The organism is Paenibacillus sepulcri, from assembly GCF_042647105.1.
In the GTDB taxonomy this organism is placed as follows: Bacteria; Bacillota; Bacilli; order Paenibacillales; family Paenibacillaceae; genus Paenibacillus_Z; species Paenibacillus_Z sepulcri.
Genome location: NZ_JBHRUP010000001.1, coordinates 3,955,001 through 4,012,671 on the forward strand (window position 1 = coordinate 3,955,001; position 57,671 = coordinate 4,012,671).

56 protein-coding genes, 1 rRNA gene, 1 pseudogene and 1 riboswitch (2 of these 59 running past the window's edge) are annotated in these 57,671 nt (G+C 52.1%); of the genes and pseudogenes, 2 read left to right on the plus strand and 56 right to left on the minus strand.

Annotation, left to right across the window (positions count from 1 at the left end; translation table 11 throughout):
- The 31 genes from ACFOLF_RS17480 to ACFOLF_RS17630 all read right to left on the minus strand — a co-directional run.
- A 16S ribosomal RNA gene (locus ACFOLF_RS17480) occupies nucleotides 1–136 on the minus strand (it extends 1,419 nt beyond the left edge of the window).
- Between the two features lie 486 nt (nucleotides 137–622).
- On the minus strand, nucleotides 623–2,119 hold the full coding sequence (gene lysS, locus ACFOLF_RS17485; RefSeq protein ID WP_210046399.1) for a lysine--tRNA ligase: 1,497 nt from the start codon (nucleotides 2,117–2,119) through the stop codon (nucleotides 623–625).
- A gap of 176 nt (nucleotides 2,120–2,295) precedes the next feature.
- Complete coding sequence (greA, locus tag ACFOLF_RS17490) at nucleotides 2,296–2,772, minus strand: transcription elongation factor GreA (RefSeq protein ID WP_189000131.1); 477 nt, start codon at nucleotides 2,770–2,772, stop codon at nucleotides 2,296–2,298.
- Nucleotides 2,773–3,104: 332 nt separating this feature from the next.
- Nucleotides 3,105–4,133, minus strand: a complete 1,029-nt coding sequence (gene dusB / locus ACFOLF_RS17495; RefSeq protein WP_210046398.1) for a tRNA dihydrouridine synthase DusB — start codon at nucleotides 4,131–4,133, stop codon at nucleotides 3,105–3,107.
- A gap of 72 nt (nucleotides 4,134–4,205) precedes the next feature.
- Entirely contained in the window at nucleotides 4,206–4,418 is a 213-nt protein-coding gene (locus ACFOLF_RS17500; protein WP_210046397.1) for a helix-turn-helix domain-containing protein, read from the minus strand.
- Nucleotides 4,370–4,948, minus strand: coding sequence for a 2-amino-4-hydroxy-6-hydroxymethyldihydropteridine diphosphokinase (gene folK, locus ACFOLF_RS17505; RefSeq protein WP_210046396.1), 579 nt, complete (start codon nucleotides 4,946–4,948; stop codon nucleotides 4,370–4,372). Before folK ends, ACFOLF_RS17500 begins: the two co-directional genes overlap by 49 nt.
- Nucleotides 4,923–5,312 (minus strand): dihydroneopterin aldolase, encoded by a 390-nt coding sequence (gene folB / locus ACFOLF_RS17510; protein WP_210046395.1) that lies wholly within the window; start codon nucleotides 5,310–5,312, stop codon nucleotides 4,923–4,925. Before folB ends, folK begins: the two co-directional genes overlap by 26 nt.
- A gap of 18 nt (nucleotides 5,313–5,330) precedes the next feature.
- Nucleotides 5,331–6,197 carry a dihydropteroate synthase gene (gene folP / locus ACFOLF_RS17515; protein WP_210046394.1) on the minus strand — a complete coding sequence of 289 codons (867 nt, stop codon included), beginning with the start codon at nucleotides 6,195–6,197 and terminating at the stop codon, nucleotides 5,331–5,333.
- Between the two features lie 22 nt (nucleotides 6,198–6,219).
- Nucleotides 6,220–7,101 carry an aminodeoxychorismate lyase gene (gene pabC / locus ACFOLF_RS17520; RefSeq protein ID WP_210046393.1) on the minus strand — a complete coding sequence of 294 codons (882 nt, stop codon included), beginning with the start codon at nucleotides 7,099–7,101 and terminating at the stop codon, nucleotides 6,220–6,222.
- Nucleotides 7,098–7,679 carry an aminodeoxychorismate/anthranilate synthase component II gene (gene pabA / locus ACFOLF_RS17525; RefSeq protein ID WP_210046392.1) on the minus strand — a complete coding sequence of 194 codons (582 nt, stop codon included), beginning with the start codon at nucleotides 7,677–7,679 and terminating at the stop codon, nucleotides 7,098–7,100. Before pabA ends, pabC begins: the two co-directional genes overlap by 4 nt.
- A gap of 5 nt (nucleotides 7,680–7,684) precedes the next feature.
- Nucleotides 7,685–9,334, minus strand: a complete 1,650-nt coding sequence (locus ACFOLF_RS17530) for an anthranilate synthase component I family protein (protein WP_210046391.1) — start codon at nucleotides 9,332–9,334, stop codon at nucleotides 7,685–7,687.
- Nucleotides 9,335–9,494: 160 nt separating this feature from the next.
- The gene (gene cysK / locus ACFOLF_RS17535) at nucleotides 9,495–10,433 is read right to left on the minus strand and encodes a cysteine synthase A (protein WP_210046390.1); all 939 of its coding nucleotides are present in this window, start codon (nucleotides 10,431–10,433) and stop codon (nucleotides 9,495–9,497) included.
- Between the two features lie 140 nt (nucleotides 10,434–10,573).
- Entirely contained in the window at nucleotides 10,574–11,527 is a 954-nt protein-coding gene (locus ACFOLF_RS17540; RefSeq protein ID WP_210046389.1) for a peptidylprolyl isomerase, read from the minus strand.
- A gap of 19 nt (nucleotides 11,528–11,546) precedes the next feature.
- Nucleotides 11,547–12,437: an Hsp33 family molecular chaperone HslO gene (gene hslO, locus ACFOLF_RS17545; RefSeq protein WP_210046406.1), complete on the minus strand. Its 891-nt coding sequence runs from the start codon at nucleotides 12,435–12,437 to the stop codon at nucleotides 11,547–11,549.
- Between the two features lie 76 nt (nucleotides 12,438–12,513).
- Nucleotides 12,514–13,284, minus strand: coding sequence for a type III pantothenate kinase (locus ACFOLF_RS17550; RefSeq protein ID WP_210046388.1), 771 nt, complete (start codon nucleotides 13,282–13,284; stop codon nucleotides 12,514–12,516).
- Complete coding sequence (nadC, locus tag ACFOLF_RS17555; protein WP_210046387.1) at nucleotides 13,281–14,180, minus strand: carboxylating nicotinate-nucleotide diphosphorylase; 900 nt, start codon at nucleotides 14,178–14,180, stop codon at nucleotides 13,281–13,283. Before nadC ends, ACFOLF_RS17550 begins: the two co-directional genes overlap by 4 nt.
- Entirely contained in the window at nucleotides 14,173–15,789 is a 1,617-nt protein-coding gene (gene nadB, locus ACFOLF_RS17560) for an L-aspartate oxidase (RefSeq protein WP_210046386.1), read from the minus strand. Before nadB ends, nadC begins: the two co-directional genes overlap by 8 nt.
- 32 nt (nucleotides 15,790–15,821) lie before the next feature.
- Nucleotides 15,822–16,760: a quinolinate synthase NadA gene (gene nadA / locus ACFOLF_RS17565; RefSeq protein ID WP_210046385.1), complete on the minus strand. Its 939-nt coding sequence runs from the start codon at nucleotides 16,758–16,760 to the stop codon at nucleotides 15,822–15,824.
- Between the two features lie 402 nt (nucleotides 16,761–17,162).
- On the minus strand, nucleotides 17,163–19,166 hold the full coding sequence (gene ftsH, locus ACFOLF_RS17570; protein ID WP_210046384.1) for an ATP-dependent zinc metalloprotease FtsH: 2,004 nt from the start codon (nucleotides 19,164–19,166) through the stop codon (nucleotides 17,163–17,165).
- A 145-nt stretch (nucleotides 19,167–19,311) separates the two neighbouring features.
- Nucleotides 19,312–19,851 (minus strand): hypoxanthine phosphoribosyltransferase, encoded by a 540-nt coding sequence (hpt, locus tag ACFOLF_RS17575; protein WP_210046383.1) that lies wholly within the window; start codon nucleotides 19,849–19,851, stop codon nucleotides 19,312–19,314.
- A 63-nt stretch (nucleotides 19,852–19,914) separates the two neighbouring features.
- Nucleotides 19,915–21,345, minus strand: coding sequence for a tRNA lysidine(34) synthetase TilS (gene tilS / locus ACFOLF_RS17580; RefSeq protein WP_210046382.1), 1,431 nt, complete (start codon nucleotides 21,343–21,345; stop codon nucleotides 19,915–19,917).
- Between the two features lie 70 nt (nucleotides 21,346–21,415).
- Nucleotides 21,416–22,342 (minus strand): serine/threonine protein kinase, encoded by a 927-nt coding sequence (locus tag ACFOLF_RS17585; protein ID WP_210046381.1) that lies wholly within the window; start codon nucleotides 22,340–22,342, stop codon nucleotides 21,416–21,418.
- The gene (locus ACFOLF_RS17590) at nucleotides 22,326–23,051 is read right to left on the minus strand and encodes a vWA domain-containing protein (RefSeq protein ID WP_210046380.1); all 726 of its coding nucleotides are present in this window, start codon (nucleotides 23,049–23,051) and stop codon (nucleotides 22,326–22,328) included. The genes ACFOLF_RS17585 and ACFOLF_RS17590 overlap by 17 nt, the downstream gene beginning before the upstream one ends.
- Before the next feature lie 208 nt (nucleotides 23,052–23,259).
- Complete coding sequence (spoIIE, locus tag ACFOLF_RS17595; protein WP_210046379.1) at nucleotides 23,260–25,755, minus strand: stage II sporulation protein E; 2,496 nt, start codon at nucleotides 25,753–25,755, stop codon at nucleotides 23,260–23,262.
- A gap of 544 nt (nucleotides 25,756–26,299) precedes the next feature.
- Nucleotides 26,300–26,866: a S1 domain-containing RNA-binding protein gene (locus ACFOLF_RS17600; protein ID WP_210046378.1), complete on the minus strand. Its 567-nt coding sequence runs from the start codon at nucleotides 26,864–26,866 to the stop codon at nucleotides 26,300–26,302.
- Nucleotides 26,867–27,011: 145 nt separating this feature from the next.
- Entirely contained in the window at nucleotides 27,012–27,329 is a 318-nt protein-coding gene (locus ACFOLF_RS17605) for an FtsB family cell division protein (protein ID WP_210046377.1), read from the minus strand.
- A 30-nt stretch (nucleotides 27,330–27,359) separates the two neighbouring features.
- Nucleotides 27,360–28,001, minus strand: a complete 642-nt coding sequence (gene yabQ / locus ACFOLF_RS17610) for a spore cortex biosynthesis protein YabQ (protein WP_210046376.1) — start codon at nucleotides 27,999–28,001, stop codon at nucleotides 27,360–27,362.
- Nucleotides 27,998–28,282, minus strand: coding sequence for a sporulation protein YabP (gene yabP / locus ACFOLF_RS17615; protein ID WP_210046375.1), 285 nt, complete (start codon nucleotides 28,280–28,282; stop codon nucleotides 27,998–28,000). The genes yabQ and yabP overlap by 4 nt, the downstream gene beginning before the upstream one ends.
- A gap of 195 nt (nucleotides 28,283–28,477) precedes the next feature.
- Nucleotides 28,478–28,759: an RNA-binding S4 domain-containing protein gene (locus tag ACFOLF_RS17620; RefSeq protein WP_210046374.1), complete on the minus strand. Its 282-nt coding sequence runs from the start codon at nucleotides 28,757–28,759 to the stop codon at nucleotides 28,478–28,480.
- Nucleotides 28,760–28,762: 3 nt separating this feature from the next.
- Complete coding sequence (locus tag ACFOLF_RS17625; protein ID WP_210046373.1) at nucleotides 28,763–29,035, minus strand: HU family DNA-binding protein; 273 nt, start codon at nucleotides 29,033–29,035, stop codon at nucleotides 28,763–28,765.
- Between the two features lie 301 nt (nucleotides 29,036–29,336).
- A complete protein-coding gene (locus ACFOLF_RS17630; RefSeq protein WP_210046372.1) occupies nucleotides 29,337–30,824 on the minus strand; it encodes a bifunctional methyltransferase/pyrophosphohydrolase YabN in 1,488 nt (495 codons plus the stop codon).
- Nucleotides 30,825–30,946: 122 nt separating this feature from the next.
- Between ACFOLF_RS17630 and ACFOLF_RS17635 the strand changes: the two genes are divergently transcribed.
- Nucleotides 30,947–31,153, plus strand: a complete 207-nt coding sequence (locus tag ACFOLF_RS17635; protein ID WP_210046371.1) for a hypothetical protein — start codon at nucleotides 30,947–30,949, stop codon at nucleotides 31,151–31,153.
- A gap of 85 nt (nucleotides 31,154–31,238) precedes the next feature.
- Here ACFOLF_RS17635 and ACFOLF_RS17640 read toward each other — a convergent pair whose 3' ends face one another.
- From ACFOLF_RS17640 to pth, 15 genes are all read right to left on the minus strand, one after another.
- Nucleotides 31,239–33,044 carry an oligosaccharide flippase family protein gene (locus ACFOLF_RS17640; protein WP_379114258.1) on the minus strand — a complete coding sequence of 602 codons (1,806 nt, stop codon included), beginning with the start codon at nucleotides 33,042–33,044 and terminating at the stop codon, nucleotides 31,239–31,241.
- A 194-nt stretch (nucleotides 33,045–33,238) separates the two neighbouring features.
- Nucleotides 33,239–33,781 (minus strand): stage V sporulation protein T, encoded by a 543-nt coding sequence (spoVT, locus tag ACFOLF_RS17645; protein ID WP_210046370.1) that lies wholly within the window; start codon nucleotides 33,779–33,781, stop codon nucleotides 33,239–33,241.
- Nucleotides 33,782–34,069: 288 nt separating this feature from the next.
- On the minus strand, nucleotides 34,070–34,831 hold the full coding sequence (locus ACFOLF_RS17650) for an ABC transporter ATP-binding protein (protein WP_379114265.1): 762 nt from the start codon (nucleotides 34,829–34,831) through the stop codon (nucleotides 34,070–34,072).
- Nucleotides 34,832–34,973: 142 nt separating this feature from the next.
- On the minus strand, nucleotides 34,974–35,774 hold the full coding sequence (locus ACFOLF_RS17655) for an ABC transporter permease (RefSeq protein WP_210046369.1): 801 nt from the start codon (nucleotides 35,772–35,774) through the stop codon (nucleotides 34,974–34,976).
- A 7-nt stretch (nucleotides 35,775–35,781) separates the two neighbouring features.
- Entirely contained in the window at nucleotides 35,782–36,798 is a 1,017-nt protein-coding gene (locus ACFOLF_RS17660) for an ABC transporter substrate-binding protein (RefSeq protein ID WP_210046368.1), read from the minus strand.
- A 158-nt stretch (nucleotides 36,799–36,956) separates the two neighbouring features.
- Nucleotides 36,957–37,102: riboswitch (guanidine-I (ykkC/yxkD leader) on the minus strand.
- 119 nt (nucleotides 37,103–37,221) lie between these two features.
- Nucleotides 37,222–37,917, minus strand: a complete 696-nt coding sequence (urtE, locus tag ACFOLF_RS17665; protein ID WP_210046367.1) for an urea ABC transporter ATP-binding subunit UrtE — start codon at nucleotides 37,915–37,917, stop codon at nucleotides 37,222–37,224.
- Nucleotides 37,895–38,680 (minus strand): urea ABC transporter ATP-binding protein UrtD, encoded by a 786-nt coding sequence (gene urtD / locus ACFOLF_RS17670; RefSeq protein WP_379114256.1) that lies wholly within the window; start codon nucleotides 38,678–38,680, stop codon nucleotides 37,895–37,897. Before urtD ends, urtE begins: the two co-directional genes overlap by 23 nt.
- Nucleotides 38,643–39,731, minus strand: coding sequence for an urea ABC transporter permease subunit UrtC (gene urtC, locus ACFOLF_RS17675; protein WP_210046366.1), 1,089 nt, complete (start codon nucleotides 39,729–39,731; stop codon nucleotides 38,643–38,645). Before urtC ends, urtD begins: the two co-directional genes overlap by 38 nt.
- Before the next feature lie 20 nt (nucleotides 39,732–39,751).
- Nucleotides 39,752–40,657 carry an urea ABC transporter permease subunit UrtB gene (urtB, locus tag ACFOLF_RS17680; protein ID WP_210046365.1) on the minus strand — a complete coding sequence of 302 codons (906 nt, stop codon included), beginning with the start codon at nucleotides 40,655–40,657 and terminating at the stop codon, nucleotides 39,752–39,754.
- 127 nt (nucleotides 40,658–40,784) lie between these two features.
- The gene (gene urtA, locus ACFOLF_RS17685) at nucleotides 40,785–42,059 is read right to left on the minus strand and encodes an urea ABC transporter substrate-binding protein (RefSeq protein WP_210046364.1); all 1,275 of its coding nucleotides are present in this window, start codon (nucleotides 42,057–42,059) and stop codon (nucleotides 40,785–40,787) included.
- Nucleotides 42,060–42,392: 333 nt separating this feature from the next.
- Complete coding sequence (locus ACFOLF_RS17690; RefSeq protein ID WP_379114263.1) at nucleotides 42,393–43,433, minus strand: lactonase family protein; 1,041 nt, start codon at nucleotides 43,431–43,433, stop codon at nucleotides 42,393–42,395.
- Nucleotides 43,434–43,642: 209 nt separating this feature from the next.
- Entirely contained in the window at nucleotides 43,643–44,707 is a 1,065-nt protein-coding gene (locus tag ACFOLF_RS17695) for a peptidylprolyl isomerase (protein WP_379114261.1), read from the minus strand.
- Between the two features lie 37 nt (nucleotides 44,708–44,744).
- Entirely contained in the window at nucleotides 44,745–48,272 is a 3,528-nt protein-coding gene (gene mfd / locus ACFOLF_RS17700) for a transcription-repair coupling factor (RefSeq protein ID WP_210046361.1), read from the minus strand.
- 343 nt (nucleotides 48,273–48,615) lie between these two features.
- Complete coding sequence (locus ACFOLF_RS17705; protein WP_210046360.1) at nucleotides 48,616–48,846, minus strand: anti-sigma-F factor Fin; 231 nt, start codon at nucleotides 48,844–48,846, stop codon at nucleotides 48,616–48,618.
- 54 nt (nucleotides 48,847–48,900) lie between these two features.
- Nucleotides 48,901–49,461: an aminoacyl-tRNA hydrolase gene (gene pth, locus ACFOLF_RS17710; protein ID WP_210046359.1), complete on the minus strand. Its 561-nt coding sequence runs from the start codon at nucleotides 49,459–49,461 to the stop codon at nucleotides 48,901–48,903.
- Nucleotides 49,462–49,633: 172 nt separating this feature from the next.
- Here pth and ACFOLF_RS17715 point away from each other — a divergent pair, with 172 nt between their 5' ends.
- Nucleotides 49,634–49,834, plus strand: coding sequence for a hypothetical protein (locus tag ACFOLF_RS17715; RefSeq protein ID WP_210046358.1), 201 nt, complete (start codon nucleotides 49,634–49,636; stop codon nucleotides 49,832–49,834).
- Between the two features lie 155 nt (nucleotides 49,835–49,989).
- Here ACFOLF_RS17715 and ACFOLF_RS17720 read toward each other — a convergent pair whose 3' ends face one another.
- The 10 genes and pseudogenes from ACFOLF_RS17720 to rsmA form a co-directional block, all read right to left on the minus strand.
- On the minus strand, nucleotides 49,990–50,619 hold the full coding sequence (locus tag ACFOLF_RS17720; RefSeq protein WP_210046357.1) for a 50S ribosomal protein L25/general stress protein Ctc: 630 nt from the start codon (nucleotides 50,617–50,619) through the stop codon (nucleotides 49,990–49,992).
- Nucleotides 50,620–50,849: 230 nt separating this feature from the next.
- Nucleotides 50,850–52,235, minus strand: a complete 1,386-nt coding sequence (gene glmU / locus ACFOLF_RS17725) for a bifunctional UDP-N-acetylglucosamine diphosphorylase/glucosamine-1-phosphate N-acetyltransferase GlmU (protein ID WP_210046402.1) — start codon at nucleotides 52,233–52,235, stop codon at nucleotides 50,850–50,852.
- Nucleotides 52,236–52,457: 222 nt separating this feature from the next.
- A complete protein-coding gene (gene spoVG / locus ACFOLF_RS17730) occupies nucleotides 52,458–52,745 on the minus strand; it encodes a septation regulator SpoVG (protein ID WP_189000021.1) in 288 nt (95 codons plus the stop codon).
- Nucleotides 52,746–52,885: 140 nt separating this feature from the next.
- On the minus strand, nucleotides 52,886–53,278 hold the full coding sequence (locus ACFOLF_RS17735) for a RidA family protein (protein ID WP_210046356.1): 393 nt from the start codon (nucleotides 53,276–53,278) through the stop codon (nucleotides 52,886–52,888).
- A gap of 60 nt (nucleotides 53,279–53,338) precedes the next feature.
- Nucleotides 53,339–54,169 (minus strand): pur operon repressor, encoded by an 831-nt coding sequence (gene purR / locus ACFOLF_RS17740; RefSeq protein WP_210046355.1) that lies wholly within the window; start codon nucleotides 54,167–54,169, stop codon nucleotides 53,339–53,341.
- An 83-nt stretch (nucleotides 54,170–54,252) separates the two neighbouring features.
- The gene (ispE, locus tag ACFOLF_RS17745; protein WP_210046354.1) at nucleotides 54,253–55,107 is read right to left on the minus strand and encodes a 4-(cytidine 5'-diphospho)-2-C-methyl-D-erythritol kinase; all 855 of its coding nucleotides are present in this window, start codon (nucleotides 55,105–55,107) and stop codon (nucleotides 54,253–54,255) included.
- 347 nt (nucleotides 55,108–55,454) lie between these two features.
- Nucleotides 55,455–55,628 (minus strand): annotated as a pseudogene (locus ACFOLF_RS17750) (small, acid-soluble spore protein, alpha/beta type); the annotation flags it as partial.
- 179 nt (nucleotides 55,629–55,807) lie between these two features.
- Nucleotides 55,808–56,080, minus strand: a complete 273-nt coding sequence (veg, locus tag ACFOLF_RS17755; protein ID WP_189000010.1) for a biofilm formation stimulator Veg — start codon at nucleotides 56,078–56,080, stop codon at nucleotides 55,808–55,810.
- 150 nt (nucleotides 56,081–56,230) lie between these two features.
- Nucleotides 56,231–57,112, minus strand: coding sequence for a sporulation peptidase YabG (gene yabG, locus ACFOLF_RS17760; RefSeq protein WP_210046353.1), 882 nt, complete (start codon nucleotides 57,110–57,112; stop codon nucleotides 56,231–56,233).
- Nucleotides 57,113–57,185: 73 nt separating this feature from the next.
- Nucleotides 57,186–57,671 carry the 3' portion of a 16S rRNA (adenine(1518)-N(6)/adenine(1519)-N(6))-dimethyltransferase RsmA gene (gene rsmA, locus ACFOLF_RS17765; protein WP_210046352.1) on the minus strand. 408 nt of this gene lie beyond the right edge of the window, so only the last 486 of its 894 coding nucleotides appear in the window; its start codon lies beyond the right edge, outside the window; it ends in the stop codon at nucleotides 57,186–57,188.

Here is a 57,671-nt window from a genome sequence, read left to right on the forward strand (position 1 = left end):
GCAGGTTGCCTACGTGTTACTCACCCGTCCGCCGCTAACCCCGTTGAAAGCAAGCTTTCAACGAAATCCGCTCGACTTGCATGTATTAGGCACGCCGCCAGCGTTCGTCCTGAGCCAGGATCAAACTCTCCATAAAAGAGATCCGAAGATCTCGTAACTTACAGATAAGCTAAAAACAGCTCATTCTTTAAAACCTGTTTGACAGGTCGCTCATTGTTCAGTTTTCAAAGAACAAATGCTTCTTCAGTTAGGCACTATGTAACTTGGCCCTCTTTAGTAAGCTTATGTCGGCTGCCTCAGCGGCGACTTGATTAATATATCATAGGCCTATATCTAAATGCAACACTTATTTTCATTTTTTTATTCACGTTAATCATTACCAAGTATCTATACCTAATGGCTCCGATTATGTCTGCTTGAATAACAATCAATTTGCGCCGTTTAGTGCCCCCTTATTACTCATAGGAAGTGACGTCTAACTACATCATTAGAAGATAGAACGGGTCCCCAGTTAAAGAAACAATTGTGAATACTCATGCTTCCCCAAAAACATAAAAACCGCTGTGGACTATGAAAGCTCTCAGCGGTTCATGTCAATATGAAAGCAATGCCGGCAGATGCATTAGCGCATCTGAGGGAACAACAGGACATCGCGGATGGACGGAGCATCCGTCAACAGCATCACTAACCGGTCAATCCCGATCCCCAGCCCGCCAGTCGGCGGCATGCCGTACTCCAACGCACGTATGAAATCATCGTCCATTTCATGCGCCTCATCGTTGCCCTGCTCACGCTCAACCAGTTGAGATTCAAAACGTTGACGTTGATCGATAGGGTCGTTCAGCTCTGTAAAGGCATTTGCGTGCTCGCGTGCAACGATAAACAGCTCAAAACGGTCCGTGAACCGCGGATCGCTGCTGCTTTTCTTAGCCAACGGAGAAATCGCCACCGGATGTCCGGTAACGAAGGTCGGCTGAATGAGCGTATGCTCCACAAATTCTTCAAAGAATGCATTGAGGATATGACCGAATGTCATATGCGGCTCGACTTTTACTTTATGGTTCCTTGCGTGGTCATGTGCCTCTTCGTCTGTCATTTCAACGGCGAAATCGACGCCTGTCGCTTCTTTGACCAGTTCAACCATGGACACACGCCGCCATGATGGCGTCAAATCCACTTCCTGCCCCTGGTAGGTAATCTTGGTTGTACCCAGAACTTCTTGTGCGATATGGGCAATAAGGGATTCCGTTAAAGCCATGATGTCTTTGTAGTCAGCATACGCCTCGTACAGCTCAATCATTGTAAATTCCGGATTATGGCGTGTTGACATCCCCTCGTTGCGGTAAACACGGCCAATTTCATAGACCTTCTCCATACCGCCGACAATAAGACGCTTCAGATGAAGTTCAATGGCAATTCGCATGTATAACTGCATATCGAGTGTATTGTGATGGGTAATGAAGGGACGCGCGGAGGCTCCTCCTGCTATGGAATGAAGGGTTGGCGTTTCTACTTCCAAATAATCACGGGAATCCAGGTAACGGCGCATCGATTGAATAATACGCGAGCGGGCAATAAATGTCTGCTGCACCTCAGGATTGACGATCAGATCGACATACCGCTGACGGTAACGCAGTTCGACATCTTTCAGACCATGAAATTTCTCGGGAAGGGGCAGCAGAGATTTGGATAATACGGTGATCTCTTTTGCTTTGACCGATACCTCTCCTGTGTTGGTCTTGAACACAACGCCGCGAACTCCGATAATATCTCCGATATCCAGCAAATTGAATGCTTCGTATTCCGCTTCATTAACGGTATCCTTGCGGGCATAAATTTGAATTTTTCCGCTTAAATCCTGAATATGCGCAAATGCGGCTTTACCCATGCCACGCTTTTGCATGATTCGTCCCGCCACACTGACTTCAACAGCTTGTCCTTCCAGATCCTCTTTGCTCACTTCGTTGTAAGTCTCAACAATTCCCATGGCACGGTGAGTTCTCTCGTATTTACCGCCGAACGGATCAATGCCAAGTCCCCGTAATTCATCCAGCTTGTCTCTGCGAATCTGCAGGAGCTCGCTTAATTCCTGCTCTTCCGTTTGATGCTCCACTACCATTCATCTCCTTGTTCATTTCCAAGCAGCTCATCTTGGCGTTTGCCCCAAATATCAAGAACAAACAAGCTAAGCCCCAAACGGGGCTGGGCATGCTACTTCTCTTATTGGAAAAACACCAAACTCACTAAACTTGTGAAAAAAGCTTCCAGTCGGAAGCTTTTCCAAAAGGTGCCCGGTTACTTTTTGATATCAACGATTTTATATTGAATAACGCCGGCTGGCACGTTCACTTCAACAACAGTCCCTTTATTTTTGCCGAGAATGGCCTTCCCGACCGGACTTTCATTGGATATTTTGTTTTGCAGCGGATCCGCTTCAGCTGTACCCACGATCGTATACTCCATCGTATCGCCGAACTCCATATCCTCAACCGTTACAATTGAACCGATGCTTACCGAATCAATGTTAATGTCGTCATTATTGATAATGCGCGCATTGCGCAGCATCTTCTCCAGCGTAATGACGCGGCCTTCGATAAAGGCCTGCTCGTTCTTCGCGTCTTCGTACTCGGAGTTCTCGCTGATATCGCCATAACCGATAGCCACTTTAATCCGTTCGGCTACCTCACGGCGCTTGACAGATTTTAACGTCTCCAGTTCTTCCTCGAGCTTCTTCAGTCCGTCCTGAGTCAAAATGATCTCTTTATCGCTCATGCTACTGATTCTCCTGTCGAGTGACTTTTTTTCATACCCTGTATGAATTCACCGTTTACTTAATATATTACGCATCATCCCCTTGATGACAGCGTATGGAAGCATGTTGCCCTACTTACTTAATCTGGTTGATTTTCATCGCGCGAAACTGATTATTGAGAAATTATATTTCAAATTTGCCCCGAATGTCAACGAAAGCCAGTTACCGGATATGAACATTTAAAGTCCCACCCATCAACAAAGCTTCCAACAAGAGGAAAAATACAGCCGCTGCTTATATTTTATAGCCGAAGGCCAGTGTAACAAGCGTAGAAGGTCTGGCCTTAAATCTGCTATTGGTAGACAACTTCACCTGAAGCATGCTGAGAAAGACTTGGCAGCTCGCCCTCCGCACCCAACGATTCAATGTAGTTCCCCAAAATCTGAGCCATTACGTCTCTGCTCGTCTCTTCCATAATGACATCCTTGACTCGTGCGGCGCCGGGAAGTCCCTTCAGGTACCAAGCCAAATGCTTGCGCATCTCGCGCACTGCAACCGACTCACCTTTGAGATTCACCAAACGGTCCATATGAACGATGGCTATCTCCATTTTCTCACGCGGACTTGGATCCGGGAGCAGTTCTCCCTCTGTCAAATAATGAATGGTCCGGTAGAGCATCCATGGGTTGCCGAGTGCGCCGCGGCCGATCATCACGCCGTCACATCCCGTATGGTCCAGCATACGCTTCGCATCTTCCGGTGAAAATACGTCTCCGTTTCCAATAACGGGAATGCTTACCGCCTCTTTAACATCCCTTATAATATCCCAATCCGCTTTGCCGGTATACAATTGCTCCCTTGTTCGTCCATGAACGCTTACCGCCTTGCCGCCAGCCCGCTCAACAGCCTGGGCATTCTGCACGGCATAAATATGCTCGCTGTCCCAGCCGATCCGCATTTTCACGGTAACCGGCTTGTCTACAGCATCCACTACAGACGAAACCATTTCATAGATTTTGTTCGGATCAAGCAGCCAGCGTGCTCCTGCGTCGCATTTTGTAACTTTGGGAACCGGACAGCCCATGTTAATGTCGATAATATCGGCATTGGTCTGTTTGTCGACAATTTTCGCTGCTTCCACAAGCGATTCCCGGTCTCCTCCAAAGATTTGCAAGCTAAGAGGCTTCTCCCGCTCGTCGACAAACAACATATCCAGCGTACGCTTGTTGCCGTGAACAATCGCTTTGTCACTGACCATTTCGGCACACACCAGGCCGCAGCCGAACTCTTTGGCAATCAGTCGGAAAGCCGGATTGCACACGCCGGCCATCGGCGCCAGTACAACCTTGTTCTTCATTTCAATATGACCGATTTTGAGCATGATGCTGCTCACTCCCTTCTGATTTATATTTAGAAGTTCGGCTTAGTGCCGCACTTCAAATGTGCTGCTCCATTACCGGCTGTTGTCAGCCGTCAATTCATTGTAAGAGATTCCCAGGGTCTCGGAAATACGCTCCAGCAGCTTGGGATCGGGCTTGCGTGTACCCCTCTCCAGTGAACCCAGGACAGCAACCGATACTTCGAGCCGCTCCGCAAGCTCCTGTTGTGTAAATCCCTTCAGCTTTCGGAAAGCGCGGACGCGCTGTGCCAATTGATCGTATTCCATAACGTGATGCCTTCCCCTCCATCCTCTAACGCCCGTGATGCCGTTTGATCTGCCTGCTCCTTCAGCGGATGATGGCTGCTCAGCACATCGCTCAGCGGAACCAACACAAAAGCGCGTTCCATCATTCTTGGATGGGGCAGGGTCAGTTCATCCTCCGACATTTGAACATCGTCCATCAGCAATAAATCAAGATCGATCGTGCGCGGACCAAAACGGATATCGCGCGTTCTGCCCAACTGGTTCTCAATATCCAGCATCGTGCGTAATAGTTCCAGCGGCTCCAGCGTCGTACAAACAGATGCCGCCATGTTCAGAAAAGCCGGTTGGTCGGTATAGCCTACCGGTGCCGTCTCATATATACCGGATATACGCTTGACCTGAATGCCAGGATGACTATCAAGCAGGTGAAGCGCCTGGCGGAGCAGCTGCTCGCGATCTCCAATGTTGGAGCCCAGCGCCAGATAAGCTTGAGAAGTCTTGTTCAGATCAGCGCTTGCTGCATTATTATTCAGCGGGTGCTTGTTGTTCATAGTCATCCCGCTTTCTACAGAGTTCGACAGTAACACCATCAAAATGAATATCAAACGGCGGATGAGGCTTGATCACGCGGACCGTCACTTCATTTACACTAGTATAAGCGTCGAGAAGCCTCGATGCAATGTGACCGGCTAAAGCTTCAATTAATTTGAAAGGCGGTCCTTCTACAATAAATTTCACCAGCGCATGGGTCTCTGCATAATTCACCGTATGGGCCAGATCATCGGTTTTTTCCGCTTGCGTGAGGTCGAGTTTCAGCTCCACGTCGACGATATACTGCTGTCCCAGCTTGTTCTCTTCAGGAATTACGCCATGATAACCAAAGAAGCGCATTCCATTCAATATCATTCGGTCCATCCGTTTCTCCTCCTGTAGTTAAGTCTTATATATAATTGCGTCAGCCATCAAAGCATTGCGCTTCATATCCTGCACATCATGAACACGCACAATCTGGCAGCCCTTCGCAATACCGATTGTGATTGTAGCCGCAGTTCCCATCACGAGCTGATCGGTTGGCAGCTTCAGTGTATGCGAGATAAAACGTTTGCGCGATGTGCCCAAAAGGACAGGATAGCCCAAAGCGGCCAGCTTTTCCAGATTGCCCATCAATAACAAATTCTCCTCATATCCTTTGGCAAAACCAATTCCCGGGTCCAGCCAAATATTACTCTGCCGTATACCCGCTGCAGTCCCAATTGAAATACTTTCCTGAAGATCGGCGATAACATCCTGCACAAGATCGGTATAATCCATTTGATGGCGGTTATGACTCAGTATAACAGGACAACCAAACTCGGCTGCTACTTCAGCCATACGCGGATCGCCTTTTAGTCCCCATATATCGTTAATGATAGCTGCGCCTGCCATCAGGGCCTGGCGCGCAGTTTCTGCTTTATACGTGTCTATCGAAATGGGGATCTGCGGCAGCGCTTCACGCACAGCACGGATAATCGGAATTACCCGCTCCAGCTCCTCAGCAAGGGATACCGGCGTATTTCCCGGGCGCGTTGACTCGCCGCCGATATCAATAATATCCGCTTCCTCCTCCGCCATCGCCGTAGCATGCTTGACCGCAGCCTTTACGGTATGGAAGTTGCCGCCATCCGAGAAGGAATCCGGCGTTGTATTCAGAATTCCCATAATCAGCGTTCGTGAGCCCAGATGCAGCTTGTTACCGTCATTCAAATCATAAGTACGAAAATATGGCCAGCTGACATCCGTATTGAATTCCTTCTGCTGCATCGTAACCTCCCTTTCAATTCCGTCATATCTGTGAGCTTGCGGTCTCCTGTCGGTAGGCTGCAAGCAGCAGCTTATAGAGCGGTCCCGCACCGGCATGGTTAACGGTATGAACAAGACCCTGCTGATCGCGCAGTCTTGTGACCGGTACCAGCTCTTGTATGGAATTGGTCACCCACACTTCATCCGCTTCAATAAGCCGTTCCCAGCCAAATAGGCCCTCTACCACTTCGTATCCCGCTGCCCTAGCCAGCTCCATTACCCGCTGCCTCGTAATGCCGGGCAATATGCCTGTCGCAACGGACGGAGTATAGATCACCTGCCGCTTGGCAAAAAACAGATTGCTGACAATTCCCTCTGCCATCCAGCCTTCGCTTGTCAGCATCAGCCCTTCCGTTCCTGGTGACGCTCCCAGAGACAGCAATTCGCGCTTGGCGATGATGTTATTCATATAATGCAGCGACTTCAAACGGACATCACCCTCCGGCGTATTGCGCCTGGTCTGCAGCAGCGCAAGCTCCCGGCCCTGTTCATATAACCGTTCATCCACCGCTGGCAATGCCTTCACAAGCAGTAATGCGTCAGGCTTTGTATAATCCTCCAGAGGAAGACCCAGCTCGCCCGCGCCTGCCGTTACGGTCAGCCGCACATATGCTTCCTCCAGCCCGTTAGCGCGCATCAGTTCACGGAGCCAGGACCGAACAGTATCCGCGTCTGCCTGGTACCGGATGCCCAGCGAACGGCAGCCATCGGTCAGCCTGTCCAGATGACGCTCCAGTAAAAAAGGACTACCCTTGTAGGTGCGGAATGTCTCGAACAGGCCCATCCCATACAAAAAACCGTGATCATAGACCGAGATCACGGCTTCCTCCGCTGGCTTAACCGCTCCGTTCCAGCCTATATTCATCTCGCTGCCCCTGTACGCATGCTTAAGAAATTGCGAAGCAAAGCAAGACCGTTCTCGGTAATAATGGATTCCGGATGGAACTGGACACCTTCAATCGGGTACTCCTTATGGCGCAAGCCCATGATTTCGCCTTCCGCTGTTTGGGCGCTAATCTCCAGACAATCCGGCAGCGTCTCCCGCTTTACAATAAGGGAATGGTAACGAGTAGCTGTGAAAGGGGATGGTACACCTGTAAAAATCGACTTGCCGTCATGCAGGATCGGCGATGTTTTGCCATGCATCAATTTCTCGGCACGCACCACATCGCCGCCAAAGGCTTGTCCAATAGCCTGATGACCCAAGCAGACGCCGAATATGGGAATTTCGCCCTTGAACTGGTCGATCAGCGCCAGTGAGATCCCGGCTTCATTGGGGCTGCAGGGACCTGGTGAAATCAGGATGTGATCCGGGGCAAGCGCCGCGATACCGTCCAGATCGATCTCATCATTCCTCTTCACGACGATATTCTCGCCCAATTCTCCCAAATATTGAACCAAATTATACGTGAACGAATCGTAATTATCGATAACCAAAATCATTTGCATTACCCCCTTATAAGTTGCGCCGCCCAAAGCTCACTGTATTGAATGGCCTTCCAGAGCGCTTTGGCTTTGTTCAATGACTCGTAGTATTCCCGCTCCGGGTCGGAATCAATAACAATTCCCGCTCCGGCTTGAATATGGACCATCCGGTCCTTCATCGTCATCGTTCTTATTATTATATTAAATTCCATATCTCCATTATAGTCAATCCAACCAAGTGATCCCGTATAGGGGCCTCTTCTTACGGGCTCAAGCTCTTCAATGATTTCCATTGTGCGGATCTTGGGGGCGCCGGTGATCGTCCCGCCCGGAAAAGTCGCAGCAATGACATCGTAGGCATCTTTCCCTGCAGCGAGCTTTCCCTCAACCTGCGAAACCAGATGCATCACATGGCTGTACCGCTCAATACCCATGAGTTCTTTCACTTGAACAGAACCATAGGCGGAAATTCGCCCTAAATCATTGCGCTCCAGATCGACGAGCATAATATGCTCCGCCCGTTCCTTCTCGCTGATCATCAATTCTTCAGCCATAGCCTGATCGTCGTCTTCGGTATGCCCGCGCCTGCGCGTTCCGGCAATCGGCCGCGTAACCAGCTTTCCGCTGCTCAGCTCCACCAGCAGCTCGGGTGATGCCGAAACCAGTTGAAAATCCGGACAGCGCAGCATACCCATATATGGAGAGGGATTGAATAAACGGAGCCATTCATATAATTCCTCAGGCGATGCCGTTGTTTCTCGGCTCTGCCGCAGCGAGAGGTTCACCTGAAAAACATCCCCTTGAGAAATATAAGAACGAATGCGCTCTACCGCTTCCATATAGGCAGCCTTGGAAAAGGGCGACGTTCTCCCTCCAATGGCCTCAACATCAATATGAAGGGACTCCTTATCCATCAGCTCCAGGCGGCTTTGGCGCAATCTGGCAGCCTCGGACCCGGAACCCGCCGCTGCTGAATTTCCTGATGCGGGCTTGCCGGATGTTTCCTGGCCGTCCTGGATATTCTCCCCATGATTCAGGCCAGTTGACGCTTCAGTCATCATCCCGTTCCACGTCACCGTCATTGCTTCCGCCCGGGCAGAGGCGCCCTCATACAGCTCTCCAAGCTGTTCAGAGGATTCCTCCCCTGTAATCGGCGTATGAATGGCGCAGTAAAGTTTCTTCTCCACATGATCCACAATCCACAGCTCATCGATCCGAAGAAACAAATAATCAGGCAAACCCAGGTCATCCGACGCCAATGTGGGAAGCTTCTCGATGGAACGGATAACATCGTAGCTCCAGTAACCGACACACCCGCCTGTCCATTTCGGTGCATCCTTCATACGAGGCGCTTTGAAGCCGCTCATCCAGTTGCGGACCGTTTCCAGCGGCCGCCCGTTATAGGTGGTCTGTTGTCCGTTCCTGAAGTCAGTTGCCTCTGCCCTGTTGTCTTTGCCGCGGATAATAGATGTGGGCTGAAGACCCAGATAGGTGAACCTTCCATCCTTGCCGCTCTCCAGTACAAAGGAATAAGGAGACGCCGCTTCCCAGGCCCTCTCCCATGAAAGGGGTTTGTCTATGTCATGAGGCAGCGCCCGCTGGACCAGCAGCGGGAGCGTTGTATATTGTTGTTCCTTCCAATCCTGCCACTGGGAAAAGGTCGTCAGCTTCATAGGCTGTCCTCCGCTCATCATTTTGCATCAATCCGGTCTTTCATTTGGAAGCTAGTATACCTAATCAGCGGCCAAAAGAAAAGAAAAATTGGACCCCCATTTGTGATGGAGATCCAATCGATACCGGCACTATAGCGGGCCAGTGCCACGTTAAGCCGTATTAGTTTTCGAAATTGAACAGCGGTGTGGACAGGTAGCGTTCGCCATTGGAAGGTACAACAGCGATAACACGTTTGCCTTCGCCCAGTTCTTTGGCCACTTTCAATGCGGCGAAAATCGCTGCACCGGAAGAAATTCCACAGAGAATCCCTTCTTCTTTGGCAGCGCGGCGCGCCGTTTCGAAGGACTCTTCATTGCCAACGGTGATGACTTCATCATAGATATCGCGGTTCAAGATTTCAGGAATGAAATTGGCGCCGATACCTTGAATTTTGTGTGGGCCGGGATTACCGCCGGAAAGCAGCGGTGACGCCTCAGGCTCAACGGCATAAATTTTAATATTAGGGAAATTTTGCTTCAACACTTCACCAGCACCTGTGATCGTTCCACCTGTACCGATACCCGCAACGAAAGCATCCAGCTTACCGTCAAACGAGTTAATCGCTTCAACGATCTCAGGACCTGTGGTTTCGCGGTGAATCTTCACGTTCGCCTGGTTCTTGAACTGCTGCGGCAGGAAGTAGGAAGGATTCTCCTTCTGAAGCTCTTCGGCTTTGCGCACCGAACCGTTCATGCCCTCAGATCCTGGCGTCAGAATAATCTCTGCACCGTAAGCGCGAAGCAGGTTGCGGCGCTCAAGGCTCATCGTTTCAGGCATAACAAGAATTGCTTTATAGCCTTTGGCGGCTGCTACAAGCGCAAGACCAATACCGGTGTTGCCGCTTGTCGGCTCAATAATCGTATCGCCCGGCTTAATTAAGCCCTGCTGCTCCGCTACTTCTATCATGCTGATGGCAATACGGTCCTTAACGCTCGCTCCCGGATTTTGATATTCAAGCTTCACGTAGATTTCTGCACTGCCTTCAGGCACCAGGCGGTTCAAACGCACCAGAGGCGTGTCACCAATAAGATCGGTTATATTTTGTACAATTCTAGCCATGATAAGTGCTCCTCCTTATTCCGACTAATTCAGTTGGTTTTACCTACATCTTATCAGTCAAAACTACCCATTGTCAAGCGTTGCTTTTTGTCCAATTTGGGAAATCAGACATTCTCTGCCTGCTATTCATGAACATGCACTTATGGCATGATTTTGGCGTTGTATTTGACCAGAAGCTCGTCCTCAACCTGATCCAGGGGATCTGCCTTGGAAAGCTCAAGCTGTCTTCGCGCGTTATCCCGCTGCGTCTGCTCATCCAGCTGCTCTGTCGTATGCTTTTCCGTCAGTTGAATGACCGCCTGCCCTTTTTCGACCGCAATCGGCCCGGTGATCTCCCCAACCTCAAGCTTGGCGGCTTCATCCAGAACCCCGCTGTCCATAAACGGATCGTCCTCATCAATCAGACCCAGGTCTCCACCGCTATCCGAAGTGTCCGTGTCAATGGAATAGGTCTTCGCCATCAGCGCAAAATCCTCCCCATCTGACAACCGGTCCAGCAAGTCCTGCGCATCCTTCTTGTTCTCCGTCACTATCCAGGAAAGCCGGTATTGCGTGTGCGGGGCAAACTGATCCTTGTTCTCTTCCAAAAAAGCTTCAATTTCTTCATCGCTCACCGCAATGGTTCGTGTGGCGATTTTCTCAAGCAGCAGCCGGTATTCTGTGTCGGTCTTAATGGCCTCCGGCGTCAAGCCAAGCTGCTCCTTCATTGACTCGTAATACTGATCTTCACTCTCATAACCTGCCATCATGCTCTGTATTTCATTCTCAAGCTCCGAGTTTGAAACTTTCAAATCATACGTTTTCGCTTCCTGACGGATTGCAGCTCTGACCATCAAGGTGTGCAGTACCGTGTCGCCATATTGGCTCTGCAGTTGATCGGCAAGCTCAGAAGAAGCGATCTGTTCCTCCCCCACAGTTGCTGCAACATGATCCATAACAGAAGGCGGATCCTGATTGACGTCATCTGATTCATCACTGGGCAAAGGGGCATGGTCTCCTGGTGAGAGCACCCGAGTGATGACCACTGCGGCCAAAATGATCATACATACGGCTTGAAGCAGCACCACGCTCTTCAAAACCTGATCTTTCTTCATTATCGCCTCGGCCTTTCGATTATTGAATCGGTTTCGGCTTCGCCAGGTCAAGCAGCGTTTCCAGCTGCGGCCTCTCAAACACGTAGGTCTCATTGCAGAAATGACAGATGATTTCCGCTCTTCCATCTTCTTCAATCAGCTGTTGCAGCTCGTGCTCGCCCATGCTGATAAGGGTACGTTCCACTCTTTCGTGGGAGCATTTGCAAGCAAACACAAGGTCAAGCGTATCCAAAATCTGAATATCGTCACCCACTACCCAGCGAAGCAGCCCTTCAGGAGTCTCACCTTGATCCAGCAGAGCCGAAATCGGCGGCAGCGCAGTGACAGCCTGCTCCAGCTTGGCGATTTCTTCCTCTGTAACACCAGGCATCAATTGCACAATGAACCCGCCTGCATTCATCACCTGACCGTACTCATCCACCAGAACACTCAAACCAACAACCGAAGGCGTTTGCTCCGATGTGGCGAAATAATAGGTGAAATCCTCTGCAAGCTCGCCCGATACAATCGGAGTACTGCCGCGGTATGGCTCTTTAAGCCCCAAATCCTTGATGATATGGATGTGGCCCTCACGCCCTACAGCACCCGCAACATCCAGCTTGCCAAGAGCGTTGCTCGGCAGCTGCGTCTCGGGATTATCCACATAACCGCGGACCTCTCCAAGGGCATTCGCATCAATAACAATTTGCCCGATTGGACCGTCACCCTTCACCTGGATGGTCAGCTTTTCCTCTCCCTTGAGCATAGCTCCCATGATAGCGCCAGCCGTTGCGGTCCGTCCAAGGGCCGCTGTTGCTGTGGGAAGCGTTCCGTGCCGCCTGCGCAGCTCATTGACCAAATTCGTGGTGCTTGCGGCAAATACGCGAAGCTTCCCGCCCCATGCCGTACCCCGCACCAAGAAATCCTTCATTTGTTCTGCCTCCACTATTTCTCCCCCTCCTTATATCCGCATATGCGGCGAGCTTTAACGGCTATTCCTTGTGCTGTTAGTGCTCCTGATTTCGTTCATAAATGATACGCAGTCCCTCCAACGTCAGCAGCGGATCGACTTCCTCAATCGTTTCCGATTCGGATGAGATCAGCTCCGCCAATCCTCCTGTAGCAATGACGCGCGGATTCACATTAAATTCCGTTCGAATACGCCGGACAATACCGTCCACCTGACCGGCATAGCCGAAAATAATCCCTGCCTGCATCGATGTAATCGGATTGCGGCCAATAACGCTCTTCGGCTTAACCAGCTCAATGCGCGGCAGCTTCGCCGCCCGCTGGTACAAAGCCTCCGTTGAAATGCCGATGCCCGGCACAATGGCCCCGCCCAGATAATCGCCCGCGGCGTCGATATAATCGAAAGTCGTTGCCGTTCCAAAATCAACGATGATCAGGGGAGAGCCATATTTCTCAATACCGCCTACCGCATTGACAATACGGTCGGCGCCAACCTCGCGCGGGTTCTCATACCGGATATTCAGTCCCGTCTTCACACCCGGACCTACAATATGCGGCATCTTGCGCAAGTATTTGGCGCAAAGCTGCTCAAGCGTTCGCATAAGCGGAGGGACAACCGAGGAAATAATGACGCCTTCCATTTGCTCCAGCTTGAATCCGGCGAATTGGAAGAGATTATGAATCATTATACCGTACTCATCCACGGTTGCCGAACGGTTGGTGCTCAGGCGCCAATGCTGCACCAGCTTCTTTTCGTTAAAGACACCAAGTACAATATTGGTATTCCCTACATCAATGACTAGAATCACGCCTGCGGTCCTCCTTTTTTCCCGTTTAGATCAAGACTGATATCAAGCGATTGAAACGAGTAAGTTAGACCGCCGACGGAAATCACATCGACGCCGCATTCAGCGATGGCTCTCACAGTGCTAAGGTTGACGCCTCCTGAGGCTTCTATTATAACATGCGGTGAGTGCGTTTTGATCCGCAGCCGCGCTTCCTTCATCAGGTCATAGGACATATTGTCGAGCATAATGATATCGGCTCCGCAGGCGAGCGCTTCTTCCACCTGCGCAAGCGACTCGGTTTCCACTTCGATTTTCATCGTGTGCGGGATCTGTCGACGGGCTGCACTTACGGCAGCGGTAATACCGCCGGAGCCTTTAATATGATTATCCTTAATCATGACTGCATCATAGAGACCAAAGCGGTGATTGGAGCCGCCTCCGATTCGAACCGCGTATTTCTCCAGCAAACGATGACCCGGCGTTGTCTTGCGGGTATCCGTAAGACGAACCGGGAGCCCGTCCAGCGCTTCAATAAAGGAGCTTGTCTTTGTTGCGATGCCCGACAGCCGCTGCAGCAGGTTGAGCGCCAGACGCTCTCCGGTCAGCAGACTGTGCGTATTGCCTTCCACCTCGGCAATCACAGTCCCCTTCTGCACCTTGTCCCCATCAGCGGCAAGCGCATGAAAGGTCAGCGACGGGTCCACAACATGAAATACAAGCTGGGCTATTGGCATACCGGCCAATATACCGTTTTCCTTCACATGAATAACAGCTCTGGACTGGCTGCCTGCGGGAATCGTTGACCAACTGGACACATCTCCCGCACCGACGTCCTCATCGAGCCATGCGCGAATCTGCTCCCGCAGGGCGTGTTCTGTCCCACCAACGGCAAAAAGTCCCGCCTTCGCATCATACATCTTCGATCCGCTCCTCGGTCAAGCCATGCTCGCGATGCAGCACCATATGTTTGCGCCAAAACAGATCGTCACGTTCCGGAAAATCCTCGCGTGAGTGTGCGCCGCGGCTTTCTTCCCGTACCAGAGCAGCCTCAGCGGTCAGCATGGCACAGGTGAGCAAATTGGCAAATTCAAATTCTTCACGTTTGGTCAATACAGCCTGAAAAATCGGCAGCTGCCTGCGCAGCTCCTCCAGCCCTTTATCCAGACCTTTGCCGTCGCGCCGCAATCCCGCATACCGGACCATAATTTTCTGCAGCTTCAGCCGTTTTTCCACTACGGCCTGCATCGATGTTCCGCTTCGCGGAATGGCAGGGGTTTCTATGGTCAGTCCCGGTTTCAACGGCTCCAGACTGTTAATCCGCTCCACAATACGCCGGCCGAATACGATGGCTTCCGACAAGGAGTTGCTGGCTAAACGATTTGCTCCATGTACACCGGTTGACGAGCATTCGCCGCAGGCGAACAGACGGCCGATATTGGTCTCCCCGTTCAGATCCGTCTTGACGCCCCCCATCATATAATGCGCCGCAGGAGCGACTGGAATCCAGTCGGTTGTCAAATCCAGCCCAAAACTCAAACAAAACTCATAAATATTAGGAAAGCGATGTTTCACCATATCCGGCGACTCATGGGTGACATCAATATAAACGAACGTCGATTTGGTTTCCTCCATCTCGGTGACGATCGCACGGGCAACCACGTCCCGGGGAGCAAGCTCAAGCTGCTCATGATATTTCTCCATAAACCGTTCGCCTCTAATATTGCGAAGGATACCGCCTTCTCCGCGTACTGCTTCCGAAATGAGGAATCGCGGTGCTCCCGGGTAGCAGAGTGATGTGGGATGGAATTGAACGAATTCCATATCTTGAATGTTAGCTCCCGCCCGGTAAGCCATCGCAATCCCGTCGCCGGTCGCTACATCCGGATTTGTTGTGTACCGGTACAGCTGACCCGTCCCGCCTGAGCAGAGAATCGTTGCTTTACCGCGCACAAATACCCTTCCGCCCTCCGGTTTCTGAACAACCGCTCCAATGCATTGACCGTCATCAATAATCAGATCAATGACAAAATGATCGTCCCAAACCTCGATACGCGGGTTCTCAATCGCTTTCAGCGAGAGGGCGCGAACAATTTCAAAGCCGGTCGCATCCCCATTGGCATGCAGAATACGCCGCTGGCTGTGAGCGCCTTCTTTGGTAAGCGCAAATTCACCGTTCTCCTGATCGAACTTCGTGCCCATCCGCACCAGATCCTGAACACCCTTCGTTCCTTCATGAACCAGCACATCAACTGCCGCATGGGAACAGAGTCCCGCACCTGCGATGAGCGTATCCTGCCTGTGATATTCCGGAGAATCATCCTCCGATATGACGGCAGCAATGCCGCCTTGGGCATATCGTGTGTTGCTGTCCAGAAGAGACTTCTTCGTTATCATCAGCACATCATTATCGCTGCTGGACTTAATAGCGGTAAAAAGGCCGGCAATGCCGGCCCCGATGACGATAACATCCTTGTCGATAACAGGAAGATCTGCGAGCGATACATCTACTAAATATCGTGGGATCATCGTAATAGATTTTCCTCTCTAAAGTTCATTCCTTATTTCACCAGCAGCATGCGCTCCAGTGATAGTCGTGCCTGATCGGCAATATGGTCGGGAACATATATTTGCGGCTGCATGGTTTCAAGGCTTTTTACAAGCTTCTTGAGGTTGTTCACTTTCATATTCGGGCAAACCAGGTACTTGGAAGCAAAATGGAAGGTTTTGTCCGGGCTGTCCAAACGCAATTGGTAACCGGTGCCATCCTCCGTGCCTACAATAAATTCTTTGTTGTCCGACTCTTTGCAGTATTTCAGGATCGCCGTCGTGCTTCCTACAAAATCGCCAAGTTGAACGACTTCCGGGCGGCATTCCGGATGAACGACAAATTGCGCATTCGGATACTTGGCTTTCATCTCTTCTACATCTTTGACGGTCAGCATATCGTGGGTGTTGCAGTAGCCTTCCCAAATGATCATTTTTTTGTCTGTGTGCTGCTGAACATAATGACCGAGGTTCTTGTCCGGCACCCAGATGATCTCATCTGAATCCACCGAGTTCACCACACGCACAGCGTTGGCCGAGGTACAGCAAATATCCGTTTCCGCTTTGATCTCAGCAGAGGAGTTAATATAAGTCACGACTTTCGCATTGGGATGCTGCGCCTTCAGCTTGCGCAGACCATCCACATTGACCATATCGGCCATTGGGCAACCGGCACGTTCATCAGGAATAATGACCGTCTTGTTTGGAGCCAAAATCTTGGCGCTTTCCCCCATAAAATGGACGCCGCAGAAAACAATAACATCTGCGTCGGTCTGAGCAGCCTTCTGTGCGAGCAGGAACGAGTCCCCGCGGAAGTCAGCCACCTCCTGTATTTCGTCACGCTGATAATAATGCGCCAATATAATAGCGTTGCGTTCTTTCTTAAGCTGCATTAAACGTTCCCGCAGCTCGCGGTTTTGTTCCGCTTTGCGCTCGAGAGCCAATGCTTCCATAGTCTTAAGTCTCCTCTTTTCACTGACTTTGTGAACAGATGCACAAACCCCTACATGACTTATAGATGTTCAATCTGCCGCACAATCATGACAAAGCGTTTTCGATTGTTTAACATTTAATTTACACAGTGTGCTTCCTGCTGTCAACCGACAAAAGGGACCGTTTTGAGCCATCTGCGAAGACAATGCGCTTCATTGAACACATAGGGGCTGCAAATCTTATCCACCCTTCTACAGAGGCTTGTTTTCAAGAAGAAACGGCTGCATCAACTTTGGTACGGCAAAGTAAATTTTTTACACAATATTTTTGAAAAAAATCATTTGTCATCCTTACCGAGTCAAAAAAGGCTGCCCGCGCAGTTGTCTGCTTGCGAACAGCCTTCGATGGCTTTGATCTGGTCTTTATTTGGGTCCGTTGTCGTTGCCGCTATCCGGATCGTCCGGAGGCGACAGATCTTCTGTTTCCTTGGATTGAATGCGAACCTTCACACCACCGATGTTATCAATGATTGGCTCCCCGTGAGGTTCTTCAGAGGTGCCTTCGGATGGAGTTCCTGTACCTGTTCCATCGATCGAGCCCGTCTCGATCAGACGCTTGATTTGATCAAGCTCCAGCGTTTCCACTTCCAGCAGAGTTGATGCAATGAGATGCATCTCTTTGCTTTTCTCCGTAAGCAGCGCTTTGGCACGATCGTAGCAGGATTGAATAAAGCTCTGCATTTCCTGGTCAATTTCATAGGCGATGGCATCGGAATAATTCTGTTCATGTCCGATATCACGACCCAGGAATACCTGACCCTGCGAGCTGCCGAACTGCATCGGTCCGAGCTTGTCGCTCATCCCGTATTCCATAATCATGGCACGAACAATGCTGGTCGCTTGTTTGAAGTCACTGTAAGCGCCTGTGCCGATTTCGCCAATGAACAGCTCTTCGGCAACACGTCCTCCAAGGAGTCCCGTCACTTTATCGAGCAGCTCCTTCTTGGTTGACAGCATGCGGTCGCCTTCCTTAGGAAGCATGATAACATAACCGCCTGCTTTACCGCGTGGGATGATGGTAACTTTATGCACCACATCCGCATGCTCCAGGAAGTAACCAGCAATGGTATGCCCGGCTTCGTGATAAGCAACTATCCGTTTCTCGCGGTCACTGATGACGCGGCTGCGTTTCTCAGTTCCGACCAGTACGCGGTCAATCGCTTCGTCCACCTCAGTCATCGCAATATCCTTCTTGTTGCGTCTGGCCGCAAGAAGCGCCGCTTCATTGAGCAGGTTCTCCAAATCCGCGCCTGTAAAGCCTGTTGTCCGCTTCGCGATGATGTCAAGCTTCACATCCTTGGTCAGCGGTTTATTGCGTGAATGTACTTTGAGCACCGCTTCACGTCCTTTAACATCCGGACGGTCAACGGTAATTTGACGGTCAAACCGGCCTGGACGAAGAAGCGCCGGGTCAAGAATATCCGGACGGTTGGTAGCCGCCACGATGATGATGCCTTCATTGGCGCCGAATCCATCCATCTCAACGAGCAATTGGTTGAGCGTTTGCTCACGCTCGTCATGCCCGCCGCCAAGACCCGCACCACGCTGACGCCCTACGGCGTCAATTTCATCGATGAAGATGATACAAGGCGCGTTTTTCTTCGCATTTTCAAACAGGTCACGCACACGCGACGCACCGACACCGACGAACATTTCGACGAAATCGGAACCCGATATACTGAAGAACGGTACGCCGGCTTCCCCTGCAACGGCACGGGCCAGCAACGTTTTACCTGTACCCGGAGGTCCTACAAGGAGAACCCCTTTAGGAATACGCGCTCCGACCGCTGCGAATTTACGGGGATCCTTCAGGAATTCCACAACTTCCACAAGCTCCTGCTTCTCTTCGTCCGCGCCTGCCACGTCCTCGAACGTGACGCGCTTCTTCTCTTCGTTATATAAGCGCGCTTTGCTTTTGCCAAAGTTCATCACTTTGCCGCCGCCGCCCTGCGCTTGATTGATAAGGAAGAAGAACAAGATGAAAATAATCACGAATGGGATGATCGATGTTAAGAACGTCAGCCAGATGCTAGGGCCTTCGGTTGGTTTGACATCGATTTCGAATCCATTCTTGGCCTGTGCGTCATAAATTTCCTTGACTGCAAATTCCTCTACATTGGAGTGGGCATAAAATTGGTCCGACTCCGCGCCAGCTGGTTTTGTCTTATATTTACCTGTAACCAAATAGGAATAGCCGTCAAATTGAAGATCGACGCTGGCGACATTGTTATCGTTCAACGCTTGTCTCAATTGGTCGTATCGAATTTCGACGGTGGTATCGTTCTGGCTGCTGATAAATTGGAATATCCCGACAGTCACCAAAAAAATAATCAAATAAAATCCAGTGTTCCGGATGATCCGATTCATCCCCTACCTCCTCTCAAGACGTTCCAAATATTTTACCACAGCATGATTTCCGTCACAAACCAGAGTAGGTCGTGGGAGGGACATGATTGCTGGTGAATCGTACCACTTCGAGCCGCTTCCTGACAACAGGGTCAATCCACAAGCTTTACTTCTCATATATTTCCGGCTTGAGAATGCCGATAAGCGGCAGATTACGGTATTTCTCCGCATAATCAAGCCCGTAGCCGACCACGAATGCATCCGGCAGGACAAAGCCTTTATAATCAGCCTCCAGTTCCACCTTGCGGCCGGTCGGCTTGTCAAAAAGCGCAACGAGTGTGACTGATTTGGCATTGCGCCTTTCCAGTACATCGATTAAATAGCTGAGTGTCAATCCGCTGTCAATGATATCTTCAACGATCACAATGTCGCGTCCCTGAACGGGTGAATCGAGATCCTTGATGATTTTGACAACGCCGGAGGTTTTGGTGGACTGTCCATAGCTGGAAACCGCCATAAAGTCGATTTCGAGCGGAATATCAATCGTTTTGACCAAATCAGACATAAAGATAAATGCACCTTTCAAAACGCAAATGACAAGTGGATTGCGTCCTTCGAACTCCCGGCTGATGATAGCTCCGAGCTCACTTACTTTCTGCTGAATCTGGTCGGCGTCATACAATACTTCTTGAATGTCATTCAGCAATGCCGGGACCTCCTACTTTTTCACCTATACTTATGAATGGATCAGTGCAACTTATTCAAGACCCTACCATTCGTCTCTAAAATTCACCCTGATGCGCAGGATCCGCTTGGTTTGCCCTGTAACCTGCGCAAACCGCGAACGTCTTACGCCCGGGATCCAGAGGATGCAATCTTCGGCATCGACAAGCAGCGGCAGCTTATTGCGCTGCGAAGGTGCGATTCGGTCGTCAACGAACATATCTTGTACTTTTTTGGTGCCGTTTAAACCAAGCACCTGCATTCGGTCTCCCGGGCGCCGGTTGCGGACTGTCAACGGCCAATGAATCAGGTCGGCATCGAACCATGATTCCCGCCGGTCAACGGGCTTATCTTCGCCTGGAGGAAGCATCATATCCAGCCTGAGCTGAGCATGCGCAAGAGGCATTTCCAGCAGCTCCATGCTTTCCGTGACCATATAAGAGTATTCGGCCTCTGCTTGTTTGCCGCCCGACGTCCAATCTGCCCGGATAAAATGCAAGCTCTCGTATTCGCGTACGAACTTCACGCCACTTCCCGCATCATAGCTCCAGGTCGTCGATGCACGGTCCGAGACCGCTTGTCGAATAGTCTCAACGCTGTCGAATGAGATGGTCGCAGTTTCCATTCCAACATGGTTTAATATTAGTTTAATCAATCTCCTTTGTAAAGCGACATGCAACTCTAGCAGCGCTTTGCGGGTCATTTGGCATCCTTCACGGCCTATCATGATGCAGCGTTTAAAAGCCGCTTGTGTCTCCCGTTCCATCCAGTCGTCTTCACTTGCCGCAAGTTCGGAAAGCCGAACGAGCGCATCCGATAACTGTGGATTAAATTGTGCCAAATAAGGCAGCGCATCGAGGCGGATGGCGTTGCGGACGTAGGTCCTTTTCCCGTTGCTGCTGTCTTGGCTGTACGCGAGTCCCCATTGATTGCAATAGTGGAGGATGTCTGCCTTGTATGTACGCAAAAGAGGCCGAATAAGTTCCACGTTTTTTTCGGAACGCTTGATCGGGATGCCCGCAAGGCCGCCGGGGCTCGTCCCCCGGAGAATACGCATGAGCACGGTCTCCGCCTGATCATCGGCATGATGGGCCAGCGCGATACGTGATGCGCCATGCTTGCGTGCGACCTCATGGAGAAAGGCGTACCGCCGCTTGCGTGAAGCCGCCTGTGAATTCATCTTTGTTTCTTCTATATAAGCCGGCATATCGATATAGACGGATTCACACTGCAGGCCGAGCTCGGCGGCAAATTTTTTCACCGATTGCTCCTCCTGGTCGGATTCCCCGCCGCGGAACCCATGGTTCACATGCGCGGCAATCAAGGTCAAGCCTTCCGAGGGGGCAAGCCGGTGAAGCATGTGCAGCAGAGCTGTTGAGTCAGGTCCGCCAGACACAGCCACGATGATGGTCTCTCCAGGGAGCCACAGCTGCTCGCTTGAAGCAAGCTCTGACATCTCGGCGAGCAACTCGTTCATACCTACCACCTCCATAGCGTTTGCAGCCGCGTTATCTTTCATCCCTTATACGTTAAAGACCGAGCTTTATTTACGATCCTGTCCGCAAAAGCCAATATATCGTTGTGGCGAGCACAGCCGCAGATGCAACGAACAATCCTTTGATCCAGCGGGAAACCGGAGGGGACGAGCGTCCGCCGGGCCGGTGCATCCACTGCTGCCACGCAGCCGCGGCTTCGCGGGCGTTCTTGAATTCTCCGCCCATTGCCTTGCGCAGCCAGCCGCAAAGCGGCTTGAGCACCGGATTCGCATAAGCCAGCCGCAGCAGCTCTTCGGGAACGCGGTTCTGCGGCAGCATGGAAGCAGTCAGCTGGGCCAGCCGTTTGCTTTCGTACAATTGCAGACAAAGAACAGCGAACGAAAACAGATCATACCCCGCATCCGCGCTGCGCGTTCCCGCATTCCAATAACCGCGGTCGTAGATTTCGGTGAACTGCCTGACCCCTTTGCCGAAGGCGGTAACTCCGCCATAATCGACGAGCTCGACACGGCCGTAATCAGCCACGAGCACATTCTCCACCTTCAGATCGCCAAAGGCCCAGCCCGCTTCGTGCAGCTGAGCCAGTTTGCCGAGAAGGCTGTACAGTGTCACCGGAAACCATTCCGCTCCCTGCTTCGACAAATAATCGGCCAATGTTACGCCGCGGACATAGCGCATCACATAAAACGGATATTCCTTGCCGTTAGCCGTGCGCAAGTCATCAACATCGACAAGATAGGACTCTGCCTTTGAGCTGCGCCTCTGCTCCGCGATGGACTGCAGCACATTAACCTCGGATTGCAGGTCCACTGCATCCGCGCCAATCTTGAGCGCATACCAGTTGCGCTGGCTCTCGACAAGAAAAACCTTGCCGTTGGCGCCCTCACCCAACAGCCGTTCCACGCGGTAGCTTCCCTGCTTCCATTTGCCCTTGATAATTGTTCCCCGGGACAAACTCCATTCAAACGACGTAGTCACTCATCATCCCGTCCGTTTCATCATTGTTCCTATTACCATAATCGGATTTCCGGTAAAAATCAATGACATGCAGCAAAGCGGGACCTGTAGGTGTCGTTCCGCGCATCTGCAGCCTGGGGAACAAAGACGCGGCCCCGCTGACATTGCCGGTCCAGTCCAGATCAAGCTTGCAATCCTCGCCATAGGCTGATCCCGGAAAATGAAATACAGCGATTTCGCTGCTTCCCTGACGGGCTTGAAGACTGAGCGAAAGATCGCGAATCGCATCCTCAACCGCCGCAAGCTTCGGCTTCATGCTCGCGCTTGCGTCAATAAGCAGAGCTACACGCAGCTTGCTGGTCTCGCTGAGCTCATCGATAACATGCACCACTTCGCCGCGTTTTTCCGGCGGCAGCGATTCAATCGAAGACGAGCCGAGAACCTGCTTCAGTTCACGTTGAACGGCATGCTGGATTGTCTGCACTACGGTCTTGCGCGTAAGCATCTGAACCGTTTGCGACAGCTGCCTGGTCTGTGCCAATCGGCTAAGACCTCCGCCTGCGCGCGCAATCTCCTCGATTTCAGAGGTCCCGAACTCACCCAGATCCCCTTCGTCCACTACACCCACAACATTGACCGTGACCCCCTGCGCATATGCCTGTGCAGCTGCCACAACCGGACTTATGCCTACATTCGAGCATCCATCGGTAATTAATAGAATCTGCTTCATTTCTCACAAACCTCCACAAACTTCAGAATCTACTGATAGCAAACGTTTGAGTATCTCTATCAGCGTTCCCAGTTTTAAGAGGCTTTAACCCTATGTAATCGTATGTCCTGCTTGGACATTAACCATTTTGCGCCGCTTGCGAATCGATAGAGATCGCCATAGCAAAAAAGCCCGCCCTCCGGCAGGCTTCATCATACTATAGCATTCTCTAGCTCACCGTCCTTGGACGCTCGACCTTGGACAGACCCGGCCAGCGGAAGGTTGCCCACTCGGGCTGATGCTTGTCTACTCTGGCGACGACGACTGTCATGTCGTCCATGATTTCGCCTTTATGATAACGCACGACCGTCTCCAGGAGCGAGTCGGCGATTTCCTGCGGATTGTCTGAGGCGATTTCCTGAATAACCCGCTTCATCCACAATTCTTTATTGACCGCATGGCCCGGAGCATCATAGATGCCATCGGTCATCATTATGAGGGTATCGCCCGCCATCAGCTGCACCCGGATCAAATCGACATCGATTTCCTGCAAAATGCCCACGGGCAGATTGTTTGCGGATATCGGAATGACTTCGCTGCCGCGCTTGATGAAGCTTGGCGTCGAGCCAATCTTCATGAAGGTCGTCTTTGCGGTATACATATCAATAAGGGCCACGTCCACAGTGGCGAAAATTTCCTCGGACGACCTAAGCAGCAGAACAGAATTAACCGACTTGATGGCCAGCTTCTCATCCATGCCGGACTGCAGGAGCTGCTGCAGGATGGTCAGGGCGGTGCTGCTCTCCAGCTTCGCCCGCTCCCCGTTGCCCATCCCATCGCTGATGGCCACGGCGAATTTTCCGTTACCCAGCTCCACTGTGCTGAAGCTGTCCCCGGATAACAAATCTCCTCCTTTGGCGACGCCGGCTATACCGGTCTCCACCTCGAACGCTTTGGCCGTGCCGAACACAACCAGCGCCGGTTCGCCGCTCTTCTCGGGATAGCGCTCCGAGATCACGGCGATCGGCTCACCCAGAATATCCGAAAGCAGCGGGGCGATGATCTTGCGGCATTCATCATAGCCCCTGGCAAAGGTATGGTAAACTTCAATTTCGACATTCCCCTCCTCCAAATTAACGACATCAATGCCATGTATGGATAAACCGAGCCCTTCCAGCGCTTCTCGGATCTGTTCTTCCTGTAAATGCAGTTGTTGGCCTTCCCGCTTGATCTCATGCGCCAGATCTTCCATGATCTGCGACACACCGGATAGCTGCTCGGCGACGAGCTGCCTTGAGTCGCTGAGCTGCTTTCTCCACATTTGATCATGCTTGTACATTTCATATTGCTGCTGCATAACACTCAGTACCTGTGGCGAACGTATACAATGATTGCTCCATTCCTTAGGTATATCCTTGGGTCCGACCTTCCTCCCTTCTTCAACAGCCGTCATCATTCCCGTCATTACCCTGTACGTATCATAGAATCTCCCCTCCCAGCATAATTCCTTGCGGTGACAGGAAGCGCATGTTTTCTCCGCAGCCGCATTCATAAAGTGGCCGACAGTCTCCTCACGCTTCACACTCTCATCAACAAGGTTGACCTGTCCGAAGCTTCGCGACAGTTGCTTGAACACTTCCGAGAACTGCGTGACGCGCTGAGCCGTCACATCGCGCACCCGCCTGGCATATTCATGCTGTGATTTGACATGCTCCTGTGTCCCCGGCACATATTTGGCAATGGTGCGCATAATGGAACGGGGCGTAACCAGAAACAATGCGGCAGCGATGACCGATTCCCAGGTGGAGGCTAACACATCCTGCTGATTGCCTATATAAATAGAGAGAATACATGATCCGAGCAGCATGCCGAAGGCGACTGCCATTCTCCCGCCCTCCCGCAGCAGCCCCGCGAGCAGTCCCGCAAAAGCGAGCAAACTCATCTGCACGATGGCATTCAAGTCCGCGAGACTCAAAATCAATCCGGCTATCACGCCCACGGATGCGCCAAGCGGCGCCCCGCCTACCAGGGCAAAGAGCAGCAGCATGTAACGGGACATCATATGTTCAACAGACAGACCGTATACCGCCCAGCCGACGGCACCTGTCATCACGGAAGCAAGCAGTATCATCAGACATATAATTTCTTCGTTCTTCAGCGATGAGGTCTTCCTCGTCATCGTCAGAACAGGTATGGCTTGTACAAACACCAGCGTCAGCACAAAGGCCAGCGCAGCCTCTACTCCCACCATCATCAGCTGATACCAGCCAAGCGTATCGACAATGACGACGCTGAACAGCCTTACAATAAGGGTGGAGATGAAGACAAGGAGCGGGGCGTAGGATAATTCCGCCCGTTCGTAAGCTTCAAGCCCTCTCATCAACAGATAGACAACAGCCAGCTCCATGGCAATCCACATCGGTTCCGGGGAAATGGCGAAGCAGCTGCCAAGAACAATGGAAAACCCTACTGAGAGATAAGAATCCCTTCTTAGAAAATAAACAACCGTGAAGTAAGCAACCGCAAAGGGGGTAAGCGACTCAAGAATAACCGCGCGACCGAGAAGAAAACCAACGACCATCAGAACAAATGCCCATTTCTTCGAGGAGATCATCGCTCCCAGCCTGCGTATAAAGGAACCATTCACTCCCTTTTGAATCGCCGTCTGTATAATGCTCGTCCGTTTAACATTTGGAAACAACACGACATTTTGCTTGTCTCTCATTTCAAGGACACCACCCATTCCCGATTTGTGTGTTCTCAGTATAGGAGCATGTCCATATAAAAGTTTGTCATAAAGCGTTGTCACTCTCAAAGTTTTTTCCGACAAAAATGCGTGAATTGGAAACGACGCGCGCGCTGAGCGCGGTTGCACGGATTACGCGGCATTGGACGTGCAGCACGCGCCGCCGGCGACCCACCGTTCAACAAAAAACATTGTCTGACGGGAAGCCTCAATCAGTGAAACGCCGTCCGAACCTGTCGGGAATAGATGAGAAGAAGGGAAAAGTTTTTTTGAAAAAGAGGCATATTCTTCAAATTCGCGGATTTAAACCGGAAGAATTGGGGTAATCGGGTGATGAATCGGCAATGGCAGAACCGCCTTCATAGCTTGACGCAGTTTCTGGGATCGAAAATATCAGAAAAGATTACATATGTGACAAACTTCTGGCGCAATATGCGTAAAAAGGGCTGCACCCATTACAATCTCTGAAAAGCCAAAAAAGGCAGAACCTGTAAAGGTTCTGCCTGCAAAGAGTCATATACAATTAAACGCGCTTCGCTCCGCGTCCGCCGCGTTTGGATTCCGTATTCTTCTTGATTGAAGAAATGCGTTCCTCGCTATCCTTAAGAAAGCGCGATACTTTATCCTCGAAGGTTGGTTTGCCAAAGGAAGGTTTACCGCCTGCTGCTTTATTGAAAGGACGTCCGCCGCCGCCGCCTCCGCCGCCTCCAGTACGATTGAAGCCGCCTCCGCCTCCGCCGCCAGGACGACTAAAACCGCCTCCGCCGCCTGCGCTTCCGCCACCACCTGTACGGTTGAATCCTCCGCCAGGGCTGGCACTGCGTTCGCGTTGAGGTGGAACAGAACCCTCAGGACGGTCGATTGCCTGTTTTATCGAAAGTCCGATTTTCCCGTCTTTATCTACATTAATGACCTTAACTGTTACAACATCTTCCAGTTTAAGATGGTCTTTAACATCCTTGACGTAATTATCGGCAATCTCTGAGATGTGAACGAGTCCCGTGACACCTCCCGACAAATCGACGAATGCCCCGAAATGCGTAATACCTGTCACTTTGCCCTCTAACTTGGCGCCCACTTCAATTGCCATAGGTAAAAATGTTCCTCCCTAACCGTTATGTGAAGCTGTTAGCTTCTGATGGCATTTTACAACCAACAATAAATGCTGCTACTAAGGTGATTATAACCGAACGAGAGGTGCAAGGCAACAGACGTGTACCCGATTTCAGGCCGAATCAATCCTCAATGACCTGTATCTGCTGCTCGCCTTTTTTTACCATACCCTGTTCTTTCGTAGCCAATTGACCAATGTATTCTTTATCATTCAGTTTGGCGACTTCTTGCTTGAGATCATTGATCTGAGTGTTCGCCGTATCGATCATCTGCTTTGTCTCGGCGAGCTTGAGCTCGGACTGACCTTGCCGCTCCAACTGGGATATAAACGTATAGGATGCCCAGCCCAAGAATAAAGCAATGACGATAAACCATAGTTTCAGCCGACGTTTCGTTCCTGCGTATGAAGGTGTAGGAGTACTCCCGGTAGCCGTCATCATCAATTCTTTGACCTCCACTCATAACATTATCTATTCATCACTGTCCTTCTTCTTCCAGTTTGTCAATCGCTGCCAAACCCTTGCCGCCTTGCCGGACGCGGACTTCCAGCGTTCAGCAACCCGCCACCTGGCCATAAGCGGAACCCACCAGCCAACCACCCATCGCGAGACCGGTTTGGTAATCGGGCTCATCATCCAGCGAACCAGAATCCAGAGTGGACGGGTTAATTGTATCACAATTTTCAAGAGGAACAAAGCAAGCGCAATCAAAAAGGAAATAATCAGCTTGCATAGCCGGTAGAGCAGCTGTAAAGGACGTACGACAATATATATAAACATCTTGACTATGATTTGAATCAGAGTACGGACGGCACGGATAAAAAAATGTACGAGCTTCACCACTATTTTGCTGAAAAGCCAGTAATAGCTGGCGATTCCGAGCAGGAGCCCGAGAAAGACATATGCCCGCACCTCGCCCTCATTGCTTGCCGAGAGGACCTGGAAAACAATAATCGTCGCGGCAATCCAATATAGCAAATCAAGCACCGGAACCCATAATCGTCCGATCCGCAGCTCGTCCGACACAACACGGTACCCGTCAAAAACAATGCCCATTCCAATCCCGGACAGCAGCATCGTCGCCATCGTCCACCACTGTACGCTGAGACTCACTTAAATATCTTCCCGAACAAGCTTTTGGATTTGGCTGCGGTATTCCCGTCCAGATAAGTCAGCGAATGGACGAGCCCCTCAATGGCAACAAGACCCTGCTCCAGGCTCAGATGCTTCATATGTAGGTTCTGCCCGCGAATGGCCAGGAAGCCAAGCTCCGTTTCCAGCAGAAACTCTTCAACATCGAAGCTTTCCACATTCATGACACCCGTAATTTCGAGTATTTTACGATTAAGCATTTTGATTTCCTGACGTTTTTGCCCTTTTCCTTGATCAATCATCGCCTCGTCCCCTCCTTTAAGACTAGCCTATGGGGGTGGGACAGGTTTTAGAACAATTCATCCTTCTACCGTTCTGCCGGAAAAAGGAAAAGCTGCATGCCGGTACGGGAGCCGCAGCAGATAAAGGCGTATTCGCTTGCTTCTAAAAAAAATAGACGGCCCCACCGAATACCCCGGTTAAGGCCGTCATTTCCTTTATTGCCATTCCATTTTGTTCTCGACTTGGCGCGATTCTTCCTTTAACAAAGTGTATAAGCCGCTCGCCTCGTCCTTCCTGGTCGTCTCCGCAAGCCGCTCAATGCGCACGGTGACAACTTTCTGGCCGAATTGAATCATGAGCTCGTCGCCGGCTTTGACGGTGCTGCTCGCTTTGGCTTCCCGGCCGTTGATCCAGACGCGCCCTTGATCGGACACATCCTTGGCGACAGTGCGCCGCTTGATCAGCCGGGAGACTTTGAGAAACTTGTCAAGACGCATGAACTACTTGATAGCTTCTTTTAATTTATTGCCGGCTTTGAATGCAGGAACTTTGGATTCCGCGATAGTGATGGGATTGCCCGTTTGCGGGTTGCGGCCCGTACGGCCAGAGCGCTTGCGGGTTTCGAATGTGCCGAAACCGATCAATTGCACTTTCTCGCCGCCTGCCAGCGCATCGGTTACTTCTCCCATAAAACCATTGAGAACCGACTCGACATCACGCTTGGTAAGCCCGCTTTTAGCTGCAATGCTGTTGATAAGATCTGTTTTGTTCATGAACATAGCCTCCTAAATTTTTAATTATCATAGCAGATAGTCACTATACTTCCACTTTGAGTTTACTTGCCCGCTTGTACCTATTCTGCTTGATTCTAAATAAATCCTGCCCATTTGTAAATTTTTTTTGCAATTTCTGGCGACTGGAGACGAATTTCCGATGAACCTTTAGCCGGGTTGGAAGAACGGCCCTCTCATCTTCAGCAGTCTATCAGCTTCAAGCCTTCCCTAGGATAAGCGGGCATCCTTATTCTGTCCCCGGGCTTATCGCAAGGAAGAGCATCCGGCGTCAATCGCGCTTTCAGGGGAGCAGCTTGGCTTCCTCCCAATACCGGTCCATCTCTATTAAATCAGTTTGGTCAAAGGTTCGTCCACTTATACGAAGCTGCTCTTCAATATATGAAAATCGTTTCTTGAACTTCCGGTTCGTCCGGGCAAGCGCTTCTTCGGGATCAGCATGGATGAACCGGGAAGCATTCACCACGGCAAACAACAGATCGCCCAGCTCATCGGCCTGCTCTTCCGGATTCCCGGCTGCTATGGCCTCCCGCAGCTCACCCAGTTCCTCTTCGATCTTGCCGAGCACCGGCTGAATATCATCCCAGTCAAAGCCGACCTTGGCCGCTTTCTTCTGAAGCTTATAAGCCTTCATAAGCCCGGGCAAATCCGGTGGAATCCCGTCCAGCTGCGACAGTTCCCCGGGATTTATGCCTTTGCGCCGTTTCTCCTCCGCTTTCATCTGCTCCCAATTCTGCAGGGCTTCCCCGGAATCATTGGCAACCTGGTCGCCAAAAACATGCGGATGGCGAAACAGCAGCTTCTCATTGAGGGACTCGATGACATCGTAGACGGAGAAGGAGCCAACCTCCTCTTCCATCTGGCTGTGCAGCATAACCTGAAGGATCACATCGCCGAATTCCTCGCGCATTCCGTCCGGATCGTCCGCATCCAGCGCTTCGATCGCTTCGTAGGTTTCCTCGATGAAGTTTTTGCGGATGGATGTATGCGTCTGCTCCCGGTCCCAAGGGCAGCCTTCATGGCTGCGGAGGATCCCCACAATCTCGTGCAGCCTTTCAAAGGATCGGTTGCGCAGCTTGTCATCGGTGGAGCGCGGCACATAGACAAGGGACAAATTCCCAAATCCCGGAGTCCGGTCCAGCTCATAGAGCGGGATCGTCAATATCTGTTCTTCGCCCGCGATTCCGAGCGCGTGGCCGACAATGACGGGATAGTCGTCGGGCAGCTGCTCCATCAAGCTTAATTTCACATCCGAAGCCGTAAATTCATCATAGACCTGACCGATCAGAGTGTGCAGCTCCGGCCGCAGCTGTGACGGTTTTAGTTCCGCTGCATCCAGCAGCACGAAGCCTTCGATGGGATCGAAGCCAAGCCGGGTGAAGGCCTGATCGAGGAAGCTCTCTCCGCCCAGAATAACCAGCTCGATCCCCTCTTGAGGACAGCGTTCGCGCAGCAGCTGCACAGTACGTTCCGCTACCATCGGGTGCCCGGGAACGGCGTAAATCAGCTCAGACGCGGCTGGCAGCGATTTGGCCTGCCCGATCAGCGCCTCCGTAATAGCGGCATAGACATCAGGGAAGGAATCAAGCTGTTCATACAGGCTGTCAAACGACGTATAGGTTAAATCATTGTCGCCGAAGATCTTCATCATGGGATGCTTCTCCGTCCGTACAAAGCGGCGCTCCGTCTTCTGGAGCCTGCGCCAGACGCCGAGCGTCAGCTGGTCGGCATCGCCAGACCCCAGCCCGACAACGGTAATGGTTGGTTGCATGAATGAACCCTCCTTTGCTTAATAAGTGGTAGGCAGGTAGGTCTTTTCTTGTAAGGCTGCCAAGCGCGCATGAGCTGCTCTTGGAGAGCTGATGGCGTACGTGCCTTGGGGGCTGTACGCGAGTGGGGCAGATCAAGGCCGATATCATGTACGGCAAGCCGGATGGTACGTGCTTGGCGGGCTATACCCGAGTAAGGCTGATCAAGACCGAGTTCATGTATGGCAAGCCGGATGGTACGTGCCTGGCGGGCTATACCCGAGTGAGGCTGATCAAGGCCGAGTTCATGTATGGCAAGCCGGATGGTACGTGCCTGGCGGGCTATACATGAGTGAGGCTGATCAAGGCCGAGTTCATGTATGGCAAGCCGGATGGTACGTGCCTGGCGGGCTATACATGAGGCATTCTGCCTCATGTTACTCGGCCGGAGGAAGCAGCCGCCAGCGGATCAGGCGGGCGGCCAGACTTGGGCCGCCCGGCAGTGCGCGCAGCTCGGCCGCGGTTATGCCGCCGAAGCGGAGCGCGGCGGCGGCGAACAGCGCGCCGCCGATGGCTGTGCCGCCGAGCGCCAGCACGGCGGCGGCCGCTCTGGGCGGCAGCGCCAGCCCGAGCAGCGGCGCTCCGCAGCGCTCGGCCAGGACCAGCGCCGCGGCCATTACCGCGAGCGCAAGCAGGGTGCCCGCGGCACGGCGAGCGGGCACTCCCGCGCCCGTGGCGCGGCGGACGGCGTCCGCGCTCAGCAGGGCGGCCGCCATGAGCGCGGCGATGCCCGCGCAGGCAGCGCCGGCGATGCCAAGCGCCGGCACGAGCAGAGCATTGAGCGCCGCCTTGAGCACGGCGGCCGCCAGCATGAACAGCGCAGGGGCGCGGGCGCTCCCCAGCCCCTGCAGCGCGGCTGCCGCGATCGCGGCGACCGTGCCCGCGAGCGCTGTGCAGCCCACAAGGGCAAAGGTACGCGTGCCGGCGGCGTCCGCGTACAGCATGACATTGATGGGCTCGGCCAGCAGCACGAGCCCGACCGCCGCCGCGCCGCCCACCGCCCACGCGGCGCGCATCACCAGGGCCGACTGCCGTTTCACGCCGGCCAGGTCGCCCTGAAGCCGCGCAGTCGCTAGCGCCGGAACAAGCGCGGCGCCCATCGCGCCTGCCACCATCACGACCAGCTGCACAAGCGGCTGCCCACGGCTGTACAGGCCGAACTGCGCCATAGCCGCCGCCGGGTCTGCGCCCGCAGCGCCCAATAGGCGCGGCACCGTGAACGCATCGACTACGCTGAGCGCGGGAACAGCCAGTGCGCCGAGTGTAACAGGTACGGCAAGTCCGGCGAGTCTGCGCATCAGCGGCATTATTACACCGCTATTCGGAGGCTTAAGTGCCTGCCCGGAAGGTGCCATTCCACCGCTAACAGGACTCGTAATCGCAGCTTCAGGACGGTTAATTGCCCGGTCACGCAGCCAATACCCGGCCATGACCATAAGGCCTGCGGCGTTGCCGAAAGCGGAGCCCGCCGTTGCTCCGGCAGCCAATGATCCGTCATTCCATCCCAAATGCCATCCGATGGCCAGCAGCGCAAGCATGGCGCCCACACGGATGGTCTGTTCGGACAGCTGGGAAACAGCCGAGGGCAGCATGTTGCCAAGTCCTTGATAATACCCGCGAAGCGCAGCCGTTACAGGCCCAACCCACAGCGCCAGCGAAACGGCGCGAACAGCGGATACGGTATCCGGATCGCCGATCCATCCCGCAATGTGACGCGCCCCCAGCCACATGAGCGCAAAACCGGCAGCTCCGCTGAGGCTGAGCAGCATCACGCTCGCTCTCAGCACAAGCCGCGCGCCGTCCCGGTCACCGCCGGCCATCCGCTCCGCAACAAGCAGTGATACGGCAACGGGGAAGCCCGCCGTAACCATGACAAGCAGCAGCTGATACAACGGATATACCGCATTGTAAATGCCGAATACCCGATCCCCCGCGATATTTTGCAGCGGAATCTTCTGCAGGGTTCCGAGCGCCTTGCTGATCAGCATCGCGGCTCCCATCAATGCCGCTCCCCCGAGCATCTGCGGGCCGCGGGAGCGGCGGACGCCCATTTCAGGCGGGAGACCGTCCTCCTGCCCGCCGCTGTATGTATCCCCGTCAGGGGTCAAAACCTTATCCTCATCCATCAATCCGGACCTGCCGCTGCCGGCAAGCCCGGAAGCATTGGCCTTATGTCGTTTCACTTGTTCCAAGCCCGGCACCTGCCTGTCTGTACTCCTCCCCTCATTATACCCGAAAGCATCCCGATGTGAATGGCGCTCCTTATCGGCTTCTTAACCTCCACATGAGCAGAGGCTGATTCCGGCGGCACACAACCCCAAAACAAAAAACAAGCTGCTGCCAGTGTTTTAACGTCACTGTGCAGGCAGCTTGCCCTTTATTGCTCCATTTGTTTGGCCAGGAATCCGGCGGCTGTTTCAGCCATTTTGGTTTCCATCTGCGCCATCTTGACGTTTTCATCCTTGCTGAGCAGCACAACCGTCCCAATGGGGTCTCCGCCCGCTACAATCGGCGCCGCTACAAACGAGCTGAAAGCTTCACCGATATCCTTGACTACTTCATATGAGCCGCTGCCGGTCTCAACCACCGTTTTGCGGTTCTCCATACAGGACTCCAGAATGGATCCGATTTGCTTCTCCATATATTCCTTCTTCGATGTCCCCGCTACGGCTATAATATTGTCACGATCCGTAATCAGTGTAATGTGGCTCGTGCTTTCCGAGAGGGATTCGGCGTATTCCTTGGCGAATTCACCAAGCTCCCCGATCGGGGAATATTTCTTCAAAATCACTTCCCCATCGCGGTCAACGAATATTTCAAGCGGATCGCCCTCGCGTATACGCAGCGTACGGCGGATTTCCTTAGGAATGACGACCCGGCCCAAATCGTCAATTCGACGAACAATTCCAGTTGCTTTCATGTTCTGGTTGCCCCACTTTCATTGAAGGTTTTGAATTCGACTGGATACCCGATACTTGTCTATTGCACAAGAGGAGAGAACTTGTAATAAAGGTGTTTTTCGAATCTGACCATAGTATTCATCCGCTCCCATATTCTTATGCACGTGGTAAACGATCACAGTCTTTAAAATATCCACAGGCCGGGGAACCCCTCAATAAAATGCTGACCCAGCATCAAACGACGGCCCGAAATCGAGCCGCCGCCGTACACATTATATAGCGTTTTGCTGCTTCCACAGGTGGTGAAATCAATGCTTGAGAAGCTGGGCAATTTCCCGCTTCAGAGCCAGAAATTCGGGATGCTCGCGCACTTCCGGTGATCGCCGGGCAGGAAGCTTCACCTCATAGGTCTTCAATATCCGCCCGGGTCCGGCGCCCATAACCACAATACGCTGGGACAAGAATATCGCTTCATCGATGTCATGAGTAATGAACAAAACCGTTGTTTTTTCCCTCTCCCATACCTCAAGCAGCATTTCCTGCATTTCCAGCTTCGTTTGGGCATCAAGCGCGCCGAACGGCTCATCCATCAACAGCACCTTCGGCCGGTTGGCCAAAGCTCTGGCGATTGCGACCCGCTGCTTCATCCCGCCGGAGAGCTGCTTGGGATAGGCTTTACGGAATTCCTCCAGCCGGGTCACCTTCAACCAATAGCTGCTGATCGCACGGCGGTCCATAGTTGCCACTCCCTTAAGCTTCGGACCGTATTCTATGTTCTCCTGCACGGTCAGCCATGGGAACAGGGTGTAGCCCTGGAACACCATGCCCCTGTCGGCTCCCGGACCAATCACTTCGCCGCCATCGACGGTGACTGTGCCCTCCGTCAGCTCATCGAGGCCTGCGACAATGCGCAGCAGGGTTGATTTTCCGCAGCCCGAGGGGCCAAGTATTGTCACGAATTCATTGCTTCCAACCGTCAAATCTATTCCCTTAAGCGCCTCGAACCCGCCTGTTTTTGTTTCATACACCTTCTGCAGCCCGCTTATGACAATTTCACCGATGGCCGGCACAACCGCTGGACCGCGACCAGCTGACCCGCTGCCGCCCGCTTCCTCAAGGCTGCCTTCCTTCTGCTTCCGAATCGCCGCTTCCACACTCCCACTCCTCTCCTGCTTCCAAGCTTTCCTTTAAGGATGTAGCAAAATCTTCCGTTTATGCCCATGGATATAATCTGCGGTTTAAGAAAGCAAAAATCCGGTCGCTGATCAGACCAAGCAGCCCGATAACGATAATCCCCACAAAAATCTGATCCGTATTCAGGAAACGCTGCGCCTTCATGATGGCAAAACCGAGACCGCTGTTCACCGCCACCAGCTCCGCGACGACCAGATAAGTCCACGCCCAGCCCAGAACTAGACGGAGCGTGTTCATCAGCTGCGGCTGTATAGCCGGGATCAAGACGGTTTCGATCGCTTTCCAGCGCCCCGCCCCTAAAGTGAAGGAGGCCTGCAGCAGATCATGGGAGACGCGGCGCGTGTTGTCCGCCACCATAAGCACAAGCTGGAAGAAGCAGCCGATAAAAATCAGCAGGATCTTGGCCCATTCGCCAATACCTGCCCAAACCATAATTAGCGGAATGAAAGCAACTGCCGGCATATAGCGGATAAATTCCATTGGAGGCTCGACGAATGCTTCCCCGAATTTGAAGGTTCCCGCGAAGATACCGATCGGGATCCCGATGATACAGGCGAGCACGAAGCCCGAGGTAACCCGGAACAAGCTTATGCCAATATGATGCCAGTAAGTGGCGGTCCCCAGCTGATGAATCAGCTCCAGCAGCACCTCATGCGGCTTGGGCAAAAAGACCGGATTCACCGCTTCGGTATAACTGAGCAGGGACCAGACGAGCAGCAGCAGTGCGAATGAAGCTCCTGCTGTAAACGCGAACGGCCTGCCGCCGATATCTTTGAAGATTTGCAATCTATGGGGTCTGAGTCGTTTTTTTGTCTTCATTGACTGCTCACCTCTTCGCAGTTGCTTCAATAAATTGGGAATCCAGAATAGCGTCGAAATCGTCAATGTCGTCCACCATGTCCAGGTTCTTGAGAAAATCAGCTGTTTTCTCAGCCGTGTAGCGCAGCGATGTATAGTCATCACGCTTGCCGAATGCATTAATATTGTCTTCTACGGTAAACAGCTTGATGCTGTCGAGCCCCAGCTTGAAGTCTTCCGGGGATGTTTCAGCATGCTTCGCCATCAGCTCAATCGCTTCATCCTGATGATCCTGGAAGTAGTCAAGCGCATCGAACCAGGCGTCAACTACCTTCTGAATATCCGCCGGACGGTCCTTGATCACGGAATCGCGGAAAACCAGCAAATCCGGAATCAGCCCCGGCGTATCCTTGGAGGAGAATAGAACCTTGCCCTTGCCTTCCTTGACTGCAGTCGTCTGGAACGGCTCCCACAGCACGGAAGCGTCTGTTTTTCCGGAAATAAAAGCAGGCCCCGCATCGTTGACCGTCATGTTGACGTAATTGACGTCGCTTTCCTTCAGCCCGTTCTTGTCTAATGCCGTCAGCAGCAGCAGATGGTCAACCGTACCCAGCTCGGTGGCTATTGTTTTGCCTTTCAAATCCGCAATGGAGCTAAATTCCGGCTTGCTCACGATGGCATCGCCGCCAAAGGAGTTATCATTGACAAGCACGGCTTTCAGTCCAATGCCTTTGGACACGGGAGCAAGCGTATCGCTCAGCGTCTGGCTGTTGGCGTCCACCTTGCCCGTTGCCAATGCCTGCAGCGAGTCGCTGTACACAGGGAACCATTCCAGCTTGACATTCACGTCATGCTTTTCGAAAAAGCCTTTCTCCTCCACCAAATACCAGAAGAACCAGCCCGGCCAAGGACTGAGCGCAATCGTGATCGGCTTATCCGAGCCTCCGCCCGAGGAGGATTCCTCCTTGGGTCCTCCGCACCCGGCAAGCGCGGCAATAATCGCCGCCAACATCAGAATCGTAACCGTACGTTTGATTTTGTTCATCCAACTCCAGCTCCCTCTATTTTTATATACAACAAGTGCAAATAAACGATTGTAACGATTGAAATCTTGAACCTTTTGCATGAGGCTGAAGAAGAAACGGCGCTTGCCGTCTTGTCGCAGCAAAATCCAGGGTAAAAAAAAGAAAAAGCCTTGGGATTATCTCCCAGGCTTTTGTCCTTCCGTGTTATATGGCACCATTACTCCCATCAATAGAGCAACCCCTGCCATACGCCGCCTCTTGGACCAGGCTGATTTCTTCCTCGGTTATAGCGAGAGAGATCACGGAACCCTAGACAGCTTTGTGTCCCCACCTGCCGTGGCTGGGAACCTTTATGAATTTGTCAAATTATCTAACATCTAATAGTATTCTATAAGGTATGACACTCTCTTGTCAATGTCGATGTTAGGTTTTATTACATTTAATTATACAGTTAAATAATGGCGAATGACCTCGTCATCAAGCGATTCCAGACCGCCTTCCCAGGCGATGGACCCCTTCTCCAAAATATAAAAATAATCGCCCACACTCTTCACAAACTCCAGACTTTGCTCAGCCAGCAGTATGGCCGTCCTGCCATCCGCTTTAATCAACCGGATCACATCGCGGATATCATCGACGATCGACGGTTGGATGCCTTCGCAGGGCTCATCCAGGAGCAGCATATCCGGCTCCGATGCCAACGCTCTGGCGAAAGCCAGCTGCTGCTGCTGCCCGCCGCTTAAATCTCCGCCCCTGCGGCTGTACATGGTGGGAAGCACAGGGAATTGGGCGATAGCCGCAGCGGGAATCTCCCGTTTTTTCTCCCGTGAAGCCTCCAGGCCAAGCAGCACATTCTCAAAAACCGACAGCTGCGCAAAGATCTCGCGCCCTTGCGGCACATAACCAATCCCCTGCTTCGCCCGGTCTCCCGGGGAACGTCTGGTCATATCCATCTCCTTGTAGGAGACTTTGCCCTTACGCGCCTTGAGCACCCCCATGATGCTCTTCATCAGCGTGGTCTTGCCAACCCCATTGCGCCCCAGCAGGCAAACCACCTGCCCCGGCTTCACCTTCAGCGTCACATCGCGTAGGATCACACTCTCGCCATATCCTGCTTCAAGCTGTTGAACGGCTAGCATCGGCATCCCGCCTTTTCCCCAAATACACTTCCGCCACCCGGTCATCCCGCTGCACGTCCTCCATGGAGCCTTCCTTTAGCAGCTTTCCTTCATGCATCACAGTCACTTTGCTTGCGAAATTACGGACAAACTCCATATCATGCTCCACGACAACAATCGACTGCGTCCTGCTGATCTGCTTCAGCAGCTCGCCGGTCTTCTCCGTTTCATTATCCGTCATACCCGCTACCGGTTCATCAAGCAGCAATATTTCCGGCTCCTGCAGCAGCATCATGCCGATCTCCAGCCACTGCTTCTCTCCGTGAGAGAGGCCTCCGGCCCGCCAGTCAGCCTTCGTTTCCAGACCGATCATCTCAAGCTGCGCTTCAATCCGATCATGATCCTCCATTCGCATCCTGGCCCGCATGGCGGCAAATACCCCACGCTTTTGCTTCATGGCGATTTCCAGATTCTCATAGACGGTAAGCGTCGGGAAAATCGAAGGGGTTTGAAACTTGCGCCCAATGCCAAGCTCCGCAATCTGATGTTCTTTTTTTCTCGTAATATCGATGGTTTTGCTGAACACCACTTTTCCTGCCGTCGGCTTCACTTTCCCGCAGATCACATCCAGCATTGTCGTTTTTCCCGCTCCGTTAGGCCCGATCAGAAATCGGAGCTCACCGCGCTCCAGACTCAGGTTCATGCCCTGGATTGCTTTGAAACCGTCAAAATCCACGGTCACCTCATCACACTGCAGGATGACGGACTCCATCTGCCCCTTCATGCTTCGTCCTCCTTCTTATCAACCGTTTGAATTGGCCAAACAGACCCGCTGCTCCCTTCGGCAGGAAGACCACAACGACAACGAACAGAGCACCCATAAAGAACAGCCAGATTGTCGGATATGATTCACTGAATGCGCTCTTGGCTGAATTGAGCAAAATCGCGCCCAGCGCCGCTCCATAGAGCGTGCCGCGGCCGCCTATCGCCACCCACAGCACCATCTCAATCGATGGCACAATACCCATCATCGACGGCGAAATAATGCCGACATGGAGAACGAACAGCATGCCGGCAAGCCCGGCAAGGGCCGCCGAGATGCTGAAGGCCACCATCTGGTAAAGCGCCGGGTTATAGCCGATAAACCGAACCCGGTTCTCCCCGTCCCGGATTGCCCGAAGCACCTTCCCGAAGCGGCTCTTCACCAGGAAACGGCATAGCGCGTACGCCGCGATAAGCGCCACAACGGTCACGAAGTACAGCGTCCGCTTCGTGTCCGGCGATGCCAGCGAACTGCCGAAAAGCTGGCTGTATCCGGTCACCCCGTTGGTTCCGCCCGTAAAAGCCTGCTGGCCGATGAACAGTGTAGTCGTAATGATAACAAGCGCCTGCGTCAGAATCGTAAAATAAACACCGCGAATCCGGTTGCGGAAGGTAAAATAGCCAAGTATAAGCGCGATCAGCGCAGGCAGCAGAATCCCCGCCGCCACGGCGAACCCGAAATTCCCGAAGGGCTTCCAAAACCACGGCAGCGCGGTCAAGCCGCTCCAATCCATAAAGTCCGGCAGCCTGCCGCCGCCGGCATCGAGCTTAAGATACATCGCCATGGCATATCCGCCCAGACCGAAGAACACGCCATGCCCCAGACTCAGAATTCCGGTATACCCCCAAATTAAATCCAGCCCGAGCGCAACTATGGCATAAGCCAGAAATTTGGCAAGAAGGTTAAGCCGGAAGTCGCTGAGCACAAGCGGCGCGCAGAAGAGCGCGGTTGCGCAAGCCGCATAACCCGCCAGCAGCCACCACTGCCTGGATGTCATCATTCGCCTTTGCATGCCAATCCCACCCTTTAACGTTAATCCAGCGAACGCGTCCGCATGGCGACGAGCCCCATCGGTTTCCACTGCAGAAAAGCAACGATACACAAGAAAACAAGTACTTTGCCCAGCGAAGCTGTCGTCCAGTACTCAAACAATGTATTGGACATGCCGATCCCGAATGCGCCAAATACAGTGCCCACGAGCTTGCCCACGCCGCCTAGCACAACCACCATGAATGCGTCAACGATATAGTAGGTGCCGATGGAAGGACCGATCGGACCAATCAAGGTCAGCGCACAGCCGGCAATTCCCGCAATCCCCGATCCGATGGCGAACGTCGTGGCATCCACGCGGCGCGTGGAGATGCCCACACATGCCGCCATCTCCCGATTTTGCATAACGGCTCTCATCCTGCGTCCCGAGTGGCTGCGGTAAATATACAGATACATAGCGAACAGGCATACCAGCACCAGCGCAATGATAAACAGCCGTTTGTATGGCAGTACCACATCACCCATAACCGTCATCCCGCCATTGAGCCAGGAAGGGCTGGTTACCCCGACGTTCGGAGCGCCGAATATGGTGCGTGCCAGCTGCTGCAGCATCAGACCGACACCCCAGGTCGCAAGCAAACTGTCGAGCGGCCTTCCGTACAGAAACCGGATCAACGTCATCTCCAGCACAAGGCCGAACACGAAAGCCACGGCGAAGCTGACCGGAATGGCCAGCACAAAATACCAGCCGAACGCCGATGCGGGAAAATAAGAGGTGAACATATTCTGGACGACATAGGCGGTGTAAGCCCCGATCATAATCAGTTCCCCATGCGCCATATTGATGACTTTCATAAGTCCGAATGTAATGGAAAGCCCAAGCGCGATCATCAGCAGAATCGAGCTGATACTGATTCCGTTAAACAGCTGAAGCACAATAACATCCATTATTTCACCCCTCATGCGTCAGACTTCTTGCAGTCGGCAAAGGAAGTATCCAAAGAAGCGCTGACGCTTGGCGAATACTTCCTTTGCCGCGTTTCATACGAGGTTGGTTATGACGTTTTTCGTTAATTTAACTTCCGGAGCTCAAGCTGCTCGCCCATTCATAGCCCTTGAGATAAGGGTCCGGCTTCACCGGTTCGCCGGAATTCCATACTTCCTTGAATTGCCCGTCGGACTGCACTTCTCCGATTCGAACGGTTTTGTATATATGCTGATTCTCGCCGTCGATTGTGATTTTACCCTCTGGCGCATCCCATTCAAGACCTTTGGCCGCTTCCTTGACCTTAGCCACATCCGTGGATCCTGCTTTCTCTACAGCAGCAGCCCACAGATAAACCGCATCATAACCCGCTTCAATCGGGTCTGCCGTTACGCGGTCATCGCCATATTTCTTTTTGTAGTTTTCAACGAATGTTTTATTGGCGGGCGTATCTGTCGTCTGATAGTAGTTCCAGGCCGCGAGATGGCCTTCCAGCACATCCACGCCGATGCCGCGGATTTCCTCTTCGGCGACCGAAACCGAGAGAGTCGTCATATCCTGCGCGGTAATCCCCGCATCCTTCAGCTGCTTGAAGAAGGCTACGTTGCTGTCGCCGTTGAGCGTATTGAACACGACCTCCGGCTTCGCCTCCTTGATTTTGCTGATAATCGTTGCGTAATCCGTATGACCCAGAGGTGTATATTCCTCGCCTACCAGCTCGCCGCCTTCGGCTTTCAGCTGTTCTTTAATGATTTTGTTGGCGGTACGCGGGAATACATAATCGGAGCCCAGAAGATAAAATTTCTTGCCGCGGTTCTCCAGCAGCCAGCTTACCGCCGGTACAATCTGCTGATTGGTTGTTGCTCCGGTATAAAAAATATTCGGGGAGGATTCCAAACCCTCGTATTGTACGGGATACCATAAAAGCCCGTTTAATTCTTCAAATACAGGCAGCATCGCTTTCCGGCTTGCGGATGTCCATCCGCCGAACACAGTTGCGACTTTATCCTCGGATATCAGCTTGCGCGCTTTCTCTGCGAATGTCGGCCAATCGGAAGCACCGTCTTCAACGACAGGCACAAGCTTCTTCCCTAACACGCCCCCTTTGGCATTGATCTCGTCAATGGCCATCATCTCCGAATCTTTAACCGATACTTCACTGATGGCCATGGTGCCGCTGAGCGAATGAAGGATGCCGACTTTTATTTCTCCGTTGTCACCTCCGCCGTTTCCTGCAGCATTACTTGTATTGGCTTCCCCGTTGGCAGTTGTTTCTGTGCTTCCGCCATTGTTCCCGCAGCCCGCTAATACCAGGCAGAGCGCAACCAGCATAAAAATTGTGCTTTTCCATACTTTTTCCCTCATTTTCCCACTCCCCTAACCATTTTCTCCTATAATCCGAACGATCCGCTCTCTAAACGTTTTATCGTTCGTGAATTCATTATAGATTCATGTCAGCTTTCATGTCAATATAGTTTCCATAAAAGTTTTATTCACACATAAATGGTTCCTTTTTCCTGCATTATATGATAAAAAAGTCACTTTAATGTTATGTTAATGTTATGTAAAAGAAAATGATTTTGTCGATTTCCTTCTTATACCTAACATGAAATAGGTTCGGTCAACGAAAAAAGCGTCAGGTCTCTTCCCCTTTACGAGGTGAGATCCTGACGCTTTTCGTTTTTCGATGGAAAAAGTCTATTTTACGAACACACAAACCGGTGTAGACAGCTCAATTTGGTGACCGGTGGAAAGCAGACGTCCTGAATCCTGATCAATCCGGTAGCTAATCAGACAGTCCGATAATTGATTGGCGGAAAGCAGAAATTGATCATCCGGCGTGATCGTAAAATTCCGCGGCTCCCGTCCGCCGCTCGTGGCAACATCCACGAGCTCAAGCTTGCCGTCTTCCGCGATCCGGAAAATGGCAATGCTGTCATGCCCACGGTTGGAGGCATATAAGAAACGCCCGCAGCCTTTGACCAGGATATGGGCGCAGGTGCTGTTTCCGGTAAAGGAGTCCGGAAGCGTCCCGATCGTTTGCAGCAATTCCAGACGCAAATCCTCCTGGTGGACCTGATACACCGAAACCGTGCTGTCCAGCTCGTTTACAACATACAGCTGCTGCCCGTTCGGGTGGTAAGCCATATGTCTTGGACCCGAACCGGGGACCGCCGCAGTCTGACGTACGCGCACAAGCTTCCCTACTTCCCTGTGAATCCGGTACTGCACAAGCTCATCCGTTCCCAAATCCGCGATCGTCACATATTCATTCGTCGGGTCGATTATGGAAGAGTGCGGATGCGGCGCTTCCTGGCGGTCCTCGCGCGGTCCCGTTCCTTCATGCTGCACATTATCGGCCATCGGGCCTATGGAGCCGTCCTCCTCCACGGGAAACAGGCATACATTGCCGCCGCTGTAATTGACAACCGTTATAAATTGCTCATCCCGATCCAGCGTGATATGACAAGCCGCATTACCCAGTGTCGAGCGCTCGTTCATCACAGACATGGTCCCATCAGCCGGGTCAACAGCAAGGCTAATTACTTTCCCGGGCTGATCCCCTGTCTCGCTGACCACGTACAAGCGCGTCCGTGCTGCATTCATTGTCAGATAGGAAGGATTAACCAGTCCTGTGACACCAGAGACCCTTCTCATTTCCCCGCTCTCGGTATTCAATTCAATGACAGCAATTCCTTCTGCTTCCTTGCTCGAATAGGATCCGACAACCACCTGCATTTTCCCCAAAGCCAATCCCTCCCCGATCTCCTCTTCCCACTGCGTACAACTGATACTAGGCCTTTACATTACCGGCTCCCGGCATAAAACAAGCCCGGCTTTACAGCCGAGCTTGTCCGTATAGCTGAAACGGCTGCTTCGACTTTTGGCGGCGGATCAGCTTCTTCAAGCTGCCGCAATCCTCGGGCGTTGATGGCAAAAACCGCTGCTTACTTCGTTGCAGGTTCTTCTTTTTTATCAGTCGATGTCGAATCCGGAGCGGCAGCACCATTGGCTGCTCCGTTCGTTGCGCCACCAGCCGCACCATTCGTTGCTCCGCCAGCAGCGTTAGGATCAGCTGGAGGTGCAGGCAGATCAACTTTCGTAATCAGACCCGGGAGCTCTTTGGTCATAAACGTATTGAGGATCTCGGAAGCTGCAGCCTGCTTCAGACCTTCTTTGTCCTCGGCGGACAGCTTGTCAAAAGCCGTAGGCTCACGCTTTTCCACCTTCATGACATGATAGCCGTAAGAGGATTTGACGGGATCGCCGACTTTGCCGACCTCCTGCTTGTTTGCGGCATCTTTAAATTCCGCCACCCAGACTTTTGCCTGTTGATTCTCATACAAGCCGCCAGTCTCCTTGGAGCCGGCATCGTCTGAATATTGTTTGGCCAGTGCTGTCCAGTCGCCGCCGGCATCAAGCTTCTTCTTCACTTCCTGGGCAATCTTGAGCGCGTCTTCGTCCTTGCGCGTCTCTTCGCCTGTCTCGGGGTTGACGGTTCCGACCAGAATATGACGAACCGTGATCATGTTGTAGTCGTCTTTGGTTTTATCGTATTGGGCTTGTACATCAGCATCTTTAACTTTGCTTTCCTCATCCTTCATGATAGAGGTAATCATTGTATAGAAATATTTGATATCCGCCTCGGTAAGGCCGACTTTATCCACTTTTGCCTTCACTTCCGGGGTTGCATCAATTTGCTGCTTGATTTGGGTATAGAAGTTGTTTACTTCTTCTTCCATCGCCTTGTCCTCTTTGTCCCCAAGACGGGTTTTCAGAATCTTGTATCCCACATACTCACGCAGAAATTGTTCCTGAAGCTGCGGAATGCTCAAATACATTTCCGTTTGCGGCTGTACGATGCCAAAGAAGGTCGAATATTTGGCAAACTCCGTCTCCGTTACCGTTCCGTCCTTATACGTCGCAACGGCTTTGCCTTCCCCTGCTCCGGGCGCTGTCCCCTCGGAGTCATTCTTCTTGCCGCATCCTGCTGCCAAAACAACGACCAACATGGCCGCCAATGCAAGCAAGACCCCCTTCTTCCAATAATTAGTGCGCAACATCCTGTAGTTCCCCTTTCGATTGTATGGTTTCTTTATAGTGAAGCAAAAAACGTTCCAGTACTTCGAGCCTTTGATCCATTTCAAGCCCTTTGCCTCTCAGCTGTACAAGCGGATAAGGCTCGTTGCCGGCTGAACGCTTGATCCGGTTCTCGAACTGCAGACACAACCGGTCGACTTTCTTCGTGTCAAACCGCCGCTTCTCCTGTTCGGCGAACCGCAAGCTGATATCATCGCCCTTGCCGCTTATCTGCTCAATCCCGCATGCTGCGCCGAGCACTTTGAGCCTGGCTACGGAAAGCAGATTGTCCACCGATTGCGGCAAATCGCCGAACCGGTCCACCAGCTCCTCGCGCAGATCTTCCGCTTCCTCAAGGGAGCGCAAAGCTGCCACCTTCTTATATATCTCTATCTTCTGTATGCTATCGTAAATATAAGCCGAGGGCAAGTACGCATCTATACTCATATCAATCACCGTACTGACTTCCTTCACCGGCTCGACGGCTTCTCCGCCCATATCAAGCTTGCGCTGGGCTATTTCATCCGCAAGCATTTGGGAATACAGATCAAAGCCAACGGAGGCGATGAAGCCATGCTGCTCCGCTCCAAGCAGGTTTCCCGCTCCGCGTATAGCCAGGTCGCGCATGGCAATCTTGAAGCCTGAGCCGAGCTCCGTGAATTCTTTAATGGATTGCAGACGCTTCTCCGCAACCTCTGTCAGCACTTTATCCCGCTGGTAGGTGAAATAAGCGTAAGCGATGCGATTGGAGCGCCCCACGCGTCCGCGCAGCTGGTAGAGCTGGGAAAGTCCCATTTTATCCGCATCATGAACAATCAGCGTATTGACATTGGGGATGTCCACACCCGTCTCAATAATGCTGGTGCTGACAAGCACATCGGACTCCCCGTCGAGGAAATCGAGAATCGTCTTCTCCAGCTCCTGCTCGGACATCTGGCCGTGCCCGACCGCAACGCGGGCATCCGGAACCAGCGCATGAATCTGTTCCGCCATTTGATGGATGCCCTGCACACGGTTAAACAGGTAATAGACCTGACCTCCCCGGGCCAGCTCCCGTTCAATGGACTCGCGTACAAGAGACGGACTGTATTCCACCACATAGGTTTGCACCGGGAAACGGTTCTCCGGCGGTGTTTCGATAACCGACAAGTCCCGGACTCCGAGCATGGACATGTGCAGGGTGCGCGGAATTGGCGTTGCCGTCAGCGTAAGCACATCCACGTTGGTTTTGAGCCGCTTCAGCTTCTCCTTGTGGGATACGCCGAAGCGCTGCTCCTCATCCACAATAAGCAGGCCCAGATCCTTAAAGATAATATCCTGCGAAAGCAGCCGGTGCGTACCGATAACGACATCCACCGTTCCCGCCTTGAGACCTTTCATCGTATCAGTCTGTTCCTTCTTGGAGCGGAAACGGCTCAGCACCTGCACATTGAAAGGAAACCCCGAGAAGCGCTCGCGGAACGTTTCATAGTGCTGCTGGGCGAGTATCGTCGTAGGAACAAGAATGGCGACCTGTTTCCCCTCAATCGCCGACTTGAAAGCCGCGCGCACCGCAACCTCGGTTTTGCCGTAGCCGACATCGCCGCACAGCAGACGGTCCATCGGACGCGGTGTCTGCATATCTTTCTTGATCTCTTCAATCGCACGCAGCTGATCCCGCGTCTCGTCATAAGGGAACATCGCTTCAAATTCCTGCTGATAGGAAGTGTCGCCTCCAAAGGCAAATCCGCTGGTAGCCTGCCGCTCCGCATACAGCTTGATAAGCTCATCGGCGATATCCTGGACGGAGGAGCGGACCTTTGTTTTGACACGCGTCCATTCGCTGCCGCCCAGTTTATAGACCTTCGGCTCCTTCTCCTCGGAACCGACATACTTCTGGATCAGGTCGATTTGCTCAATCGGAACAGACAGCTTGTCGCCGCCTGCGTACAAAATATGAATATAGTCTTTATGGATGCCGGCAATCTCAAGCGTACCGATCCCGATATATTTGCCGATTCCGTGGTTCTGGTGGACGACGTGATCGCCAACCTTCAGCTCGGAATAGTTTTTAATCCGTTCGGCATTGTCAATTTTTTTGTCCACCCGCCGCGCCTTGCGCTGCTTCTGCGAAAACATCTCGCCCTCGGTAATTACAATCAGGTGAATGGATGGCAGCTCAAAACCGGACTGCAAATTGCCTTCGATCAGCGTCGGCGGCTCAATGCCGTAATCGTGCAGAATCCGCCTGATGCGGTCCATACGCTCCGTGCTGCCGGCCAGCATCATGACACTCGCGCCGGATTTGCGCCAGCGCTCCATCTCCGCCTTCAGCACATTCATTTGACCGTGGAAATTTTGCATCGAGCGGCAGACGACATTAAGGATATTTTGCGGCTGTGTATGTGGAATTTGCCTTAAGAAAAGAGAGAGAAACATGGTCGGGAACGGACGATGATACAGAATCTCATCAGAGGGGCGGGCCAGCACAAGCCCAGGAAGAGATTTTCCGCTTTGCAGCAGATGCAGTTCCCATTCGGACTCATCCCGTTCGAGCTGACGGCCCGTCTCAATGAGACGGGTCGGTTCGTCATAGATAAGCAGCGTATCCTCGGGCATATAGTCGAACAGCGTTTGCCTCTCCGGATAGAGCAGCGAGATATATTTATAAATTTCCGTAAAATACTGATGCTCGCGCAGCTTTTCGATCTCTGCGCCCATCTCCGAGCGCAGCCGGTCCTTGGCCGAACGGTCATTCATCTTCTGAAGCTGCTGCTCCAACAGCTCCGAGGCATGCTGAGCCGCATTATCGAAGCGGCCGGCCTCGGCAAGAAGCTCCTGGCAGGGAGGAACCATATACTGCTCCAGCTTCTCTACCGATCGTTGATCGGCAATATCGAAGGTGCGGATTGAATCGATATCATCGTCAAACCACTCGATCCGGTACGGGTTCGCGGTAGTCAGCGGGTAAAAATCGACAATTCCGCCGCGCACGCTCATTTCGCCCTTTGCCTCTACCTTATCGGCCCGGACATAACCAAGCTCTACCATTTGCCGTAAAAACGCTTCCATAGGCAGTGTATCGCCTACTTTTATCTCAATCCGCGCCTTAGCCATCACACTGCTGATCGGCAGGTAGCGGCGCACCCCGGAGAAGGGCACGACAACAATCCCGCGAAAGCCTTGCGACAAACGGATCAGAACATCCATCCGCTGGGCAAGCGTTTCCGGGCTCGATATGGCTGCTTCCGCTGCGACCAATTCGTTGGCGGGGTACAGCAGCACTTCATTTGGCGAGAGACATTCCACCAGATCCTCCGCGATCTTCTGCGCGGCGAACATATTGTGGGTAACCACCAGCATCGGCTGGTTCATTTCCTTGGAGAGAGCAGCAATCATGACCTGCCGCGACGATCCGGCCAGGCCGGATATCAACTGTTCCCGCATCCCTTTTCGCAATCCGGACACGACTGACTGAAAATCCATATCCGCGGCGTAAGCCTCTAGTAATGCTTTCAACGTTTACTGCACCTCGTTTCATTCCACCAAAGATAATGACTTGCTGCTCTGCCCCGATGTAAGACCCGGGTTCTATAATATCACCATGACCCCCTGTTTCCTGGGCGAGCGTCAAGCGTTATCCTAGCGGAACGATATAGATAAAATAGGGAATACCAACTGTTACAAATTAAAATTCAGGAAAATAGCACCCATAACGGAAACAGCCTGCCTTCTTTTGCGCAAGAGATGCCAAAAGAAGAACAATCCCTGCCGCTGAACCTGAAATTTTAAAAATCAGTTCACAAAAGGAGCCTCAGCCGTGCGCCAAGGCTCTTCAAATCCTGATCCGAGTAGGAGCCCCCTACTGCAGGGGACTATTCATAAGCACGAGTTCCGGATTATTCTCAATCGCCTCGCGGCAGTAGTCGCAAACGACTTTGACCGTCACATCGCCGTTTGGATTATACGCTATTATATCGCTGCGCTCTTCGGTGGTCAAGAAATGGAACCCGAGCTGCATTTCCGATACGGAGCTGTTGTGTATGGTCCCGATAGCGGACTTGCAGTGACGACAAATGTAATGTACAGCCATATTATGCCTCCTGAAGGTTTGTTATACCCTCAGTATGCCCGGACGGGCCAATATTTAACGGTTGAATTTGGCCATGGTCTGATCAAAAGGATGCTTGAGCGCAAATTCGACCGCATCGCAGGTGTCCTCTATCATGGTAGACACTTTGTCTCCATCGCTTTTAGGGAAATTGGCCAGCACATAGTCTGCAATATTCATACCCGGCTGCGGTCTGGAAATCCCCATCCTTACCCGATTGAATATCTGGGTGCCGGTATGTCCAATAATGGACTTGATCCCGTTATGACCGCCCGCGCTGCCCTGATAACGGAGCCGGATTTTACCGATTTCCGTATCCAGATCATCGTAGACGATAATCGCATCCTCCAGATCGGCTTTAAAATAATCCATGAACCCGCGCACCGTCTCCCCGGACAAATTCATATACGTCATCGGCTTGACCAGCACCACCTTCGTGCCGGACACATTCCCTTCACCGAGCAGCCCTTTGCATTTGCTTTGCGTTACACTGATTCCCCACCGCTTGGCCAGCGCATCGACCGCCATAAATCCGATATTATGCCGCGTCCCCTGATAAGCCGTGCCGGGGTTTCCTAATCCAACAATCCATTTCATGTGCGTGCCTTCAACTCCTAAACGTTTTTACTCAGACATTGTTACATAGGCGAAAAATGTTTGCTGTAAAGTTTTTGTAATGATGCAACGAATCATCCTTGTAAATTGTCATATCTATATAAGCGGCAGACTGCCGAGGCAATGCGAAATTGAACACAAAGGAGCGACTTTGATGTATTTGAACGGTCAGCTGATTTATGATGATTCTCATTTCTTGGATCACTCGGAGCATCAGGTTCCAGTCCAGATCTATTGGGGCAACGAGCATAGTGACATCGGCTTCGTCGAACAGTGCAGTCCGCAGTATATCAAGGTTAATAATGTGTTCTACAACAGAAGGCAGTTTACCTTTGTTTCCCGTCCCGGATATTGAAAAAATTCAGGACAAGTTAAACCGATCGCCAGCCTGTGAGCAGGCAGTAGGGTTATGCTACACAGGAAAGAGGGCTGCAGCGGCGCAGCCCTCTCCACCTTACTATATTTTCTCCCCGATGACAAAGATCTTCTCCCCTTGCCACCGCTATGGTTTTACTCGTTATCGCTGTCCTTCTTCTCCTCGGAAGCTTCGGCACTTTCACCCTCGGCAGCTTCGGAATCATCTTCTGCTTTCTGTGGTGCAAGAATGGCAACCACTACCTGATCGCTATCGACACGTGTAGAAACATCCTTAGGCAGCTTCAGGTCGCTCACCAGCAGATTCTCCCCTACAAGCAGTGCGGAAACATCAAGCTCTATAGCATCCGGAATCGCATTCGGCAGGCAATGAACCTCGATTTCATGCAGCAGCACCTGCAGGATACCGCCTTCCTTCACGCCCTGAGCCTCGCCCGCCAAATCGATGCGGACCTGCGCCTTAATCTCTTCATTCATATTCACCTGATGAAAATCAATATGCATAACGCTGCGAGATAAGGCATCCCGTTGAACCTCGGCCATCATGACCGGCTGCTTGCCGGCACCTGGTACATCCACTTCGAGCAGTGCATTGGGATGATAGCGCAAAATGGCAAGCAGTTCCTTCTCATCGACCGAAATGCTGATGGGGTTCTCCAGCTTTTTGCCGTATACGACTCCGGGAATCTTGCCCGTATGACGCAGCTTCCGCAGTTGTCCCTGTGATCCTGACGCACGTTCCTCTGCCTTGAATGTTATAGCCATAAATTGGAACCTCCTGGGTTTGTACTTATTCGTGCTTTATTCATATTCGTACATAGTATATTCATATTACCCACTCCGCCAAAAAATTAAACAAGCAGTATGCTCCGGCTTTTTGAGAACCGAAGCATACTGCTTGCAATCGAGGGGTGCAGCGGCACCCAATTAACGAATAACCGCCGACATCCACATGCTGCTTTGCCCATTGATAGGACCAAGAGAGCCGTTTCTTGTTATTTGCTGTTTGCCTTCTTCGCTTTTGCCCGCGCACGGAGCTTATCCGCATAACCGGGTTTGTTGACTTGACGCTCGCGGGCAATCGCAAGATCTCCATCAGGCACATCATGTGTAATTGTAGACCCTGCGACAACATAGGCGCCATTGCCGACTTTGACCGGTGCGATCAAATTCACATTGCTTCCTATAAAAGCATTGTCGCCGATCTCCGTGAGCGATTTATTATACCCGTCATAGTTGGCGGTAATCGCTCCGCAGCCGATATTGACGTCTGTGCCTACTTTGGCGTCCCCGATATAGCTAAGATGGGAAACCTTGCTGCCGGCTCCAAGCTCGGCGTTCTTGATTTCAACGAAATCCCCGATCTTGCAGCCGATTCCAAGCTTGGTACCCGGACGCAGGTAAGCGTAGGGACCCACCGAGCATTCATCGGCGATGACAGCTTCCGTCGTTACGGAATGCTTGACTGTGACTCCGTTGCCGACTTCCGTATCCGTGATATCCGCCTGTGGCCCGATGATGCAGTCCTCCCCGATCACCGTGCTGCCCCGCAGAATCGTACCGGGCAAAAGAACGGTGTCGGAGCCGATGATGACGTCCGCTTCTATATAAGTGGCGGCGGGATCGATAATGCTCACACCCGCAAGCTGATGCTTGCGGACAATGCGCGCGCGCATGAGCTGCTCAGCCTCTGCGAGGCCGACACGGTCATTCACGCCGACTCCTTCCGCATAATCCGCCGCACAGTAAGCCTCTACAACCTTGCCGGATTTTCGGATAATCTCCATGACGTCCGTCAAATAGTATTCACCCTGCGCGTTGTTGTTTGTAACCAGCTTCAACGCCTCAAACAGCTTGCGGTTGTCAAAGCAGTACATGCCGGTATTGATCTCGTTAATGGAGGCCTGCTCGGGCGTGCAGTCCTTCTGCTCAACGATCCGCTGGACCGCTCCCGCTTCATTCCTGATAATCCGTCCAAGACCCTGCGGATTGGGCACTACAGCCGTCAGCACAGTAGCAGCCGACTGCGTACGCGTATGCAGCTCCAACAGCGCTGTAATGGTCTCTGCCGTGACCAGAGGCGTGTCCCCATACAGAATCACAGTTGTGCCTTCATCAGCGCCAAGCAGCCCCTCTGTTTGCAGAACCGCATGACCGGTGCCAAGCTGCTGCTCCTGCAGCACGAATTCCGCGCCGTCGCCGACGTAGCTCTGCACCGCTTCCGCCCCGTGTCCCACAACAACAACGGTGCGCTGACAATCCGCTTCCCTCACCGTTTGCAGCACATGGCCGACCATTGGTTTGCCGCATACCGGATGAAGCACTTTATATAATTTCGATTTCATTCGTTTGCCTTGTCCCGCGGCGAGTATGACTGCCATTATTTTTCCCAATGTAAATTCCTCCCGGCTTTATGATGTCTATCTGGATCCTCTATGAACTTTTTTGTTTATTCTTGTTCTTGTAAATTTCTCTAATGAATATAGCGTATTCAAGGCAAAAAGAAAAGAGAGCCCAAAAGGCTCCCTTTTCTTCGCAAATCGGGTTGATAAAAGGGCTTCAGTATCCTGCACCCTGATTTGCACTCTCCCCAATTTCGTCAATTACGCTCCTTCTTCAATCACTTCTTCTTCCTCCGTAGCGGCACGCTCATACTCAGCAAGAACTGCAGCCTGGATCTTCTCACGGGTAGTAGAAGAAATCGGATGAGCGATATCGCGGAATTCTCCATCCGGAGTCCGTTTGCTTGGCATTGCCACAAACATCCCATTGTTGCCGTCGATCACACGAATATCGTGAACGACAAATTCGTTGTCAATGGTGATGGAAGCGATAGCCTTCATGCGACCTTCGGAATTTACACGGCGGAGTCTGACATCGGTAATTTGCACTTGTGTTCACCACCTTTGCCTATCAAAGACTTGGTGTATAATTCCACACTGCAATGCAAAATCCTTCATGTTTTTGGAAAATTAATGCCTTATTTTAAAATAAATATTTCCAATTCCATTGTTTCGATTTAATTCGACTTTTATTCGACTTTTATCGATACAATCAGCTCAATTTCGACAAGTACGTCTTTGGGCAGTCTGGCCACTTCAACCGTGGAGCGGGCAGGTTTGTGATCACCAAAATAAGAGGCGTAAATCGTATTGAGGGCGGCGAACTGGTTCATATCTTTGATAAAAACCGTCGCTTTCGCCACATCGGAAAAGGTCGCTCCCGCTTCCGCAAGGACCGCCTGCAAATTGCGGAATACCTGATGGGTTTGTTCTTCGATTCCGCCTTCCACCAGCTGACCGTGTGCATCCAGTGGAATTTGTCCGGACGTAAACAATAAATTGCCCAGTGTAATGGCTTGCGAATAAGGTCCGATTGCGGCCGGCGCCTTGTCTGTAGATACAATGCGTGGAATATGCTTCATTTTTGAAAGGTACCTCCTAAAGGTGTTTGTGAATTTAATTGGCCTTGCTGCAGCTCTGAGCTATTTGGCATCAAAAAAATTACCCGGAACAATCGTCGTATGCTTGGTCTTCATATCCACCGCGGTAAGCTTGGCAAGCGATACATAATCCTCCAGCAGCCTCTCTTCCGTGCCAAGCTCCCCTGATTCCACGAAGACGCCGACACCGGCGACCTTGGCATTAAACTCATGCAGCAGATCCATCATTCCCTGCACCGTGCCGCCTGCTTTCATGAAATCATCAATAATGAGCACCCGGGACTGCTCCTTGAGCGCCCGGCGGGTAAGAGACATCGTCTGAATCCGTTTGTTGGAGCCCGACACATAGTTAATGCTCACGGCCGAACCCTCCGTTACCTTGTTGTCGCGTCTTACAATCACAACGGGAAGGTTCATGCAGGATGCTGTTGCATAGGCAAGCGGAATGCCCTTCGTTTCTACAGTCATGATTACATCGATATCGGCGGATGCGAATGCGGTTGCAAACATCCGGCCCACATCGGCCAAGAGACCAGGCAAGCCCAGCATGTCTGTCATATATAAGTAACCGCCTGGAAGCACCCTCTCGGGCTGTTCCAGCTGGCGGCAAATATGATTCATAATGGATAATGCTTCTGCCTTGCCCATTTTGGGTGTATATCTGACCCCGCCCGCAGCACCTGCCAGCGTTTGCAGTTCACCGAGTCCTTCTTCCTCGAATACCTCTTTAATAATGGCCAGGTCTTCACTGATGGAGGACTTGGCAGACTGGTAACGATCAGCAAAAGCTGTCAAAGAAATTAACGTATGGGGCCGGGTAAGAAGGTACTGCGTCATTTCAACTAACCTAGCACTTCGTTTTAATTTCTTCACAGCATCGTCCCCCTCGCTAAATCCGAATATTATAATGATAATATATCATTTTTATACGGATTTAATCAAGAAAAACGTCTTTATCATGTCAGCATTCTTACCACGTAAACTTCTTTGCAGAAACCACGCAGACCATTATATATCCGTGATACTTTGGCTTCTTTGCTGACCAGGCCAAAAACTGTCGGACCGCTGCCCGACATCAAGACCCCGTCGGCACCCAACCGGTACATGATTTCCTTGAGCTGGAGCACCTCCGGATAGGCATGAAGCGTAACCGACTCCAGTACATTGCCGAGATTTGCGCATATATCGGAAAAGGAACCCCGCTCAATAGCCGATAACATCGCCGAGGTTGAAGGATGCTGCTTGAGCTCCGACGCCCGCAGCTTTCCGTATACGTCAGCCGTAGACACGTTGATCGGCGGCTTGGCAAGCACGACCCAGCATTGCGGCGGATTGCCGATCGGCTCCAGCTTCTCGCCACGGCCGCGCGCAACTGCCGTTCCTCCCGTCACACAGAACGGTACGTCCGAGCCCAGCTCCGCGCCAAGCGTGCATAGCTCGTCCTCAGAGATTCCGAGCTCCCAGAGCCTGTTCAAGCCCCTGAGCGCAGCCGCAGCGTCACTGCTGCCCCCTGCAAGCCCCGCAGCAACAGGGATCTTCTTGTCCAAATGGATATAAACCCCTCTTGAGACGTCATACCGGTCCTTGATCAATTTAGCCGCCTGGAAGGCAAGGTTCTTCTCGTCCAGCGGTATGTAGCCAGCCTGGCTCGAAATAATAATCGTATCCCTGGGAAGTTCTTCCATCTCCAGACGATCTGCCAGATCCACCATCGTCATAATCATTTCCACTTCATGGAAGCCATCGTCCCGTTTACGCAATACATCGAGCATCAGATTGATTTTAGCCGGCGCTTTTTCATAAATCTTCATTTGTGTCACCCGTTCGTTATATATAGAAAAATAGAATCTTTTTTTATATTCTAACAAAAGGCCATAAGAAAAGCTAAGATGTCCTTTGCGCGGCGTTTATGTCCGCTCAGGCATCTTAGCTTCTGGATAAAATATATCCGGTCATCCAAGGAGTTCATCTCCCGAAATCCAATCGGCTAATGGCGTGGTTGATATGGCTGACGCGACTGCATGGTCTGCACAAAAGCCGGCGAGAAAGAACTGCCTGCGCTTCTTTCCGGTTGTCCCTGCGGCACATAAACGGCGACTGGCGGCGTGGATGCTGTGAAGCGCTGCTGCACGTTTGGCGCGGCTTGAGGAGCGGTGAATTGTTTGGCGGCAGCCTCCTCAGCCAATTGAATTGCCCGTTTCACCATATTCCCGGCATCCTTGGCTTTAATGCCGCCCCAGCCTTCGCGCTGCACCGTATCGTAAAATCCAAGGTCCTTCGCCAGTTCATTCTTCAACTGCTCGCTCATAAAGCTTCGGCGTTTGCGGCTCATCCCAATAGAATCCTCCTTCGACCTGTAAGTTACCGTTAGTATGCTTGAATTTAAATTCTTCATGCACGCGGGCAAACAGGCTGTTTTTGGAGATTCGCTTGGGGTATGACGCTTAATGGACAGAAAAAAGAGTACGGACTTTTGAAGGGTCTCCGTACTCGATCAGGCTTGTTATTCTTTTATTGCATATACGTAATGCGAACTTGGCCATCATCGCTATCTACAGTCACTTCAACCGATTCAGTCAAAATATCTGCGTAGCTGTAGGAGACCCGCTTGAACGCATGCTGCTCCTCGTCAAGTTTGACAATGAATACAGAAGGGTAGATTTCTTCCAACACTCCGGTTCGTTCAATGGTCTTTCGTCGACCACCGTTTGCGCGAAGACGTATTTTGGAGCCGACATGGATTTCCAAACTGCGTTTGATCTCCATCAGTGCATTTTTAGCCATTGTCCACTACCACCTCTTTCCTTGTCCATTATAACTAAAAAGAGGTGGTTTGTCAAAAAATTATAATTATAACAGTGCGGCAAACAAATTGTCAATAATGAAAAGTCTAATTTTGGGCCGGATGCATAATATATTTTGCGAAGTGGAATATTATACGGTTGGCTTGATACCCGTCAATGTTTTGGGCTTGGGAAGTCCGACGCGGTATTTTCCTAACGTTTCAATCCCCCCCACGCCATCGATCCCGCTGATCGTGCCATGAATCACATCGGCAAGATTGACCGTCTCCCTGATGGACGTATAGCTCGCTTTGATGGCAACATAAACAGGATCCAGGGCATGAATAAGGATCCGGCCTGGTGAGCTTGCAAAATTGGCACCGGACTGCAGCAGAGCCTCATAATGGGACTGGCAGGCGCCGGCAACGATAATCAAGCCGTCACGGCTTTTCTCATACTCCCGCGCAATGCGCACTGCATTGCAGAAGTTCTGGGAGTTTTTGTAGCTGTTGATGCTCATCAACTCATGCTGCGGCGTATTTTTAAAAACCCCGTCATGGCCGGTAATTACAATAACATCCGGATTAAGCTGCGGCAGCAGACGCTGTACCAGCTCAGGCATCTGCGACTCATGCACATGCAGGCCATGTGCAGGAACCTTCATCTGCGTATATAGCTGCATGCTTTTCTTCATGTAATTGCCGTCTCCATCAAGATGGAGCACCTTGCCGGGCACTTCAAAGTAGGGCTGGCTTTCGTTTGTCGCCCTCCTCAACTCGCTTGCATTATGAATGACCAGCTTCTCCCGCTGCTCCTTCATGCGCCGCATCGATTCATTTACCTTAACGCGAACCTCTTTGGCCGCACCGGTGGATTCCGGATGGGAAACAACCGTCAAGTCGCGAATCGGAGCGTCTGCAAGCAGCCGGTAGTCCGTACCCTTCAGTATTGCTATTTCTGAGTCTAGAATGGCAACGCGAAAAAGGACGTCCCCGCCATACGATTTGCGGACGACCAGGTCCCCTTGCTTCATGGGCAAATCACCTCTTCGTCTATCCTATGGGCCAGCAACGTCAATGGTGCGTTTTTAAGCCGTCCGAAGATCTCTAGCTTGGCAGTCCGGCTTCCAGCAAAGCGTGGCTAAGGCGGGCAAACTCATCCAGCGACAGCGTCTCGCCGCGGCGTGCAGGAGCAATGCCGCAGCTCTCCAGAAGAGGTCCCAGAAGCTCCCTGTTCTCTTTGCCCACCAAAGCTGTCAGGTTATTATAGATTGTCTTGCGCCGCTGTGCGAAACTGCCCTGGACAGTACGGAAGAAATGGGCTTCATCCCTCACATCAACAGGAGGCTGCTTGCGCACCGTCAGCTTGATAACAGCGGAATCCACATTGGGCTGCGGGATGAATACCGTATGCGGCACGATGCAGACAAGCTCCGGCTCGCAATAATACTGAACCGCCACACTGAGACTGCCGTACTCTTTGCCGCCAGGCTTTGCAGCCATCCGCTCCGCCACTTCCTTCTGAATCATAACCACTATACGCTCAAGCGGCAGCTTTTCCTCAAGCAGCTTCATAAGAATCGGCGTTGTCAC

Bases quoted from the DNA above. Each gene is read 5' to 3' on its own strand.
- lysS (WP_210046399.1), bottom strand. From the start codon at position 2,119: ATGGTAGTGGAGCATCAAACGGAAGAGCAGGAATTAAGCGAGCTCCTG.
- greA (WP_189000131.1), bottom strand. From the start codon at position 2,772: ATGAGCGATAAAGAGATCATTTTGACTCAGGACGGACTGAAGAAGCTC.
- dusB (WP_210046398.1), bottom strand. From the start codon at position 4,133: ATGCTCAAAATCGGTCATATTGAAATGAAGAACAAGGTTGTACTGGCG.
- ACFOLF_RS17500 (WP_210046397.1), bottom strand. From the start codon at position 4,418: ATGGAATACGATCAATTGGCACAGCGCGTCCGCGCTTTCCGAAAGCTG.
- folK (WP_210046396.1), bottom strand. From the start codon at position 4,948: ATGAACAACAAGCACCCGCTGAATAATAATGCAGCAAGCGCTGATCTG.
- folB (WP_210046395.1), bottom strand. From the start codon at position 5,312: ATGGACCGAATGATATTGAATGGAATGCGCTTCTTTGGTTATCATGGC.
- folP (WP_210046394.1), bottom strand. From the start codon at position 6,197: ATGCAGCAGAAGGAATTCAATACGGATGTCAGCTGGCCATATTTTCGT.
- pabC (WP_210046393.1), bottom strand. From the start codon at position 7,101: ATGAATATAGGCTGGAACGGAGCGGTTAAGCCAGCGGAGGAAGCCGTG.
- pabA (WP_210046392.1), bottom strand. From the start codon at position 7,679: ATGATTTTGGTTATCGATAATTACGATTCGTTCACGTATAATTTGGTT.
- ACFOLF_RS17530 (WP_210046391.1), bottom strand. From the start codon at position 9,334: ATGAAGCTGACGACCTTTTCCCAGTGGCAGGATTGGAAGGAACAACAA.
- cysK (WP_210046390.1), bottom strand. From the start codon at position 10,433: ATGGCTAGAATTGTACAAAATATAACCGATCTTATTGGTGACACGCCT.
- ACFOLF_RS17540 (WP_210046389.1), bottom strand. From the start codon at position 11,527: ATGAAGAAAGATCAGGTTTTGAAGAGCGTGGTGCTGCTTCAAGCCGTA.
- hslO (WP_210046406.1), bottom strand. From the start codon at position 12,437: ATGAAGGATTTCTTGGTGCGGGGTACGGCATGGGGCGGGAAGCTTCGC.
- nadC (WP_210046387.1), bottom strand. From the start codon at position 14,180: ATGTATGATGCGAAGGCGGGACTTTTTGCCGTTGGTGGGACAGAACAC.
- nadB (WP_210046386.1), bottom strand. From the start codon at position 15,789: ATGATCCCACGATATTTAGTAGATGTATCGCTCGCAGATCTTCCTGTT.
- nadA (WP_210046385.1), bottom strand. From the start codon at position 16,760: ATGGAAGCATTGGCTCTCGAGCGCAAAGCGGAACAAAACCGCGAGCTG.
- ftsH (WP_210046384.1), bottom strand. From the start codon at position 19,166: ATGAATCGGATCATCCGGAACACTGGATTTTATTTGATTATTTTTTTG.
- tilS (WP_210046382.1), bottom strand. From the start codon at position 21,345: ATGAACGAGTTGCTCGCCGAGATGTCAGAGCTTGCTTCAAGCGAGCAG.
- ACFOLF_RS17590 (WP_210046380.1), bottom strand. From the start codon at position 23,051: ATGAAGCAGATTCTATTAATTACCGATGGATGCTCGAATGTAGGCATA.
- spoIIE (WP_210046379.1), bottom strand. From the start codon at position 25,755: ATGAGAGACAAGCAAAATGTCGTGTTGTTTCCAAATGTTAAACGGACG.
- ACFOLF_RS17600 (WP_210046378.1), bottom strand. From the start codon at position 26,866: ATGGCAATTGAAGTGGGCGCCAAGTTAGAGGGCAAAGTGACAGGTATT.
- ACFOLF_RS17605 (WP_210046377.1), bottom strand. From the start codon at position 27,329: ATGATGACGGCTACCGGGAGTACTCCTACACCTTCATACGCAGGAACG.
- yabP (WP_210046375.1), bottom strand. From the start codon at position 28,282: ATGATTGATCAAGGAAAAGGGCAAAAACGTCAGGAAATCAAAATGCTT.
- ACFOLF_RS17620 (WP_210046374.1), bottom strand. From the start codon at position 28,759: ATGCGTCTTGACAAGTTTCTCAAAGTCTCCCGGCTGATCAAGCGGCGC.
- ACFOLF_RS17625 (WP_210046373.1), bottom strand. From the start codon at position 29,035: ATGAACAAAACAGATCTTATCAACAGCATTGCAGCTAAAAGCGGGCTT.
- ACFOLF_RS17630 (WP_210046372.1), bottom strand. From the start codon at position 30,824: ATGCAACCAACCATTACCGTTGTCGGGCTGGGGTCTGGCGATGCCGAC.
- spoVT (WP_210046370.1), bottom strand. From the start codon at position 33,781: ATGAAAGCAACTGGAATTGTTCGTCGAATTGACGATTTGGGCCGGGTC.
- ACFOLF_RS17655 (WP_210046369.1), bottom strand. From the start codon at position 35,774: ATGAAGACAAAAAAACGACTCAGACCCCATAGATTGCAAATCTTCAAA.
- ACFOLF_RS17660 (WP_210046368.1), bottom strand. From the start codon at position 36,798: ATGAACAAAATCAAACGTACGGTTACGATTCTGATGTTGGCGGCGATT.
- urtE (WP_210046367.1), bottom strand. From the start codon at position 37,917: ATGCTAGCCGTTCAACAGCTTGAAGCAGGATATGGCGAGAGTGTGATC.
- urtD (WP_379114256.1), bottom strand. From the start codon at position 38,680: ATGAAGGGGCAGATGGAGTCCGTCATCCTGCAGTGTGATGAGGTGACC.
- urtC (WP_210046366.1), bottom strand. From the start codon at position 39,731: ATGCAAAGGCGAATGATGACATCCAGGCAGTGGTGGCTGCTGGCGGGT.
- urtB (WP_210046365.1), bottom strand. From the start codon at position 40,657: ATGGATGTTATTGTGCTTCAGCTGTTTAACGGAATCAGTATCAGCTCG.
- urtA (WP_210046364.1), bottom strand. From the start codon at position 42,059: ATGAGGGAAAAAGTATGGAAAAGCACAATTTTTATGCTGGTTGCGCTC.
- ACFOLF_RS17690 (WP_379114263.1), bottom strand. From the start codon at position 43,433: ATGCAGGTGGTTGTCGGATCCTATTCGAGCAAGGAAGCAGAAGGAATT.
- ACFOLF_RS17695 (WP_379114261.1), bottom strand. From the start codon at position 44,707: ATGTTGGTCGTTGTTTTGGCAGCAGGATGCGGCAAGAAGAATGACTCC.
- ACFOLF_RS17705 (WP_210046360.1), bottom strand. From the start codon at position 48,846: ATGGCTGTACATTACATTTGTCGTCACTGCAAGTCCGCTATCGGGACC.
- pth (WP_210046359.1), bottom strand. From the start codon at position 49,461: ATGAAATGGATTGTTGGATTAGGAAACCCCGGCACGGCTTATCAGGGG.
- ACFOLF_RS17715 (WP_210046358.1), top strand. From the start codon at position 49,634: ATGTATTTGAACGGTCAGCTGATTTATGATGATTCTCATTTCTTGGAT.
- ACFOLF_RS17720 (WP_210046357.1), bottom strand. From the start codon at position 50,619: ATGGCTATAACATTCAAGGCAGAGGAACGTGCGTCAGGATCACAGGGA.
- glmU (WP_210046402.1), bottom strand. From the start codon at position 52,235: ATGGCAGTCATACTCGCCGCGGGACAAGGCAAACGAATGAAATCGAAA.
- ACFOLF_RS17735 (WP_210046356.1), bottom strand. From the start codon at position 53,278: ATGAAGCATATTCCACGCATTGTATCTACAGACAAGGCGCCGGCCGCA.
- ispE (WP_210046354.1), bottom strand. From the start codon at position 55,107: ATGAAGATTTATGAAAAAGCGCCGGCTAAAATCAATCTGATGCTCGAT.
- veg (WP_189000010.1), bottom strand. From the start codon at position 56,080: ATGGCTAAAAATGCACTGATGGAGATCAAACGCAGTTTGGAAATCCAT.
- yabG (WP_210046353.1), bottom strand. From the start codon at position 57,112: ATGAAGCAAGGGGACCTGGTCGTCCGCAAATCGTATGGCGGGGACGTC.